Source organism: Amycolatopsis sp. NBC_01286, assembly GCF_035982555.1.
Lineage (GTDB): Bacteria > Actinomycetota > Actinomycetes > Mycobacteriales > Pseudonocardiaceae > Amycolatopsis.
Window position 1 is genome coordinate 2820907 of record NZ_CP108428.1, and the last position, 55428, is coordinate 2876334.

Below are 55428 nucleotides of genomic sequence, written 5' to 3' on the forward strand. Positions count from 1 at the left end.
CAGACCTCGAGCGCGTACGACAGCTCGGTGCCGGTGTAGGACTCCGGCGAGTACTGGAAGCGGAAGTCGGTGTCCGGCTGCTTCGCGGCCAGCTCGACGACCAGTTCCGCGGCCTGCGTCGCGATCTTCTTGATGCCTTCGCGCTCCTCGCGGAAGACCACGCGGCGCTGCAGGATCGACGTCGAGTTGTAGATGTGGACGATCGCGCGCGGCGCACCTTCGAGGGCCTGGAACGTCCGCTCGATCAGCTCGTGGCGGCACTGGGTCAGCACCTGGATGCTGACGTCGTCCGGGATGGCGCCCTCTTCGATGATCTCGCGGACGAAGTCGAAGTCGGTCTGCGACGCGGCCGGGAAGCCGACCTCGATCTCCTTGTAGCCCATGCGTACGAGCAGGTCGAAGAACTTGCGCTTGCGCGCGGGCGACATCGGGTCGATCAGGGCCTGGTTGCCGTCCCGCAGGTCGACGGCGCACCACAGCGGCGCGCGGTCGATGCGCTTGTCCGGCCAGGTGCGGTCGGGGACGTCGATGTTCTCGATCAGGTCGTACCAGGGGCGGTAGCGGTGCACCGGCATGGACGTGCCGCGCTGGGTGTTCCAGGCGGGCTGATCAGCGGGCGCGGTGCGAGAGGGTTTGCGGATGCGCGAACTCATGGAAAGGGTTCTCCTGAAAAACGGGTGCGGACGACCGGCACCACGAAGCCCCGCGACGGGGAGCCGGTCCGGTCAGGCCCCGTCGCGGCAGCGAAGCAGGAGAGCACGCGCCACGTACCCACCATAACCATCGAGCGAGGCCGGGGGGAAGTGAGGTCGCGATCCAACCGTTACTTCTCATCCGCCATCCGAGTTACCAGCGGGTAGCAATCGGCCCAGTGCCGTGCGAAACTGCGGGCATGGCTGAACACGCAGAGTCGTCGGCGTCTTCGGAGGACACGGAGACGCGCGTCGCCCGCCGGGCACCCGTCGACTGGCGTCGCGCCGGGGGCAAGGTGGCCAACGCGGTGGCGTCGATCGTGCGCTGGGTGGGCTTGGTCTTCGCCGCGATCCTGGTGATTCACGTGATCTTCACGGTCGGCTCGGCCAACCCGGACAACGGCATCGTCTCGTTCGTCCACTCCTGGGCGGACGGCTTGGCGCTGGGCTTCAGCGACCTGTTCACACCCACCGACGCCAAGCTGCGGGTCCTGGTGAACTTCGGCATCGCGGCGATCTTCTGGCTCGTGGTCTCGGGAATCCTGGCGAAGGTGATCCGCCGGGTGGGCGGCGGTTCCTGATCTCACGGTGATCACGATCGGCTGAACCGGGGCGCGACCTCGTAACGCAGTGTCGTCGCCAGGCGACATCAGCACGCCGGAAGGGGTGCTGATCATGTCCGTTTCACAGCCTGTCGCGACGGTGCCGAGTGCGGTTGTCCGCCTCGGGAGCCGTTGGTACTTCGTCGTCACCATCGCCACGATCGGGTTCTTCGCGTGGGTTCCGTTCGTGCACGCCGCCGTGCGGCTGGGCCGGAAGTCGCTCTACGTCAAGGCCGCGGTCTTCGGGGTGGCGGCCGCGCTCATGGGCGTGCTGACGTCCCTCGCCCCGAAGGACGCCGCGGGCAAGGTCGTGGGATCGACCGGGAACCTGCTGACGTCGATCGCGGTGGTCCTCGGACTCGTCGTGGTCGCCGTCGGCTGTGTGCAGCAGGCCAAGCTGCGCCGGGAAATCCTGCGCCAGGTCCCCGGTGAGCGCCTCGACGGCCCCGATCCGGCGCTCGCCGCCGCGCTGGCCGCGCGTGATCGCCGCACCGAAGCCCGGAAGCTCGCCACCGAGGATCCGCTCATCGCGCGTGACCTGCGGGTCGGCCGGCCCGATCTGCCGCGGATCTACGACGACGGCGGCCTCGTCGATCTCAACAACGCGCCAGCAGATGTGATTGCGTCGGTTTGCGGGCTCGATGCCGCTACCGCCGAAGCCATAGTCGACATCAGGGCGACCGTGGGCGGGTTCGCCGCCGTCGACGACGTCGGCGCCGTGGTGCCCTTCGGGACGCTGGACCGCATCCGCGACCGGGCCGTGGTCCTGCCGGTCTAGAGCGCCGGGTTGCCCCACTTTTCGGTGAACGCGAACTCCTCCAGCGGGATCCGGACCCGGTCCGCCCGCTCGCGCTCGATCCGCCAGTCCTCCTCCAGGACGTCCGGGTGCGCCGGCGAACCGACCGCGATCGCCACCTTCGGGACCGCGTCCGCGGGCAGTGAGAACGTCGACTGGACCGCCTCCGCCGAGAAGCCCGCCATCTGGTGGGCGATCAGCCCCAGCTCCACCGCCTGCAGCACCAGGTTCTCCGAAGCCAGCCCCAGCCCGTACTCCGTGTAGGGGACTTCGCCCTTCGCGTTCGTCGTCACCATGACGCCGATCAGCAGCAGGCTCGCCCGCCGGGCCCACGCCTGGTTGCCCGAGTTGAGCGTCGCCAGGATCGCGTCGAACGCCGGCGTGCCGCGGACGCCCACCAGGTACCGCGCCGGCTGGGTGTTGCCGAACGACGGTGCCCAGCGGGCCGCCTCCAGGAGGGCCCGCAGCTGGTCCGGGGTGACGACGGCAGACGCGTCGTAGGCCCGCGGGCTCCAGCGCTCGGCCATCAGGGAGGCGATCGGGATGCTCGTCACAGCTGGTTTGCGCACGATCGAAAAGCTACAGCGGCGCGAAGCGCCTCCGCTGAGGGTGGTGGCGGGGGCATGGATGGAGGTACCGAGGAGTGCGCTGCATCACTCGGAAGGAAGGGCTCCGCGCATTTCCTTGGTGTTACGGAAGATTTACTTCCGCGCCGCCCCGGACCGGTGGCCGGCGCCACTCGATGGTGTGGCAGGCCGCTGAACCCCCGGTAGGCTCCTTCTCAACTATGGGACGCGGGGGCTCTCCGGTGCCCACCAGGGAGCAGACCCGGCCCGTCGAGGAGGTTCGGGCGTGGCCCTCGTGGTCCAGAAGTACGGCGGATCGTCGCTGGAAAGTGCCGACCGGATCAAGCGCGTCGCGGAGCGGATCGTCGCCACCAAGAAGGCCGGCAACGACGTCGTCGTGGTCTGCTCGGCGATGGGTGACACCACCGACGAGCTGCTCGACCTGGCGCAGCAGGTCAACCCGGCCCCGCCGGAGCGGGAGATGGACATGCTGCTCACCGCGGGTGAGCGCATCTCGAACTCGCTGGTCGCCATGGCCATCGCGGCCCAGGGGGCCGAGGCGTGGTCGTTCACCGGTTCGCAGGCCGGCGTCGTCACGACGTCCGTGCACGGCAACGCGCGCATCATCGACGTCACCCCGAGCCGGGTCACCGAGGCCCTCGAGCAGGGTTACGTCGCGCTGGTGGCGGGGTTCCAGGGCGTCGCGCAGGACACCAAGGACATCACCACGCTGGGCCGCGGCGGTTCGGACACCACCGCCGTCGCGCTGGCCGCCGCGCTGAACGCCGACGTCTGCGAGATCTACTCCGATGTGGACGGTGTGTACTCGGCGGACCCGCGCATCGTGCCGGACGCGAAGAAGCTCGACGTCATCCCCTACGAGGAGATGCTGGAGCTGGCCGCCAGCGGGTCGAAGATCCTGCACCTGCGGTCGGTCGAGTACGCGCGCCGCTACGGCGTCCCGATCCGAGTCCGTTCTTCCTACAGTGACAAGCCGGGCACCACGGTGACCGGTTCTATCGAGGAGATCCCCGTGGAACAAGCGCTGATCACCGGTGTCGCGCACGACCGCTCCGAAGCCAAGATCACGGTCACCGGGGTACCGGACCACGCCGGTGCGGCGGCCCGGATCTTCCGCGTGATCGCCGACGCCGAGATCGACATCGACATGGTGCTGCAGAACGTGTCGAGCACCGTCTCCGGCCGCACCGACATCACCTTCACGCTGTCGAAGGCCAACGGCGCCAAGGCCGTCAAGGAGCTGGAGAAGGTCAAGGCCGAGATCGGCTTCGAGTCCGTGCTCTACGACGACCACGTCGGCAAGGTCTCGCTGGTCGGCGCCGGGATGCGGTCGCACCCGGGTGTCACGGCGACGTTCTGCGAGGCGCTGGCCTCCTCCGGCGTCAACATCGAGATCATCAACACCTCGGAGATCCGCATCTCGGTGCTGATCCGGGACGCCCAGCTCGACGACGCCGTGCGCGCGATCCACGCCGCGTTCGAGCTCGGTGGCGACGAAGAAGCCGTGGTCTACGCGGGGAGTGGTCGCTGATGGCGGACGGGCTGCGGGTCGGGGTGGTCGGCGCGACCGGCCAGGTCGGCGCGGTGATGCGCAAGCTGCTGGCGGAGCGGGAGTTCCCGATCGCCGAGCTCCGGTACTTCGCTTCGGCGCGCTCGGCGGGGTCGAAACTCCCGTGGCGCGACAGCGAAATCACGATCGAAGACGCGTCCACGGCGGACCCGTCCGGGTTGGACATCGCGCTGTTCTCCGCGGGCGGCTCGACGTCGAAGGCGCAGGCGCCGCGGTTCGCCGACGCCGGCGTCACGGTAATCGACAACTCCTCGGCGTTCCGGATGGACCCGGACGTGCCGCTGGTCGTCAGCGAGGTCAACCCGGAGGCCATCAAGGAAGCGCGGAAGGGGATCATCGCGAACCCCAACTGCACGACCATGGCCGCGATGCCGGTCCTCAAGCCGCTGCACGACGAGGCCGGCCTGGTCCGGCTGGTCGCGTCGACCTACCAGGCGGTGTCCGGCAGCGGGCTGGCCGGCGTCGACGAGCTGGCCGGCCAGGTTCGCGCCGGAGCGGAGCACGCGGCGCTGCTGACGCACGATGGCGCGGCGATCGCCTTCCCCGCGCCGAACAAGTACGTCCGCCCGATCGCGTTCAACGTCCTGCCGATGGCGGGGTCCATTGTGGACGACGGCGAGCTCGAGACGGACGAGGAGAAGAAGTTCCGCAACGAGAGCCGCAAGATCCTGAGCATCCCAGGGCTGGGCGTGTCCTGCACCTGCGTGCGGGTCCCGGTGTTCTCGGGGCACTCGATCTCGGTCAACGCGGAGTTCGCGCAGCCGCTGACGGTCGAGCGCGCGACGCAGCTGCTGGCCCACGCGCCGGGCGTCGAGCTGTCCGACATCCCGACCCCGCTGCAGGCGGCGGGCAACGACCCGAGCTACGTCGGCCGCATCCGCGTCGACCAGGGCGTCGGGGGCGGCCGCGGGCTCGCGTTGTTCATCGCGAACGACAACCTGCGCAAGGGTGCGGCGCTGAACGCGGTGCAGATCGCGGAGCTGATCGCGCAGCAGTAGGTCCACAGTGGACGACAACTGACTGTGTTCACTGAAAACTCGCTTGGTGGTTTCGCGGTGCCCGGGAGATCCTGGGCACCGCGAAACCATTTCCAGGGGAGGAAATCATGTACACGGCTGTCGACGGTGCCCGCGTGCCGATTCGGATGTGGGCTGATCCCGCGTCCGTCGAAGAGCAGGCCATGCGGCAGCTGCACAACGTCGCGAACCTGCCGTGGGTGCACGGGGTCGCCGTGATGCCCGATGTGCACTACGGCAAGGGGGCGACCGTCGGCAGTGTCATCGCCATGCGCGACGCCGTTTCGCCCGCCGCGGTCGGTGTCGACATCGGGTGCGGGATGAGCGCGGTGCGGACGTCGCTGACCGCGGCCGACCTGCCCGATGACCTCGGGAAGCTGCGCCGCCGCATCGAGAACACCGTGCCGGTCGGGTTCGGGCTGCACAAGACGCCCGTGAACCCGGCGAAGGTGCACGGTGTCGGTGGCTGGGACGCGTTCTGGAAGGGCTTCGGCGAGCTGCACACCGGCGTCCAGGAGCTGCACGACCGCGCCGCGCGGCAGATCGGGAGCCTCGGCGGTGGGAACCACTTCATCGAGGTCTGCCTCGAGCAGGATGGCGCCGAAGAAGGCCGCGTCTGGCTGATGCTGCACTCGGGTTCGCGCAACATCGGCAAGGAGCTCGCGGAGCGGCACATGGCCGTCGCGCGGAAGCTGCCGCACAACGCCGACCTGCCCGACCGGGACCTCGCGGTGTTCGTCGCGGGCACCCCGGAGATGCAGGCGTACCGGCGCGACCTGTTCTGGGCGCAGGACTACGCGGCGCGCAACCGCGCCACGATGGTCGCGCTGGTGAAGCTGGCGCTGGCGGACGTCGTGCCGGGCACGACCTTCGACGACGCCATCTCGTGCCACCACAACTACGTCGCCGAAGAGACCTACGACGGCGTCGAGCTGCTCGTCACCCGCAAGGGCGCGATCCGCGCCGGCTCGGGTGACCTGGGGATCATCCCGGGCAGCATGGGGACCGGTTCGTACATCGTCCGCGGGCTCGGCAACGAGTCGTCGTTCCAGTCGGCGTCGCACGGCGCCGGCCGCCGGATGTCGCGGACCAAGGCGAAGAAGCTCTACACCGCGGACGACCTGGCGGCGCAGACGGCGGGCGTCGAATGCCGCAAGGACTCGGGCGTCGTCGACGAGATCCCGGCGGCGTACAAGGACATCGACTCGGTCATCAGGGCCCAGACCGACCTGGTCGAGGTCGTCGCCCACCTCAAGCAGGTGGTCTGCGTCAAGGGCTGAGCGGTACCTTGGGTGATATGACCAGTTGGGGGAGGACGGCCGCGTTGCTGGCCGGGGCCGCACTGCTGCTGAGCGGGTGCGATCAGGTCAGCGACGCGGTCGACCAGGGCAGCAAGACCGCGGACAAGGTCGGCGCCTGCGCCGAGGCGCTCGGGCTGGCGGACCTGAATCCGCTCGTCGACCCGCAGCGGCTCAAGGAGCGGGCCGCGGACAAGGCGCAGCGGCTGCGCGCGCTGGCCGGGAACGTCGGCGACCAGGACGTCAAGAACGCGCTCCTCGGCATGGCCGACTCCTACGTCGAGGTGCAGAAGGAACACATCGAGGACGCCGGCGTCGTGGCCCGGTGGGCCAAGCGCAACGTCGGCAAGCTCGACGCGCTGCGCACCGCCTGCAGCTGACCGGTCGTGAGTGGTAATGCGGGTTAGAACCCGCATTACCACTCACGACGGCCTCAGCAGGACTCCGCGAGCGCGGCCACCGGCGCCGGGGTGGGCCTGCGGGGCCGGCGTAGGCCGACCAGGCCCGCCGACGCGATCACCAGCCCGCCGATGCCGGCCGCGGCGAAGCCCCAGGCCGGGCTCGAGTGGTCGATCGCGAAGCCGACCACCGGGCTGCCCGCCGCGAGGCCGAGCCGGGTGAACCCGTCCATCAGCCCCATCGCCTCGCCGCGCACCCGCGGCGGCGCGAGCCGGCTGACCGTCTCGGTGGTCGCGGCCAGCGTCGGCGCGCAGAGCAGGTTCGTCGGGATCAGCACGAGCGTCAGCAGCCACCACGGCTGTTCGGCGAGCCCCACCGGCACCACCAGCAGCGCGAGCAGCAGCATCAGCACGCCCTGGGGCAGCGACCGCTTCACCGACCCGTGCACGATGCCGCCGGTGATCGACGCGGCGCACATCACCGCGATCACCAGCCCGGTCACGCCGATGTCGCCGTGCGCGCGCAGGGTCGCGAGTGTCGCCAGCTCGGTGCCGACGAGCACGAACAACGCGCCCGCGGCGACCATCAGCGTGCCCACCAGCCTGCCGGTCAGCCAGCTGCGCAGCGGCGGCCGGGCTGTGGCCACCCCCAGGTCGGCGGCGTCGCGGATCGGCGGGTTCACCAGCCAGATCAGGAACGCCGTGCCGCCGAAGAGCATGCCGAGCGCGCTGAGCGTCCACGTCGGTGAGAACGCGGTGATCGCCGCGATCCCGGCCGCGGGGCCGATCATGAACGTCGCCTCGATCGAGATGGTGTCGAGCGAGTACGCCGCCCGGCGCTCCTCGACCGGGACGAGCGTGGCCAGCACCTGGCGGGCCAGCGAGCCCGCGGGCACCGAGAGCATCCCGGCCGGGACGGCGACCGCGGCGAGCGCTTCGAACGGCAGGTGCGGCGCGAGGATCCAGAACGCCGTGGTGCCGGTGCCGCAGACGGCGACGATCGGGCGCAGCCCGTACTTGTCGAAGGCGCGGCCGAGCAGCGGCGCCCCGAGGGCCATCCCGAGCGTGACGCCGGCGCCGACCAGCCCGGCGGCGCCGTAGCCGCGGCCGAGCCCGGTGACGACGTACAGCGTCAGCAGGACGCCGTTCATGGTCATCGGCAGCCGGGCCAGGAACATCATGGCCATCGTCGAGGGGACGCGGGGGACGGAGAGCACCCGGCGGTAGGGCTGCAGAGGCACGCCTCGATGAGAACCCAAGGTGGTACGCGCGTGCAACTTATTTCTCGGACCTGGCGCCCGGACAACATGACAGCTACTCTCATTTGGTAGTCACTACCAAATGGGGGTCACTATGAATCAGCTGTACCCACGCAGGTGGTGGGCGCTCGGGGCGCTCGCGGTGAGCCTGCTGACCGTCGGCCTGGACCTGACCGTGCTGAACGTCGCCGTGCCGACGCTGGCCGTCGACCTCGGTGCCACGACCACGCAGCTGCAGTGGTTCGGCAACGCCTACACGCTGGCGCTGGCCGCGCTGCTGCTGCCGGCGGGCCTGCTCGGCGACCGGTTCGGGCCGAAGAAGCTGCTGCTCGGTGCGCTCGCGGTGTTCGGGCTGGCGTCGCTGTGGTGTGCCTACGCGGGTTCGCCCGGCGAGCTGATCGCCGCCCGGATCCTGCTCGGCGTGGGCGCCGCGTTCCTGATCCCGTTGTCGCTCTCGCTGCTGAACATCCTCTTCCCGCCGGAGGAGCGGGCGCGGGCGCTGACGACGTGGGTGCTGGCGACGTTCGTCGGCATCCCGCTCGGCCCGCTGCTCGGCGGCTGGCTGCTCGACCACTTCGCCTGGGGCTCGGTGTTCCTGATCAACGTCCCGCTGACGGTCGTCGGCCTGGTCGCGGTGCTGCTGCTGGTGCCGCTCACCCGCGGCTCCGGCCACGGCGGGATCGACTACCCGGGCATCGCGCTGTCGGCGGCCGGGCTCGTCGCGCTCACCTACGGCTTCGTCCACGCGGGCGAGCACGGCTGGGCCGACCCGGTGACGTACGGGCTGCTCGGGCTCGGCGCCGTCCTGCTCGCGGTGTTCGTCCGGGAGCAGACGCGGGTGGCCGCGCCGCTCGCCGACCTCGCGCTGTTCCGGGAGCCGCGGTTCGTCTGGGGCGCGGTGCTCGCGACCGTCGCGTCGTTCGCGTTGATGGGCCTGCTGTTCGTGCTGCCGCAGCTGTTCCAGGCGGTGCAGGGCGCCGACGCGCTGCAGACCGGGGTGCGGCTGCTGCCGCTGATCGGCGGGATGCTGGTCTCGGCGAAGATCGCCGAGCGGCTGGTCGCCGCGTCCGGCGTCCGCGTGGTCGTCACCGGCGGGTTCGTGCTGCTCGCGGCGGGTCTGGGCTGGGGTGCGACGGCGCCGGCCGCGGCCGGGTACGGCCTGACCCTCGGCTGGGAGATCGTCATCGGCCTCGGCACCGGGTGCACCCTGCCGCCGCTGATGTTGATGGCGATGGGCGCGCTGACCGAGGGCCGCTCGGGCGCGGGTTCGGCGTTGATCCAGGTGCTGCGCCAGGTCGGCGGCACCATCGGCGTCGCGGTACTCGGCACGGTCCTCAACGGCGTCTACCGCGACGGCGTCGCCGTCGCGGGGCTGCCCGCGCCGGTGGCCGACGCGGCCCGCGGGAGCGCGTCCGCCGCGGTCGCCGTCGCGGCGAAGCTGCACCTGCCCGCGCTGGCCGATTCCGCGCGGGCCGCGTTCGCCGACGGCATGGCCGCGACGCTGTGGGTCTGCGCCGGGCTCGGCGTGGCCGGTGCGCTGCTGGCGGTGCTCTTCCTGCCCGGCCGCGCGGCCGCCGGGACCGAGCCGCGAGAATCGGAGCATGACGTCGTCGCCGGCTGAGCCCACGGGGTTGCGAGAGCGCAAGAAAGCCAAGACGCGGGCCGCGATCCAGCGGCACGCGTTGCGGCTGTTCCGGGAGCAGGGCTACACGGCCACGACGGTCGACCAGATCGCGGCCGCGGCGGAGATCTCGCCGAGCACCTTCTTCCGGTACTTCCCGACGAAGGAGGCGACGGTCCTCTACGACGCCCTCGACCCGATGATGGTCGAGGCCGCGCTGGCCCAGCCGCCCGAGCTGAGCTTGATCGGCGCGCTGCGGGCGACGTTGCGCGACGTCTACGAGGCGCTGCCGGAGGACGCCTGGCAGGACGAGCGCGAGCGGCAGCTGCTGGTGTTCAACGAGCCGGAGCTGCGCGCCCCGATGTTGGAGCAGTACGGCGCCGGCATCGACCTGCTCGCCGACCTCGCGGCCCGCCGCGCCGGCCGGTCCGCGACCGACTTCGAGGTGCGCAACTGGGCGGGCGCCGTGGTCGGCGTCGTGCTCGCGGCGTTCTACACCGCCGGCGGCGACCCGGACCTGCTCCTGAACTCGCTCGACGAGGCCTTCGCGCATCTGGAGGCGGGCCTCCCGCTCTGAAGCATTTTCCGGTTCGTGCTCCCACCACGGGGAACGGCGTTTTCGGCGCACCTTTGTGAGTGGCGGTGCGAGCGTGGGAGACGCCCTTCTGGAGCAGTCGCGACACGCGGTCCTACGGAGTGATGAAGCCAATAGATCACCGGTTACGCTCGAACGAGTGGCCGAACTGTTCCATAGTGGACGGTCGTGACCCCTGGTGACAAACGGGATCGGTTCGGATGATCTTCAGGGGTATTGGCAAGGTTTCGGCGTTAATCAATTGCGGGCGAGTTCGCCGTTTCCGCATCCGGCACGTAAGGGTTGGAAAACGTCACCAACCGGTGAGAGGGTGGCTTATCTCCGATACGGCGGGTATCGCTTTAACCCGTCAGGTCTCCCGAGGCCAGGAGGTAAAAGGTATGAAAGGCAAGTTCGGGCGGTCCATCGCCCTGGTAGCCGCCGGCAGTCTGCTGGCAGTCGCGACGGCCGGTGTCGCCGCGGCGAGCCCGGACGGGGGCAAGGGTTCCTCCAGCACCCAGGCCCTCGCCGCGCAGGTGCTGCAGATGCGTGACGACCTGACCAAGGTGGCTTACGCGGGCAACGTCGGCGCGACCCGGTCCGACCTGGGGCAGATGAGCCCGGTGATGTCGGACATCGCCGCCGGGAAGCGCTACACGATCCAGACCGACACCCAGCAGCTCGCCGGGCTGGCCAAGGGCCGCGCGGACGAGTCCGTCCGGCTGCTGACCGACCCGACGGCCAAGGCGCGCCAGCTGCCGCCGTTGCCGCTGCCGATCCCTTCGCTGCCGGACCTGCCGGGACCGCTGAAGATCGTCAGTGACCTGGTGAAGGCGCTGCTGGGCGCGGTAACGGGCATCCTCGGCGGCCTGCTCGGCGGGCTCCCGGTGCCGCCGTTGCCGCTGCCGGTACCGCCACTGCCCGCGGGCTGAGCTATCGGAGAAACAGGGGGACCCGGAGCCCGGCGGCGGACATTCCTCCGCGCCGGGCTCCGGGTCGTTTCCCGGGGCGCCGGTCAGTCCTCAGTGGACGGATCCGGTCCCGCGTCAGTCGCGAATGGACAGACCCTGGCGCAACGCTCCCGCCGTCTCGGCGAGGGCTTCGCGGAACCTCGTGCCCACGCCCGTGAAGTTGATGAACCCGTGGATCAGGTCCTCGTGGCGGCGCAACGCCACCTCGACCCCGGCGTCGGCGAGTTTCTTCGCGTACGCCTCACCTTCGTCGCGCAGCGGGTCGAAGCCCGCCGTCACGACCAGGGCCGGCGGGAGGCCGCTCAGGTCGTCCGCGCGCAGCGGGGAGAGGCGCGGGTCGGTCAGGTCGCTGCCCTTCGGCACGTAGTGGCCTTCGAACCACTTCATGTGCACGTCGGTGAGGAACAGGTTCTCGGCGAACAGGTCCTGCGAGCGGTAGCGCTGCGCGAAGTCGGTGGCCGGGTAGATCAGCAGCTGGAACGCCGGTGCCGGGCCGCCGCGCTTGACGGCCTGCTGGGCCGTCACCGCGGCGAGGTTGCCGCCCGCGCTGTCGCCGCCGACCGCGATGCGGGCCGGGTCGGCGCCGAGGTCGCCCGCCTTGGCGTGCGCGAAGTCGAACGCGGCCAGCGCGTCGTCGGCGGCCGCCGGGAACGGGAACTCCGGGGCCAGCCGGTACTCGATCGACAGCACCCGCACCCCGGCGTGCTTGGCCAGGAAGCGGACGGCGTTGTCGTGGCTGGCGCGGGTGCCGATCACCCAGCCGCCGCCGTGGAAGAACACCAGCAGCGGCGACTTCTCCGGCAGCCCGACCGGCGTGTAGAGCGTCGCCGGGAGATCGCCGTCCGGGGTCGGCACCGAGAGTTCGCGCACCGAGACGGGCTCGATCGACTTGCCGCTCACCAGGTGCCGGCCGACGTCGAGCAGGGCACGGGAGCTGTCGACCGAGCCCTGGACCAGCTCCGCGCCGGAGAGCTTCTGCAGCCGCAGCAGCAGCTGGGCGTCGAGGGCGAGGTCCTGGCCGTCGAGGCGCACCGGGCGCCCGGCCACCGCCCGCCGGACCGGCTCGGGTAGCCAGAACACGAGCTGGGACGCGGCGGCCTGGACGCGGACCGGGAGCGGGATCGCCATCGTTGCCTCCTGTGCATCGGTGCCGCCCAGATGTTACTTGTCAGTAGGTAGCTGGTCCAGTGGGACACCGGCTGTGACCTGGACCTCCGTCCCAAAGTCTGGTCCTCCACTTAAGTGGAGGGGTTAGCCTGGAAAGCGTGACTTCAGCCAAGACGGTCAATGTGCTCGGGATCGGCGGCTCTCTGCGCGAGGGCTCGCAGTCCGAACGCGCGCTGCAGATCGCGCTCGCCGCCGCGGCGGAAGTCGGCGTCCGGACGCGGCTGCTCTCCGGCCCGGACCTGGTGCTGCCCTTCTACGACGCGGGTGAGCCGGCGCGCGACGAACGCGCGATGCAGCTCGTCGACGCCGTCCGCCACGCCGACGGGCTGATCGTCGTCTCGCCGGGCTACCACGGCGCGCTGTCCGGCCTGGTCAAGAACGCCTTGGACTACGTCGAGGACCTCCGCGACGACGCCCGCCCCTACCTCGACGGCCGCGCCGTCGGCCTCGCCGCCGTCGCGTACGGCTGGCAGGCCGCGGTCACCACGCTCGAGCAGCTGCGCACGATCACGCACGCGCTGCGCGGCTGGGCCACCCCGCTGGGCGGTTCGATCAACTCGGCCGAGACCAAGTTCGACGACGGCGGCGGCGCGTCCGACGAGAAGAGCACCCGCACGCTGCGGCTGATCGGCCGTCAGGTCGCCGAGTTCGCGGTGTCGCGCCACTCCTGAGCGTTTCGCCCGGCCGGTGCCGGGTAACCGAAGCACGTGATGCCTGCCATGTAGGGGCACTGTTCCGCGGGTGCGGGATGTTGTACCCAGTGAGACGCTCGACGCGGAGCGTTCCCGAAAGAAGGCAGGCGAAGCATGGGTCAGGCGATCTACACCGCGGTGGCGACGGCGCGCGGAGACGGCCGCAACGGCGAGGTCACCTCGTCCGACGGCGTCATCGACGAGTCGTTGGCCATCCCGAAGGAGATGGGTGGCCCGGGCGGGGACAAGACGAACCCCGAACAGCTCTTCGCCGCCGGCTACTCGGCGTGCTTCCACAGCGCGCTGCAGCTGGTCGCGCGTCAGGCCAAGGTGCCGCTGCACGACACGACCGTCACGGCCGAGGTCAGCGTGCTCAAGCAGGACGTCGGGTTCGGTCTCGGCGTCGCGCTGAAGGTGTCGCTGCCGGGTGTCGAGCAGGCCCAGGCCGACCAGCTGGTCGAGCAGGCCCACCAGGTCTGCCCCTACTCCAACGCCACCCGCGGGAACATCGAGGTCGCGCTCTCCGCGACCGTCTGATCCCGCTCCGGATTCCAGGAAAGGATCAAGCATGGCCAAGTCGCCGATCAAGAGCCCGCTGGCCGAGGCCGACAAGGAGATCACCGGCAACGCCCTCCAGGCGACGCTGGTGGACCTGGTCGACCTCTCCCTCATCGCCAAGCAGGCGCACTGGAACGTCGTCGGCGCGAACTTCCGCAGCGCGCACCTGCAGCTTGACGAGCTCGTGACCACCGCGCGCGAGTACGTCGACCAGGTCGCCGAGCGGGCGAACGCCATCGGCGTCTCGCCGAACGGCAAGGCGAAAACCGTCGTCGAGAGCTCCGGCCTGCCCGACTACCCGGACAACTGGCAGTCGGTCGAGTCGACCGTCGGCGCGATCGTCGACATCCTGTCGGCCCTCATCGAGCGGCTGCGCAAGCGCATCGACGAGACCGACAAGAGCGACCTCGTGACGCAGGACCTGCTGATCGAGATCACCCGCGCCCTCGAAGAGGCGCACTGGATGTGGCAGGCCCAGCAGGCCTGACCCCGTCTCGCGAACGGCCGGTTCCTCCGGGAGCCGGCCGTTCGCGCGCTCAGTGGTGGAACGCCGTCGCCTTGGCCGGGTCCTTGGGGCGGCCTCCTTCCTTCTCCAGCTCCGGGACCACCCGGGCCAGGTCGGCCAGCAGCAGGTCCGCCAGGTCGTGCGTGAAGCCGTTGCGGACCACGATCCGGAGCACCGCCAGGTCCGTGCGATCGGCCGGGAACGTGTACGCCGGTACCAGCCAGCCGCGCTCGCGCAGCCTGCGGGACACGTCGAAGACGTCGAAGTTCACGCCTGGGCGGGTGGTGACCGCGAACACCGGCAGCTGATCGCCGTGGGTCAGCAGCTCGAACGGGCCCAGGTCGGCGACGCCGGCCGACAAGTGCGTCGCCACATCACGTGAGGCCTGTTGCACCGCGCGGAATCCCTCGCGGCCGAGCCGCACGAACGTGTAGTACTGGGCCGCGACCTCCGCGCCCGGGCGGGAGAAGTTCAGCGCGAACGTCGGCATGTCGCCGCCGAGGTAGTTGACGTTGAACACCAGCTCCGACGGCAGCGCCTCCTTGTTCCGCCAGATCACCCAGCCCACTCCCGGGTACACCAGCCCGTACTTGTGGCCGGACGTGTTGATCGACGCGACCCGCGGCAGCCGGAAGTCCCACTCCAGCTCCGGGTCGAGGAACGGCGCGATCATCGCGCCCGACGCGCCGTCGACGTGCACCGGGATGTCCCAGCCCGCGCGCTCCTGCAGCGCGTCGAGCGCCGCCGAGATCTCCGCCACCGGCTCGTAGCTGCCGTCGAACGTCGAGCCGAGGATCGCCACCACACCGATCGTGTTCTCGTCGCAGCGCGCCACCGCCTCCTCGGCGGAGAGGTGGTACCGGTCGCCCTCCATCGGCACCAGCCGCGGCTCGACCTCCCAGTACTCGCAGAACTTCTCCCAGCACACCTGGACGTTCACGCCCATCACCAGGTTCGGCTTCCCGGTGCGGCCCAGCTTGGACCAGCGCCGCTTCAACGCCATCCCGGCGAGCATGCAGGCCTCGGACGACCCGGTCGTCGAGCAGCCCATGATGTCGGTGAGGTCGGGCGCGTGCCACAGGTCGGCGAGGATGTTCACGCAGCGCCGCTCCAGCTCGGCGGTCTGCGGGTATTCGTCCTTGTCGATCATGTTCTTGTCGACGCACTCGGCCATCAGCTCACGCGCTTGCGGCTCCATCCACGTCGTGACGAACGTGGCGAGGTTCAGCCGCGCGTTGCCGTCGAGCATCAGCTCGTCGCGCACGAGCTGCAGCGCCGTGTCCGGTGGCACGGGCGCGTCGAGCAGCTTGTCGTGCGGCATGACGAAGCCCGCCGCGAGCGCCGGGTTCGCTCCGGCGTACATCGGATTCGTGCCGCCGACGCGGTCCGGGCGGTCGGTTTTTCCCTGGTGCAGAACCATGAAACCGACGGTAGCGCCATCCGCCGGCAGCCGCGTGCGCGAACGGTCGGTCCCGGTCCGAAAGAGACCGCAACCGACCTTTCGCGGCAAAAGTCAGTCCCGCCACGGCCCCGGAACCCCCGTGATCAGAGCCGGAACTCACGTGTCTGGACCCGGAACTCACGTGATTGGGCCCGGAACTCGCGTGATCGGAGCCGGAACTCGCGAGTTCCGTCCCCAATCACGCGGGATACGGGTCGGATCACGCGGGAGACGGGTCCAGACACGTGGGTTCCGGCCTCGATCACGTGGGATACGAGTCCAGTCACGTGGGAGACGGGCTTGATCACGTGGGTTGCGGGGTCAGTGCCAGGACTTGGCTCGGGCGTACTGGTTCGGCCAGCGAACCTCGCCGCCGAGGACGTTCGCCGCGCGTAGCGGCCAGTGCGGGTCGCGCAGCAGGGCTCGGGCCAGGAACACCGCGTCCGCCGAGCCCGAGGCCACGATCTCCTCCGCCTGCTCCGGGTCCGTGATCATGCCCACCGCGCCCGTCGGCAGGCCCGTCTCGGTGCGGATCCGGGCGGCGAACGGGACCTGGTAGCCCGGGCCGACCGGGATGTCCGGGTTCGGGGTGTTGCCGCCCGAGGACGCGTCGACCAGGTCGACGCCGCGCTCGGCCAGCAGCTTCGTGAGACGCACCGAGTCCTCGATCGTCCAGCCGCCCTCGGTCCAGTCCGACGACGACAAGCGCGCGAACAGCGGCACCGACGAACCAACCTCGGCGCGCACCGCGTCGGTGATCTCCAGTGCCAGCCGGGTGCGGCCCTCGAAGTCGCCGCCGTAGCGGTCCGTGCGCGAGTTGGACAGCGGGGACAGGAACTGGTGCACCAGGTAGCCGTGCGCGAAGTGCAGCTCCAGCAGGTCGAACCCGGCGTCGAGCGCGTGGCGGGCGCCGGCCGCGAACGTCGCCGGCAGGGCGCTCACCTCGTCCGTCGAAAGCGGCCGCGCCGGGTCGTAGGTGCCGAACGCCTGGGCGTCGGCGCCGACGCTCTGCCAGCCGCCGTCCGAAGTGGCGACGCTGCCCGAGCCGTCCCACGGGCGCTTCGTCGATCCCTTGCGGCCGGCGTGGGCCAGCTGCATGCCGATCGACGTGCCCTGAGCGTGCACGAAGCCGACGACCCGGCGCCACGCGTCGGCGTGCGCCTCGCTCCAGATGCCGGTGTCCTGCGGGCTGATCCGGCCCTCGGGGGTGACGGCCGTCGCCTCGGTCAGCACCAGGCCGGCGCCGCCGGTGGCGAACTGGCCCAGGTGGACGAGGTGCCAGTCGCCTGGCAGGCCGTCGGTGGCGGAGTACTGGCACATCGGGGACACCCACGCGCGGTTCGGCAGCGTCAGGCCGCGGACGGTGATCGGGCTGAAGAGTCGGCTCACATCCCGATCAACGACACGTGCTCGCGGTCTCTTCCCGTCGCCGACCCGGGTACCGGCGAGTAGCGTCACACACATGGGTGTCGCTGCTGACGAACGCCAGGCGTTGAGCTCGCTCTTCGAGGACCTCGGGCCCGACGCGCCGACTTTGTGCGAAGGCTGGACGACGCGGGATCTCGCCGCGCACCTCGTCGTGCGCGAGCACCGGATCGACGCCGCGCCGGGCATCGCGGTGCCCGCGCTCGCCGGGTACACGAAGAAGGTCCAAGACCGCTACGCCGCGAAGCCGTGGGCGAGCCTCGTCGACCAGGTGCGCCAGGGGCCGTCGAAGTTCTGGCCCACCTCGATCGGCCCGCTCGACGAGCTGACCAACGGCGCTGAGTTCCTCGTCCACCACGAGGACGTCCGCCGCGCGCAGCCGGACTGGAAGCCGCGGCCGGCCGACCCCACCCGGGACGCCACCGCGTGGCGCTCGGCGAAGGGTGCCGCGAAGCTCAACCTCCGCAAGTCGCCGGTCGGCGTCACCCTCCGGACCGCCGACGGCCGCGAGGCCGCGGTCAAGACCGGGCCCGACCCCGTGACGGTGGTCGGGGACCCGGTCGACCTGCTGCTGTTCGTGTTCGGCCGGGACGCCGTGAACCTGGACTTCCAGGGCGACCCGGCCGCGGTCACGAAGCTCCAGTCGGTGAAGCGGGGACTCTGAGCGCCCGGTTCACCCACCGCCCCACCGGCAACGCGACGACGATCGCGGCCAGCACCAGGTGCACGGCCATGAACGCCACCGCGGCGGGCACGCTCGGCGGCCCGCCGAGGAACACGATCATGTGCGACGCCCACTTCAGCTCGGTCGGCTTCGTGCCCGCCGCCCAGACGTCGTTGAGCGCCCAGAACGTCAGGTCGTTGACGCCCGAGATGACCACCAGGATCGACGCGACGCCGGCCTTGAGCACGTTCGCCGTCCGGCCGCCGCCGAGGCGGTAGGCCAGCAGCGCGAACAGCACGATGAACGTCGTCACGAACAGCTCGAACTGGTAGACGGGCTGGAACGCGTCGTCGTCCGTGGCCGCGTCGCGGGCGAACGCCTGGACCCGCATCACCAGTTCGGTGTCCAAATAGGACATGTAGACGAACACGGCGAACACGATCAGCGCCGGGCCCAGCTTCGTGCGCGGGAACAGCGCGACCGTGAGCACCGCGAACAGGAACGGGCACAGCTTGAACGCCCAGTCCCCGACGTTGTCCAGCGTCTGGTCCGGCGGCAGGATCACCATGATCAGCAGCGTCGTGACCACGGCCGGGACGGCGGCCACCAGCCACAGCCACCGCCGCCGCCGGTACAACGCGCCGACCCACCCCTGATCGGGGGTGACCGGTGCGGGTGCGGAGATCGTCATTCGGTGTCTTCCTCCAGCCGCGGCTTCTCGACCCAGAACGGGCCGAGGGCCAGTGCGTCGACGTCGGTCTTCAGGTAGCAGGCGATGGCGTCGGCCGGGCTCGCCACGATCGGCTCGTTGTTGTCGTTGAACGACGTGTTGACGACCATCGGCACGCCGGTCAGCTTCTCGAACTCGCTGATCAGCCGGTAGTACAGCGGATTGTCCGCCTCGCTGACCGTCTGCACCCGCGCGGTCCCGTCGACGTGCGTGATCGCCGGCACCTCGGCGCGCTTGTCGGGCAGGACGTCGAACACCAGCAGCATCACCGGTGACGGGTAGTCGCTGACGAAGTACTCGCCCGCGCGCTCGGCCAGGCACGACGGCGCGAACGGCCGGAACGCCTCGCGGTGCTTGACCTTCTCGTTCATCCGGGTCTTCGACTCCGGGTCGCGCGGGTCGGCGACGAGCGAGCGGTTGCCCAGCGCCCGCGGCCCGCACTCCATCCGGCCCTGCACCCAGCCGACGATCCGGCCGTCGGCGATCTTCGCGGCGGTGTGCGCGGCGATGTCGTCGACGTGGGTGTACTCGACGCCGGCGTCCTGCAGCGCCACCTCCATCTCGGCCTCGGTGTAGTCCGGGCCGGTGTAGGTGTAGCCCTCGCGCGGGCGCGGCTTGCCGTACTTGCCGACCGAGACCTCCAGCGCCGCGCCGAGCGCGCAGCCGTCGTCGGCCGCCGCGGGCTGGGCGAAGAAGTCCTCGAACGGCGTCTCCAGCAGGATCCGGCCGTTCATGACGCTGTTCAGCGCGACGCCGCCGGCGACGCACAGCCGCTTCGAGCCGGTCTCGCGCTGGAGCCACCGGGCCAGGTGCAGGCCCGCTTCCTCCAGCGTCACCTGCAGCGCGTACGCGATGTCGCAGTAGTGCTGGGGAACGGGGTTCGCGGCCGTGACGCGGGTTTTCGGCCGCGCCGGGCCGAAGGTGCGGGAGAACTTCTCGGCCATCACGTGCTTGCCGGTGCGGTGGTGGGCGAACCAGCTCAGGTCCAGCTCGAAGCCGCCGTCGTCGTCGAGGTGGATGAGCTGCTTGAACGCGTCGACGTAGGTGTCCTCGCCCAGTGGCGCGAGGCCCATGATCTTGCCCTCGTCGCGGGTCGGGTAGAAGCCGAGGTAACCGGTGACGCCGGCGTACATCGCGCCGAGCGAGTGCGGGAACTTGATGCGTCGCAGGTCGACGATCTTGTTGCCGCGGCCGTGCGCGAGGTAGGTCGCGGTGCCGTCGCTGCCGATGCCGTCGAAGGTGAGCACGGCGGACTCGTCCCACGGCGAGATGAAGTAGCCGCTGGCCGCGTGCGCGCGGTGGTGGTCGACGAGGTGCGTCTTGAACTTCGTCGGGCCGGTCCACCCGGTGGCGTCCTTGACGTCCTGCTCCAGCGTGTAGGACCGCTTGATGTGGGCCAGGACCGCGCCGCCGACGTGGTAGTCGTCGTGGCCCGAACCGCCGCCGGTCTTGAAGGTGTCGACCATGCCCGACGAGCGGCCGCCCTCGTCGCCGTTGGGGTTTCGGAAGACGTCCAGCGTGCCCGGGAAGTAGCGCGCGAACACCTTGGCCGCGTGGATGCCCTCCTTCCAGCGCTGCCAGTAGTAGGCGACGTGGTCGACGTCGGCCAGCGTGATCCCGGCGCGCTCCAGGCAGAACTTGATGGCCTCGGCGGGGAAACCGCCGTCGTGCTTCTTGCGGGTGAAGCGTTCCTCCTCGGCGAAGGCGATGATCTCGCCGTCGCGCACGAGTGCCGCCGCCGAGTCGTGGACCCTGCTGATGCCCAGTACGTACATGATTCTCCCAGTTCAGAACGAGTGACGGCGGTGGAGCAGGCGCCGCAGGACGGCCGCCTTGACCGCGAGCGCGAGGACGAGGGCGGCGAACCCGCCGACCGGCCCGAGCGGGGGCACGAGCAGCGCGGCGCCGACGGCGGTGGCGGCGAGCGCTACTACGGCGGTGCCCGAGGTCAGGGTCAGCACCTTGCTGTTGGTGTTTTCGATGAGGAAGCTCGCGTAGAGCCCGGTCGCGTACAGCGCCGTCTCGACGAGCACGAGCACCCCGAGCACGACGTAGCTGTCCTCGGTCATGAGCAACGCGCGTGTCGACGGCACGGCGAGACCCGCCCCGAGCAGCACGGCGAAGCCGATCCCGGCCCGTTCGACCAGCTTCAGCAGCTCCGACGCGCGGGCCCGGCCGGCCACGGCGCCGGTGCCGCGCATGCGACGTGACGCCGTCGGCTGGTGCAGCTTCAGCTGGTAGAACAGCAGCGAGCAGAACGCGCTCGACACCAGCAGCGCCAGGTAGAACGGGCCGCTGTCGGTCGTCCGCCCGGACAGGGCCAGCACGCCGAACACCACCGACGTCGAGATCACGTCGAGCAGTTCGGTCAGGCCGAGCAGGACCGTGCTGCGCCCGTACGCCGGCAGGAGCCGGTGCCCGGGCACGCCGCCGCCGCGCAGCCACGGCCTCGGCAGCAGGGCCACCGACGCGCCGAGGATCACGACGAGCCCGGCGAGCAGCAGCGCGAGGTGCGTCTCGGGGGACCACCGCACCGCCCAGGTCACGCACGTGACGATCCCGACGACGACCGAGCCCGCGGCGAACGCGAGCGCGTCCAAAGTGGACTTGTCGCGCAGCCGGTGCAGACCGGACACGGTCATCAGCAGCCCGCCGGCGATCGACCACGCGGCCGCCGTCAGGTACAGCGCCGCGTCCGATTTCGGCGCGACGACGAGCGCGACGACCATGGCGGCCAGCACCACCAGCACCGGCATGGCGGCGATCCGGACCGCGAGCGCGGCGACCGCGTCCCGGGTCAGGCGCAGCCGGGGCAACGCCTTGAGCGCGGACTTCTCCGCCGCGGCCGGCACGAAGTTCAGCCACGTCATCAGGCCGAGCGCGTTCGTGAAGCGCCCGTAGTCGTGCGCGCCCCACGCGGTGAGCAGGACCAGCCCCATCAGCTGGACCGACAACCGGAACACCCCGCGGCCGGCGAGCAGGCGCAGCACCACCGCCGGTCGTGGCGGGGCCACGACCGGCGGGGCGGCGGGGGGCAACCCCGTCACGGCAGGGGTACCGCCATGTCCTGCTCGTGGAGCAGGAACTTCAGCGTGCCGCGCACCTCGTTCTCCGCGGCGAGCACCTCGGGCACGGACCGGGCGGTGAGCACGACGTAACCCAGCTTGTAGCCGGCCTGCTCGTACGGCTTGACGTAGGACCCTTCGTCGGCGAACAGGTGCAGCCCGACCACACCGGGCATCGTGCGGACGTCCTCGACACCGTCCACCCGGGACAGATGACCACCGCGGTCGGACGCGAGGATGTGCACCAGCGTCGGCTTCGCCGCGTGCAGGTCCAGCTCCACCGCGTCACCGGTGGCCGCCGCGATCCCGGCGGCGATCAGGTCGGCGCCGTAACAGTGCTGGATCGCTTCCGCGAGGCCGTTTCCGCCCATCCGCGCGCCCATCTCGATGAGGTAGAGCTGCCCGTCGCGGCCCAGGACGGCGTCCAGCGTGAGCGGCCCGGTCCGGTAGCCGAGCTCGGCGCAGATCAGGTCGAGCGCCTCGATCAGCCGCAGCTCGGCGTCCGCGGGCAGTTCGCCGGGCAGCAGGTGCGACGACGTCACGAAGAACGGCGGCGGCGTGAGCGTGCGTTCGGTGACGGCGTGGAAGACGATCCGGCCGTCCACGACCAGCGCTTCGATCGTGTAGTGCGTGCCGTCGAGGTGCTCCTCGACGACCAGGCGGCCGGACGGCGAGAACGCGAGCGACTCGGTGAACGCCTTGGCCAGCCGGCCGGGGCCGGAGCACGAGACGACCCCGCGGCTGCCGGACGAGTCGACCGGCTTGACCAGCGTCGGGAACCGCAGCTGCTGGGCGGCGTTGACCAGCTCCGGGCCCGGGCGGCCGGCGACACTGCGGTAACCCGGGAGTCCTAAGTGGTCACACAGCGCGCGGAAGACGGACTTGTCCGTCGACGCCTGGACCGCGTACTCGGGCAGGGGATCCGGCAGGCTCCAGTGCCGGGTGAGCCACGCGAGCGTCGGCAGGCCGACGTCGCTCGCCGGGCAGAGCACCCCGGCGATGTCGGGCCGGCCGTCGAGCGCCGCCGCGATCTGCTCCGGCGCCCGCACGCTGACCTGCAGGAACTCGTCCGCGAACGCGACACCCGGCGCGCCCGGCCGGACGTCGACGCAGATCGTGCGGAAGCCCAGCTCGCGGGCCCGTTCGTAGGTGCTCACCGCACCGTCCGCGCCGCCCAGGATCACCAGGGTTCTCGCGGAGCCTCTCTCGGAACTTGTCACGCTGAAATGCCTTTCCCCAGTTGCACATCGATCCGCCGGGGCCCCTCGGGGTCCTCGGTCGTGAAGAGCCGGTCCTCGACGTCGACCACGACGTTCGCCTCCCGGATGTAGAACTGCCGCGGCTTCGGCTGCCCCGCGCCGACCACGACGAGGTAGCGCACGGTCAGCGAGAGCACCAGCAACAGCACGGTGAGCAGCATGAAGAGCGTCACGGCCGTGGCACTCGCGCCGAGCAGGCCGGCCGCCGCCGCCGCGGCGGCCAGCACCCCGAAGCCGGCGGCGAACAACGCGGTCGCCGAGGCCACGGTGGTCAGCCGGCGGGTGAACCCGACGAACAGCTCGATGGCGTGCGACGACAGGAAGCTCATGCCCACTTTGGACTCGCCGCGCTCGCGGGCCCGGTGTGCCACCTGGACACAGGTGTAGCGGCTCGTCAGCCGCGGGACCGTGGCCAGGAAGTACGGCGTGCCGAGCCGCAGGTCCACGATCTTCCGGGCCAGCTCGGCCCGGACCAGCCGGAACGCCGTGGCGCCCGGCGGGATCTCGATGCGCAGCAGGCGGGCGCCGATGAAGTGGAACGCGGCGGTGCCCCAGCGCCGCAGCCGCGGGTCCTGCCGGTTCGTGCGGACGCCGAAGACCGCGTCGTACCCCTGTTCGGCCGCCGCGATGAGCTTGTGCGACTCGGCGGCGGGGAACTGCTGGTCGGCGTCGATGTGCAGCACCCAGGGTTGCGACGCGTACCGGTAGCCGGCCGAGAAGGCGGCTTCGAAACCGAAATTGCGGCTGAAGGACACATACCGCACCCGGGGGTCGGCCGCGGCGAGTGTGCGGATCTCGCCCAGCGTTCCGTCGGTGCTCCCGTCATCGATGTAAAACAGTTCGAGTGAATAGTCGGACAGTTCGTTGGTTATTTCCCGATAAGACGGTCCGACGTTGTCGACTTCGTTGAAGCACGGAATGACTACGGTGAGTCCGCATGTCGCCGGACCAGGGAATGCCCTGGTCATCTGCAACGCCGGGCGGGTGATGCCGGATTCGTGTCCGTCCGATCACCGACAGTGCGAATGGTGCTCATGAATACCCCAGTTGGATCTGCTCAGACCGCTTGTCGATGCGCGGCGTTGCGGAGTTATAAGCAGACCGATCGACGTTTGGGGACGGGTTCACTACGAATTCCTCCGTTCAGACCCAGACCAAAGTATTAACCCATCCGGCATTCGGGGTGTCCTGCGGACGAAGTCCTTCCACTACGCCCCGCGATGGCGCAGACTCCCCGGCCATGTGGAGTCTGGGGGCTGGTGTTGTGTGGCGTGCTGCCTACGCGCGGGCGGTGCGCTCGGCGTTCGCCACGGTGCCGTTCTACCGCGAGCGCTGGGCGCTCGACGGCCGTGAAGATCCGGTGCTGGTACCGGGTCGCACCGGGACGAACGGCGGCGCGGCACCGCTCGCGGAAGCCGTGCACAAGCTCGTGGACCTGGTCCCGCTCGCCGGGGGCGCGCAGCGGACCGACCCTTCGCGCGGCCTCGGCCGGGTGCTGCGGACGGCGCGCCGGCCCACGCCCGGGAGCTTGATCGTCCTTTTGGGACACGACGATCTCCGCCCGCCTGCCGACCTGCCGAAAGACGTTCGTGGCTGCGTCGCCGATCCCGACGCGCCGAGCGCGTCCGTGCTCCGCGAGCTGACGGCGGTGCTGGCGCGCGGTCACCGCGTGCTCGCCGTCGGCGACGACAAGGCGATCACGACGTTCACCGCCGCACTGCCCGAAGACAGCGCGCACCGTGTCGAAGCCGTGCCGCACCGTGAACTCGACTCGCTGGACGCCGGCCCGTACGGCGTGCTGCACGACCCGGCGCTCGGCTACCTCGGCGCGCTGGCCGGCTGCGGGCGGTGGCACCTCGACTGGCCGCACGTCCACGCCCGGCCGACGGCCGGCGGGCTCGCCTTCACCTTGCTGCGCCAGGAGTCCCCGCGGTTCGTCGACGTCATCCCGGCCGGCGGGGTGCCCGGCCGGATCGAGTCCTGCCCGCGTCACGGCAGCCCGGTCGTCGTCGCATGAGGTTCGTGTTCCACGATCCCCGCACGGACCCGGCGCCCGCGGGCTGGGCGGACTTCTCCCGGACCGCGCGGCTGCACCCGGTGTGGGACTACGGCTTGATGGGGCTCGAGGCCTGGGGCGCGCGCAACCCGCAGCTGGTGGCCGCCGCCGTCGAGGGGGACGAGGTCGTCGCCGGGATGTCGGTTCTGGTCTGCCGCCTGCCGTGGTCCTCGCGGTTCGCGCCCGCGCCGGGACGTCGTTCGCCGCGTCCGTGCTGGGCCGAGGTCTACCAGCCGTGGCTGAGCGGCTTCCCGGGCATCGTGTTCGCGCCGGCGCTCCCGGCCGCCGACCGGCAGCCGCTGGTGCGCGAGTTCGAACGGCAGCTGCGGCGGCACCTGGGCCCCGGGCTGCTGGGCGTGGTCTACCGCGCGATCGGCGAGGAGTTCGCCGCCGGCGTCGGCGGCCGGGCCCGGCTGGTCAAGCCGACCGACCCGACGACCGTGCTGGAAAACCGCTTCACCACCGAAGACGACTGGCTCGCGACCCTCCCGTCCGGCCGCCGGTCGAGCCTGCGCCGCCGCGGCCGGCGGATCGCCGAGGACCCGGCGCTGGTGGTGCGCGGCGGCCCCGGCCGGGACGACGTCGACGGCGTCGAGGTCGCTTCGTTGATCAAGGTGCACCGCGAGCGGTACGGGAAGCTCCCGCTGGACACGCGCACGATGCCGTCGGCCGGGTTCCTGCACCGCTACGTCCGGCGCCCGGACGTCCACACGCTGACCTACCGCGACGCCGACGGCCGGCTGCTGGCCGTGAACACCATGCTCGACCACCCGGACAGCCCCAGCCTGCAGCACTGGGCGGCGTTGCCGCTGGACGAACGCGGCCGGGGTGCGGGCCTGTATTTCGACGCTTATGTCCGCGCTGTCCGATTCATGGCGCGGCGCGGGGCGAAAGAACTTTCGGCGGGCCGGGGCATGGTCGAACTGAAGCAGGAATTGGGGTTCCGGCCGCGCGCGCTCTTCGCCGCGGCGGTGCCGAGGCCGGTGCTGGGCCGATGACCGCGACGGTGACCGGAGTGTCGCAAGTGGACGTCGTCGACCCCCGCGTCGACCCGCAACCCGACGGCTGGGCGGCGTTCCGCGCCCGGTGCCTGCCGCCCGTGTGGGACTACGAACTACTGCGCCGCGAGGCGTGGTTGGCGAAGAACCCACCGGTGCTCGCCGTCGTCCGCGAGGGTGAGCGGGTCGTCGGGGCGCTGTCGGTGATGGTGTGCCGGGGCTGGCGGTCCCGGGAGTTCGGGCCGCTTTCCGGCGGCCGGCTGCGGCCGCGCTGGGCCGAGGTCTACCTCCCGCTGCTGAGCGGCTACCCCGCGTGCGTCTTCGACGACGGCGTCGACGAGCGGGCCGCCGTCCGGCAGTTCGAACGCGCGTTGCGCGAGTACGTCGGGCCCGGGCTGCTCGGGGTGATCTACCGGGCGATGAACCCGGAACTGGTGCCCGCGCTTGAAGGCCGTGGCCGCGCGGCCCGCGAGATCGACCCGGCCGCTGTGCTGCGCAACACCTATTCCACAGTGGACGAATGGGAGCGCGGGCTGGCTCCCGAAGTCCGGCGGTACCTCCACCAGGACGTCGAAACCGAAGCGGCGTTCGGCCGCACCGACGTCGACCCGCACGAGCTGGCCGTGCTGCTCAACGCCCACCGTGCCCGGCAGGACGAACGCGCGTGGGCGGGCGGGCAGCGGTCGCGGATCGGCGGGCTGCACATGGACACCCGCAGCCCGGTCGCGCCCGGTTACCTCGACACGCTGGTCCGCCGTTCGGACGTCCTGACCCGGACCTACCGCGACGACGCCGGTCGCCTGCTCGCCTTCGCCACGATGATCGACCATCCCGCGGGTTGCGCGGTGCACCACTGGGCGGCGCGGCCGAGCGCGGCCGGCGGCCGGAAGGGGCTCTATGTCGACTGTTACGCCCGTTGCGTGGCGCACATGATCGCCGAAGGGCGGCCCGAACTGACCGCGGGCCGGGCGATGCTCGCCGAAAAGACCGCGCTCGGCTTCGGCACGCGCTCGTTGTGGTCGGTCGCCGTGCCGCGTCCGGTGCTGGGCCGATGACCTTCACCGTGCGGGTGCTCGACCCGCGCACCGATCCCGAGCCCGCCGGCTGGGCCGCGTTCCTGCACGCCCAGCAGGCGCCGTTGACCTGGGACTACAGCCTGCTGTGCACGGAGTCGCGGCACTCGCGCAGCCCGTACCTGCTGACCGTGGTCACCGACGGCGGCGCGATCGTCGCCGCCGTCCTCGCCATGCTGTGCCGCCCGGGTTCGGCCACCGGCCCGGGCCCGGTCGGCGGGGTCGCCCGCTGGGGCCCGCGCTGGCTGGAGGTCCAGCACGCCTGGCTCAGCAGTTATCCGGCGTGGCTGTTCGCCGAAGACGTCGACCCGGCCGGGCAGCGCGAGATCCTGCGCCGGTTCGAGCGGGCGGTGTGCCGGTTCGCCGGGCCGGGCTGCCTCGGCGTGGTCTACCGCGCGGTCGCGCCGGACGCCACCGGGCTGGTGTCCGGGCGGGGCCGGCTCGTCCGGGAGATCCAGCCGACGCTGGTGCTGGAGAACACCTTCACCGACCTCGACGGCTGGCTCGCGACGCTGAGCCGCAACCGCCGGTCGAGCCTGCGCGGCCAGATCCGCAAGATCGCCGCCGACCCCGGGCTGACCGTCCGCGCCGGCACCGCCCGCGACGACCTCGACGGCGCCGAACTGGCCGCGATGCTGCACGCGCACCGCGCGGCCAAGGGCCCGGTGAAGTTCGACCAGCGCGGCCCGGTCACCGGCGAGTACCTCGACGAGCTGATCCGGCGCCCGGACGTCGTCACGACGACCTACCACGACGCCGACGGCCGGCTGCTCGCCTTCACCGACCTGCTCGACCACCCGGTGATGCCGCTGCACCAGCACTGGGCCGCGCTGCCGCCCGCCGAGGGCCGGCCCAAGCACCTCTACTTCGACGTCGTCGCGCGCGGGGTGGGGCACATGATCGAGCACCGCCGGAAGTTCCTGTCCCTGGGCCGCGGGGTCACCGACCTCAAGACGTCGCTGGGGTTCTCCCCGGCCCCGATGGCCGGGGCCGTCGTGCCGAGGCCGGTGATCCGATGATGACCGACGTGCTCGACCCGCGCCACGACGCGGAACCGGCGTACTGGACGGCGTTGCGGGAGCGCGCCGGGCTCCGGGCCGACTGGAGCTGGGAGGTGCTCCGGACCCAGGCGTGGGCCGCGCGGACCCCGCAGCCGGTCACCGTGCTCCGCGACGGCGACGAACCCCGCGGCGTCGTCTGCGCCGCGTGGGTCACCGGCCGGACCCGCCGCAACCGCTTCGGCTCCGCGACCGCGCGCCGCGGCCGGCTCGGCGGCCTCGACGTCCGCGGGCCCGGCGCGAGTTCGCAGCCCGGCTGGTGGTTCGCGGACCCGGGCGACGACGGCGGCGTGACGCGGCTGCTCGAGACGTACGTCCCGGCGATCCGCGCCGAGCTCGGCCGCGGGTTCCGCGGGATGCTGGTCCGGCAGGTCGGCGAGGCCGGGCTCGACGCCGTCGGCGGCCGGTTCCGGCTGGTGCGGCGGACCGAGGACATCGCCGTGCTCGACGTCAGCGCGTTCGGCTCCCGCGACGACTGGATGCACTCGCTGGCCCGCAAGCGCAAGCAGAACCTGCGCAAGATCTTCCGCACCTTCGACGCCGACCCGAGCGTCCAGGTGCGGTGCGTGCCGGGCAAGGAAGCCGACCCGGTCGCCATCGCGGAAGTGTTGCGGCACAACGAACGCAAGCACCACGACGTGCCGATCGTGCCGCTGCCGCACTTCACCGGCTACCTGACGGAACTGCTGCGCCAGCCCGACGTCACGGTGATCGAGTACCGCGACACCGGCACCGGGCGGCTGCTCGCCGTGGCCACCCTGCTCGACCACCCGGAGCTCCCGATCGCGCGGCACTGGGGCGCGCTCGGGCCCGAGGCCGGCGGGCGGCCCAACCTCTACTTCCACTTCTACGGCGAGGCGGTGAGCTGGGCGATCGCGCACGGGCGGTCGTCGGTGGTGTTCGGCAAGAAGATGACCGAGATGAAGGCGACGCTCGGGGCGCGGCTCATCCCGCAGTACGCGGCGGCCGTCCCGGTTTGCTAGCTTCGCGGCGTCCCACCCGCCGCGCTTCAGGAGAGCCCCGCCATGCCGATGATCAGCGTCTCGATGTTCCCCGGCCGCACGCCCGCCCAGAAGAGCGCCCTGGTCCGGGAGCTGACCGACGCCTTCGTCCGCACCTGCGGCGGCAAGCCCGAAGGCGTCCAGGTGACGCTCATCGAGGTCGGCGCGGACCACTGGTCGACGGGCGGCGTCCTGCACTCGGAACGCTGAAAGCCGTGAAGGCCTCCTTCCCGGCTCTTATGGCCGGTAAGGAGGCCTTCACGGCTTTTGGGCCGGGCTTCGGGCGGATCAGCGCAGGCCGAGGGCCCGCTGGGCGAAGTTGACCTCGATGGACGTCTGCTTGATCGTCTCGGCGATCACCAGCGAGCCGTGGCCGGCGTCGTACCGGTAGAACTCGTGGTGCAGCTCGCGGCCGCCGAGCCGGTCGAGGTAGTTCTCGATCTGCCGGATCGGGCAGCGCGGGTCGTTGTCGCCGGCCAGCACCAGCACCGGCGCGGTGACGGCGTCGACGTAGGTGATCGGCGAGCACTCCGCGTACACCGCGGGCACGTCGTCGGGCGAACCGCCGAAGAGGGCGCGGTCGAACGAGCGCAGCTGCTCCATCTCGTCCTCGTACGCGGCGACGTAGTCCGCCACCGGCACCCCGGCGACGCCGGCCGCCCAGCGCGCGGGCTGCGTGCCGAGCGCGAGCAGGGAGAGGTAGCCGCCCCACGAAGCGCCGTTCACGACGCACTTCTTCGGGTCGCTGAGTCCACTTTGGACGGCCCAGTCGTGCACCGAGGCGACGTCTTCCAGCTCGGTCAGCCCGGGCCGGCCCTCGATGGCGTCGCGCCAGGCCGAGCCGTAGCCGGTCGAACCGCGGTAGTTGACCTCGACCACGGCGAACCCGGCGTCGAGCCAGGTCGCGCGGTACGCCGAGAAGCGGTCCTCGTCGGCCGCGTGCGGGCCGCCGTGCAGCGAGAACACCGTCGGCAGCGGGCCATCCGGCGCCCCGGACGGCCGCGAGACCAGCGCGTGGATCCGGCCGCCGACGCCTTCGACGAACGCGTCGGTCAGCGGCTCCGACCCCGGCGCCCGGTCACCCGGGGGTGACAGCAGCACCGCGTCGGCGCCGTCGGTGGTGCGGGCCCGGACGGCGGCCGGCTCGGCCGCGCTCGACCAGGAGTACTCGACGGTCCCGTCGGGACGCACGCCGGCGCCACCGATCCGGCCCGCCGGAGTGTCCACTGAGGACAGCTCGGCCGCGTCGAGGTCGTAGCGGTACAACGAGCTGCGGCCTTCGTGGAAGTGCACGACCAGCAGGGCGCGCGCGTCCGGGTACCACCCGGCGACGACCTCGCCGGGCAGGTCGAGCTCGATCTCCGTCTCGGTGTCCGCCCGGACGTCCCAGACCAGCAACTCCTCGCGGCCCCGCCGTTCGTGCAGCACCAGCAGGCGCTGGTCGCCCGGCAGCGGGGAGAACTCGAGGGCGGACAGGGCCTTGCCCTCGCCGTCCCACTTGTCGGCGACCGTGGCGAACCCGTCGGTCGCGAGGATCCGCAGCGCCGGGTGGCGCGAGTCGCCGTGCTCGGAGTGCGAGATGGCGATCAGGCTCTCGTCGCGCGAGAGCGACGTGATGCCGGCGTCGTCCGCGTGGCTGTAGAAGCGGTGCGTCTCGCCGTCGATCCGGGCGAACAGCTCGCTGCCGTCGTCGGTCGAGACGCCGACCGCGATGAGGCCGGTGCCGATCTCGAGGCCGGCCGGGTAGCCGTCGTGGACGTCCGGCACCGCCTTCTCGGGCTTGCTGCCCTCGGTCGCGGCGAACGGCTCGCGCACCCACGAGCCGAACTCGTCGCCGTCGGTGTCGTCGAACCACCAGATCCACTCGCCGTCCGGCGAGGGCGTGGCGTGCATGGTGCCGTTGGGCCGATCGGTGACGCGGCGGTGCTCGCCGGTCGCGCGGTTCCAGGCGTAGACCTCCCAGACACCGCTGGAGTTGGAGACGTAGACGCATCGATCGGGGGCGTCGCGGGCCCAGTCGGGCACGGAAATGCGCGGCGCGTGGAAGCGGGCGCGCCAGCGGGCTTCGGTCTCGGCCTCGTCGAACAGCCGGTCCGGGACCACCGCGGGCGGATATTGGTTGGCTGACTGCGTGCTCACCCCTCGATCCTGCCACCTTCTGGCCGTACTGTGTGCGGGGTGCTGGAGGGTTACGCGCCGGGCTACGGGCGAGACGCGGTTTCGATGATGTCCGCGCGCACGGCTGCCGAACGCGCGACGTTCGCCCAGCCGCTGTTCGGGCCGGGGATGTGGGTGGTCGACCTCGGCTGCGGCCCGGGTTCGATCACGCTGGGGCTGGGCGCCGGGTCGCGCGTCACCGGCGTCGACCGCGACGCCGGTCAGGTCGCGATGGCCCGCGACTCCGCGCGCCGGGCCGGCCGGTCCACAGTGGACTTCGTGGTCGCGTCGGCGTACGCGCTGCCGTTCGACGACGGCTGCGTCGACGTCGCGTTCTCGCACGCGCTGTTCGAGCACCTCGCCGCGCCGGTGGCCGCGCTGGCGGAGCTGCGCCGCGTCCTGAAGCCGGGTGGCAGGCTCGCGCTGTCCACTTCGGACTGGAGCAAGGCCCGGCTGCGCCCGAAGACGGCGAACGTCGACGCGGCCCTGCGTGGCCACTACCTGCTGCGCCGCCGTGCGGGCGGCGACCCGTTCGCCGGCCGCAAGATCGCCGACCACTGCGCGGCGGCGGGGTTCGCCGAGATCGTTTCGCGCCCCCGCTACCGCGAGGACATGACGTACCGCGACCTGGCGAGGTACGTCGAGTCCCGGTTGGACGCGGCGATCTCGGACCCGGACTACGGCCGCGACCGCGACCAGCTGGCGAGCGCGGCCCGCTCGGCGTGGACGTGGGTCAGAAGCGGCGACGGCGACTTCAGCCAGTGCTGGGTGGAACTGACCGCAACGCGTTAGCCGCGCACACGCGGGGGTCCGGGGGCGGAGCCGCCCGGCGGGGTTTGGGGTTCGACCCCAAAAAATGCCGATAGGGCCGGAGTGGCTGGCGTTTCCGCCAGCAGACCGGCCCTATCGGCACTATCGTCGGGGTGGCGGGATTCGAACCCACGACCTCCTCGACCCGAACGAGGCACGCTACCAAGCTGCGCCACACCCCGAGGTACTGCTTAACGGGTCGTGGAGAAGTCTAGCGGACGTTGTCGCGGGCTTTACGGCGGGCCGCCTTACGCGGTTCGTCGGCCCCCGACCCGCGCGGGACCAGCGTCAACAGGCTCGCTTCCGGCGGGCAAGCGAACCGGGCCGGGGCCCACGGCGATGTCCCCAAGCCGGCCGAGACGTGCAGCCACATGTGCGCGCCCCAGCGCGAAGCGCCGCGGGCGCGACTGCGATCCAGGTCACAGTTGGTGACGAGCGCGCCGTAACCCGGGAGGCGCAGCTGGCCGCCGTGGGTGTGGCCGGCCAGCACGAGGTCGTAACCGTCCGTGGCGAACGTGTCGAGGACCCGCGGCTCCGGCGAGTGCGTCACGCCGAGGCGGACGGCCGCGCCGCTGTCGGCCGGGCCGGAGATATCGGCGTAGCGGTCGCGGCGCAGGTGCGGGTCGTCGACGCCCGCGGCGAACACCCGCTGGCCGCCGACGTCGATCGTGCGGCGCACGTGCGTCAGGTCGGTCCAGCCGTGCTCGACGAACGCCGCGCGCAGGTCGCGCCACGGCAGCTGGACGCCGTGGATGCGCTTCTTCTTGCCCTTCGGCATCAGGTAGCGGGCCGGGTTCTTGGGTTTCGGCGCGTAGTAGTCGTTGCTCCCGAAGACGAACACGCCGGGCCGGTCGAGCAGCGGGCCGAGCGCGCGCAGCACCGAAGGCACGGCCTGGTGGTGCGACAGGTTGTCACCCGTGTTGACGACCAGGTCCGGGTTCAGCTCGTTGAGGGCCGCGACCCAGCGCTGCTTGCTCCGGTGGCTCGGCAGCATGTGCAGGTCCGAAACGTGCAGGATGGTGAACGGCCGCGACCCGGGCGCCAGCACCGGGAGTTCGGCGGTGCGCAGGGTCCAGAGGCGCCGTTCGATGCCGACGGCGTAACCGAGGGTGGCGGCGCCGAGCGCCACTGTCCCCGCGGCGAGGCGGATCGCCTTCGCCCCCGACGTGGGTTTGTTACTGAGCGTGCTCACGGGCTCCAGGATACGTGCTCAACGGTTGGATGACTTCGCCCCCGTTCCGGGGAACCTCGCGCTTAGCATTTGCGTCGGCCCTGTCACGGCTTCTTTTCGGGGGCTCCGGGTGGCGGAGCCCCCGGCCCGGGGCGGAGCCCCGATTGTCACAGTGTGTCGAGCCGGGGGGCTTGGGGAGAACGATGGAGCAGTTCGGGCCGTACCGGATCGAAGGCCTGCTGGGCCGCGGTGGCATGGGTGAGGTCCACCGCGCCTACGACACGGCGCACGACCGCGTCGTCGCGTTGAAGCTGTTGTCCGACCCGTACGTATCGGACGAGGCCTTCCGCGCGCGCTTCCGCCGCGAGTCGCAGATCGTGGCACGGCTGCGCGAGCCGCACGTGATCCCGATCCACGCGTACGGCGAGATCGACGGGCAGCTGTACCTCGACATGCGGCTGGTCGAGGGCAAGGACCTGAAGGAGCTGCTCGAAGAGGGGCCGCTGACGCCCGATCGTGCCGCGGGGATCGTGGAGCAGGTGGCGGGCGCGCTCGACGCCGCGCACGTGGACGGCCTGGTGCACCGCGACGTCAAGCCGTCGAACGTGCTCGTCACGAGCGGCGACTTCGTGTACCTCGTGGACTTCGGCATCGCGCGCTCGATGAGCGGCGAGGCGACGTCGCTCACCGGCACCGGCAACGTGATCGGCACGCTCGACTACATGGCGCCGGAACGCTTCGGCGACGCCCCGATCACCGGCCTCGTCGACGTCTACGCGCTCGCGTGCGTGTTCTTCGAGTGCCTCACCGGGCACCGTCCGTTCCAGGCGGAAGGTGCGGCCGCGCAGATGGGCGCGCACCTGACCGCGCCGCCGCCCGTGCTTTCGCAGGCGCGCCCGGGCGTGCCGAGCGCGCTCGACGCCGTGGTGGCGCGCGGGATGGCGAAGAACCCGGCGGACCGCTACCCGACGGCGGCGGCGTTCGCGGCCGCCGTCCGGACCGCCTTAGCGGCGCCGGCCGCGGCGCCCATCCCGACGTGGCAGAAGACGCTGCCCGGTCCGGTGACCCCGCCACGCCCGATGCCGACTCTGCAGGCGCAGCACGGCCTGTCCGCGCCGATGACCCCGCCACGGCCGATGCCGGCCTACGCGGCTCCGCCGACCGGCCCGTACCCGGGCCCGCCGACGGGGCCGTACACCGGCCCGCCGACGGGCCCGCGGCCGCTGACCGGCCCGGCCCCGCTGACCGCGCCGTCGCAGCCTCAGCCGTCGAAGTCCCAGCGGGGCCGGTGGATCGCGTTGTGCAGCGCGCTCGCCGGGATCGTCGTGGTGGCGTTGCTGGTCACGTACTTCGTGAGCAAGGACAAGACGACGCAGACGGGCAGCCCGGCGCCGACCGTGCCGGTCACGGTGCCGCCGGATTCGTCCTCCTCGCCGCCTGCCACTTCGTCGTCTTCGCAGCCACCACCGTCCACTTCGGAATCTTCGCCACCGAAGCAGGAGCACGACATGGCGCTGTACAACGCCCTTCCGGCCGTCTACAAGCAATACACGTGCGTGGACGCGGCCGCGCCCACCGGCACGGCAGCGGCGGTCGAGTGCACGGATTCGAACGTCGGCGACGTCAGGATCGGCAACGTGGTCTTCCCCCAGCCGACCGGAGCGAAGTTCTACCGCTTCGCCGACGCGGCCGCGATGGACGCGTACTTCCAGAACGTCGTCAAGACCCAGGGCCTCACCCGAAACGACGCACAAGGCGCGTGCCGCCCGAAGACGTACCCGAAGATCTGGGGCACGTACTACCGAGCGGAAGTCCCGAAGCCCATCGAGGGTGAGTACCTGACGTGCTTCCTGGGCGACCCGGCACAGCTCGTGTGGACGGAGAAGAAGAACCTGATCGCGGGCGTCCTGCTGTCCACGAAGGTCGCGGACACCAACCAGCTGGACATGCTCTACCAGTGGTGGAACACGGAGGTCCTGTCGGAAATGCCCCAGAGCTGATCCGATGACCACACCCCGACGGCGGATGAACCCGCTGCTGGTCGCCGTCCTCTGGCTGGTTTTCGCAGTCGTCGTGGGCGGGGTGGCCGGATTCGCGCACCTCTTCGGCGCCATCTTTCCGGATCGAAGCGTGCAGGACCATCTCCCGGCGGTGCCCGGGGACGGTTCCGAGTCCGCGAAGATCGCGGGGCGGCTCGGAGGGCTGACCGAAGTCGAACGAGCCACCGACGACCCCATTCGCCGTGCCGTGGTGGCCGCCGGCGCGGAGGTGTTGCGGATCGGAATTTGCTGAGGCTCGGTCCGTGTCAAACGCCGCTGCGGGACAAGAAATGGGCGGGGCAGGAGCAAGGTCAAGCCGCTCCGGCCCCGCCCAGGTGTTTCTAGCGGCCCGGGCCGCCCATGTACTGCGGGTCCGGCTGGGGTAGGCCGACGACCGGCTGGCTGGCGTCCATGATGTTCTTCATCGCGCCGAACCACGTCCGGGCCGGGGCCTTGCCGCCGAACATGTTTCCGCTGCCGCACACCCGGACGTTGCCCGGGCCGGCGTCGCAGAGACCGCCCGAGCCGCCGCCGCCGAACTTGAACGTCATCGCCGCTCCCGCTAGCTGCGGGGTGCCGCCGACGAACGTCGCCGAGACGTTGCCCTGGGTCGTGCCCGTCTTGCCGATGATCGGGCGGTTCCACCCGGCCGCGGCGGCCGCGGCCGCCGACGTGCCGCCCGGCTGGTCGTCCTTGCTCATGCCGACCGCCAGGGTGTTCGCCAGGCCTTCGGGCACCGCCTGCTCGCAGCCGGCTTCCTTGACCGGCACCGGCTGGCCGTTGCGGTCGGTCACGCCGGCGATCGGCGTCGGCGGGCACCAGACGCCGCCGGAGAGGATCGTCGCCGCGACGTTGCCCAGCTCCAGGCCGCTCAGCGGGCTGAAGCCCAGGGTGAACGCGCCGAAACCGGGGCTTTTGTCGTTCGGGCCGTAGAACGTCGCCTGGGTTTCGCGCTCCTCGGCCCGGGGCGCGTTCGGGTCAGGCGTCTTGCCCGAGGCGTTCGTCGCCATGGTGTCGCGCATGCCGAGCCGCTTGGCCATGTCGATGCCCGGCGCGGTGCTGCCGAGCCGGTCTTCCAGCTCGACGAACGCGGTGTTCGGCGACGTCGCGAGTGCGGTCTGGACCGTCGCGCCCTGGGCGATCCGGCTGTAGTCACCGGCGTTGCCCACGCAGTACCAGTTCGAGCGCAGCGGCGGCCCCGTCGGCGGGCAGGTCTTCGCGCCACCGGTGAACACGTGCGAGGTGTAGGAGTCCGGCACCTCGACCGGCGAGTAGATCCCCGCCACGCCCTTCTCCATCGCCGCGGCCGTGGTGAAGATCTTGTACGTCGACCCGGCGCCACCGGTGTTGTAGACACCCGCCGGCAGCGCGTACGTCGTCTGGCCCTGGTCCGGGTCCTGCCCGTAGTCGCGGTTGGCGGCCAGCGCGACCACCTCGTGCCGGTTCTTGCCCGGCTTGATCAGCGACAACGTGTTCGCCACGTACTGCTGTGTCTTCTTGACCTGCGTCTCCGCCGAGACCTTCGCCTCGTGGTTGGCGCGCTGGTCCAGCGTCGTCTTGATCGTGTAGCCGCCGGTGTAGAGCTGGTCCTTGCTCATCCCCGACTTGATCAGGTAGTCCTCGACGTACTGGCAGAAGAACCCGGCCTCCGGGCCCGCGCCGATGCAGTTGGCCGGCGGCTTCGCCGGGAAGTCCGGCACGACACCCAGCGGCTCGCCCTTGAAGCGGTCGGCGTCGGCCTTGGCCAGCTTCTTGTTCTCGACCATCCGGTCGAGCACGATGTTGCGGCGCGCGGTCGCCTTGTCCGCGTGCTTCCACGGGTCGTTGTTGATCGGGTTGTTCACCAATCCGGCGAGCAACGCGGCCTGCGGCACGGTCAGCTTTTCCGGCGTGGTGTTGAAGTACGCGTGCGCGGCGGCGCCGATCCCGTAGATCTGCCGGGAGAATTCGACGATGTTCAGGTAACCCGCGAGAATCTGCTGCTTGGTCAGCTTCGTCTCGAGCTGGATCGCGATCCGCGCTTCCTTCAGCTTGCGGGCGACCGACTGTTCCTGCGCTTTCTTCTGACCCACCGTGTCGCCGCGGTAGACGACGTTGATCAGGTAGTTCTTGACGTACTGCTGCGTGAGCGTCGACGCACCCTGCGTGTCCGCGCCGGTGCTGTTGCTGACGGCCGCGCGCAGCGTGCCCTGCCAGTCGACGCCGTGGTGGTCGTAGAACCGCTTGTCCTCGACCGAGACCAGCGCCCATTTCATGGCTTCGTTGATCTGGTTCTCGTTGATCGGCAGCCGGTACTGGTCGTACATCGTCGCGATCGGGGTACCGGCGCTGTCGGTGACGGTCGTGACCAGCGGTGGCGGGATGTCCGCGAGGTCCGACGACGTCTTCTCGACCGTCTCGCTGGCCTGGTTGGACATGACACCGGCGGCCCCCACGACCGGGAAGAGCATGCCGGCGACGAGCACCCCCGCGAGCAGGCAGAGGCCGATGAGCTTGAACAAACCATCCGCTTTTCGCACGAGGGCCAGCCTACGCGGGGCGGGTCAGGCGCCGGTGACGCCGTGTCCCCGAAGATGTGAATTCAGTGACAAACGCGACCCCCTTCGGTGACATCTGGTAACGGAAGGCATTCTAGGTCTTGGCGGAGGGAACCGAGGGCCCTTACAGTCCGTCAACGTCTCACGAAGAAAGCCGAGAGGCGGATCACCGCGAGTGGGAGCTCGCGCGGTCCGGCTGCAGGCACCGGCACCGGGGAGGTGTCCGGCAAACCGACGTGAGCTGAGGGAGACACGCTCGCGGGGGCGAGGAGCGCAGTGCCTTTGTCCCCGCTGGTGCGTCGATCACCAGGGTAGGGAGCTGGGGGTATGGAAACCAACCAGTCGAGCTGGCGAATCAACGCGTCCTGCCGGGACGCCGATCCGGACGGCCTGTTCGTCCGGGGTGCGGAGCAGAACCGGGCGAAAGCCGTTTGCATGGGCTGCCCGGTCCGCACGGAATGCCTCGCCGAAGCACTCGACGGCCGGATCAACTTCGGTGTCTGGGGTGGCATGACCGAACGGGAACGGCGGGCGTTGCTGCGCCGTCGTCCCGACGTGCTGAACTGGGCCGAACTGCTCGAGGCGGCCAAACGGGACGCCCTGGAGCGGGTCGAAGTCGGCTGACCGCTCGTGAGTGTTCAGGGCGGTTGGAACCGCCCTGAACACTCACGAGGAGGCGAGCTTGGTGCCGATGTCGCGCAGGCCGTCGAGGTCGTGCACGTCACCGGCCAGCGCGGGCACCCGGGCCAGTGCCACCTCGGGGTGGGCGCGGGTGAACCGCGCGAGCAGCCGTTCCTCGCGGGCGGCGAGGTCGACGCGGTCGGCGTGCAGCCGCAGCACGGCTTCGGCCAGCGGCGCGTTCACGTCGCCCTCCTGCAGGGACTCGGCCGCGGCCAGCGCTTCGGAACCGGACAGCTTCGCGAGCACCGGGTGCGTCCGGTTCGCGATCAGCCCGCCCAGCGGCATCGACTCGGCCGAGAGCCGTTCGACGAAGTAGGACGCCTCACGCAGCGCGTCCGGCTCCGGCGCGGCCACGACCAGGAACGACGTCCCGGACGAGCGCAGCAGCTCGGCCGTCTTGCGGGCGCGCTCGCGGAAGCCGCCGAACATGCTGTCGAAGGCCTGCATGAACGCCGACGCGTCGGTCAGCAGCTGGCCGCCGATGATCGTCGAGACGGCCTTGGCGAACATCGAGAACCCGGCGTTGACGACCTTGCGCAGGCCCCAGCCGCCGGCCTTCGCCGGGCCGGTGAGCAGCCGGATCATCCGGCCGTCCAAAGCGGACGACAGGCGCGTCGGTGCGTCGAGGAAGTCCAGCGCGGAGCGGCTCGGCGGGGTGTCGACGATGATCAGGTCCCAGTCGCCGGTGGCCGCGAGCTGCCCCAGCTTCTCCATCGCCATGTACTCCTGCGTGCCGGAGAACGACGTGGAAATGGTCTGGTAGAAGGGGTTCTGCAGCAGCTGCTCGGCGCGTTCCGGCCCGGCGTGCACGCGCACCATGTCGTCGAACGTGCGGCGCATGTCGAGCATCATCGCCCACAGCTCGCCCTTGGGCTCGAACCCTTCGACCTGCACCTGCCGCGGGTGGTTGCCCAGCTCACGCAGGCCGAGCGCCTGCGCCAGGCGGCGCGCGGGGTCGATGGTGAGCACGACGGTCTGGCGGCCGCGCTCGGCCGCGCGCAACGCCAGCGCCGCGGCGGTGGTCGTCTTGCCGACGCCGCCGGAACCGCAGCAGACGATCACGCGGCTCTTCTCGTCGTCGAGCAGCGCGTCGATGTCGATGGTGGTGGTCACAACCGCACCCCCTGGTCGGTCAGAGCCTCGGCCAGCTCGTAGAGCGCCCCGACGTCGACGCCGCCGGTGAGGTCCGGCAGCTCGAGCGTCGGCAGGTCGGCTTCGGCGAGCTGCTCGCGGGCCCGCTGCTCGGCGGCGACCCGCACCGCGTGCTCGACGGTCTCCTCGACCAGCGCGTCCAGCGTGGTGTCGGGCAGCTTCAGCCCGGCCGACGCGAGCCCGGTGCGGACGCGGGAGGCGTCGACGCGCCCGTCGGCCGCGGCCAGCACCGAGCGGGCCGGCAGCCGCGGCGGGCGGACCCGGTTGACCAGCACCGCGCCGGGGCGCAGGTCGGCGCCGTCCAGCTCGGCGACGGCCTCGACGGTCTCGCGGACCGGCATCTCCTCGAGCAGCGTGGCGATGTGGATCACGGTCTCGCCGGAGTGCAGCAGCCGGACGACGCCGTCGGCCTGGCCGCGGATCGGGCCGGTCTTGGCGAGGTCGGTCAGGGCCTTGGTGACGTCGAGGAACTTGACGACCCGGCCGGTCGGCGGCGAGTCGACGACGACGGCGTCGTAGGTGTGCCGCCCGTCGGACTCGGTGCGCCCGACGCACTCCTTGATCTTCCCGGTGAGCAGGACGTCGCGCAGGCCGGGCGCGAGGGTGGTCGCGAACTCGATCGCGCCCATCCGCCGCAGCGTCCGGCCGGCGAAGCCGAGGTTGTAGAACATCTCGAAGTACTCGAGCAGTGCGGCTTCGACGTCGATGTGCAGCGCGCGCAGCTCCCCGCCGCCGGGGACGGAGGCGATCCGCTGCTCGGCGTAGGGCAGCGGCTCGGTGTCGAAGAGCTGCGCGATGCCCTGCCGGCCCTCGACCTCGATCAGCAGCACCCGGCGGCCCTCGCGGGCGAGCGCGAGGCCGAGCGCGGCGGCGAGCGTCGTCTTGCCGGTCCCGCCCTTGCCGGTGACGAAGTGCAGCCGGGCGCGGGCAAGCTCGTCGGTCCAGCCGGCATGGGAAGTGGTCACTTCTTCACCCTAAACCGGTGCTCAGCTGGCCAGCAGCATGACGCTGACCGCAGCCGCCACGGCGGCGACCAGCAACCAGGTCGCCAGGCCGGGCAGCACGGTGAGCATCAGCACACCGAGCACGACCAGCAGGGTGAGGGTGACCACTCCGCCGAGGGCGACCTGCCCCGAACTCTGCGTCCGATCGCGCACCTTCGCCATCACGACCAGCACGAGCGGCAGCCCGGCCGCGGCCAGCAGCGCCGTCGCGATCACCCGCCACGTTTCCACGCGCCCACGCTAGCGGGCCCCGGCCGGATGTGAGGTGCCCCACAACGAGTGATCGTTCACTCGGACGGGGTCACCCGGACCTCGGCGCTTTTCCGGCGGCGGACCCCGGCGCCCTTGCCCGCTTGGCTACGCTCCCGAGCTATGAGCGCCACCAAGTGGGAGTACTCGACGGTCCCCCTGCTGATCCACGCGACGAAGCAGATCCTCGACCAGTGGGGCGAGGACGGCTGGGAGCTGGTCACCGTCCTGCCGAACCCGACGGGCGAGCAGCACGTCGCGTACCTCAAGCGTCCGAAGGGCTGAGCCGCAGTGAGCTGGAGCGAACGGCTGAAGGAACTCGGCGTCGAGCTGCCCGGCGTGGCCGCCCCGCTGGCCGCCTACGTGCCCGCCGTCAAGAGCGGCTCGTACGTCTACACGTCCGGCCAGCTGCCCTTCGTCGACGGCGTGCTCGCCGCGACCGGCAAGGTCGGCGCGGAGATCAGCCCCGAGGAGGCCAAGGGCCACGCCCGCACCTCGGCGCTCAACGCGCTCGCGGCGGTGCACGCTCTGGTCGGCATTGACAACGTCACGCGGATCGTCAAGGTTGTCGGCTTCGTGGCTTCCGCGGAGGGCTTCACCGGCCAGCCCGCGGTCGTCAACGGCGCGTCCGAGCTTCTCGGCGAGGTCTTCGGCGACGCGGGTGTCCACGCCCGCTCGGCAGTCGGCGTCGCGGAGCTGCCGATCGGCTCGCCGGTGGAGGTCGAACTGATCGTGGAGGTGCAGTGATGGACCCGGACATCGAGCAGTCCACCCACGAGCTGCTGCTCCGGCTGGCCGGGCGGCTGCCCGACCAGCTGCTGTGGCGCTTCCGGGACTGGCTCGGCGAGGGCGCGATGGGCACTCTCGCCCGGACCCTGCCGAGGTCTTTGCTTAAGCACAGGATTGACCTCGACCAGACGGAGTACCGCCTGCTCGTGGCCGGGCTCATCCCGCACGGCGCCGACTGGCACCAGGTGAGTTCGACCCTGGGGGTAGACGACGTCACCGAGAACAGGTACACATTCACGTCGAGTGCGCCCGAATGGGTTAACTCGGTCGACTCCGTGTCCGTGTTGATCCACGCAACGTTGCGGGGACGTCCGGACGTGGGGGAAGTGCGGCAGAGCTGGCGGCACGTCGGTGTCGTCGGGCAAGGAACGGCCAAACGCGTCCTGCTGATCACCGCGCTGTCGGGGCTGCCGAGGTTGACCGGCGAACTGCAGCGGGTGTTGCGGGTCCTGGGCGACGAAGAGCCCAGCGTCGAGGTCATCCCGCCGCGCTTCGACCTGCCGGGCTACCACCGGGCCGCGCTGGCTGATTCCGAGCTGGTCTGCGTGGGCGCGGTGGCGGGCAACCGGCTCGTAGCCGCTTAACGCTCGCACCGCCAGCGAGCCGGGAGGGAGCAAGGCAATGGTGGAGGTCCACGACGGCCCGCCCATGGACGGGTTCTCGGTGCCCCTGCGCCTGCACAACCTGTTGCTGGCCTTGGCGGGCCGGATCGACGACAGCGCGCTCACCGAAGCGCGGGAGCTGATCGCCCGCGCGCACATCGACGAGGCCGTCGAGCTGACCACCGGCACGCTCATCGCGGGCCGGATCCCGGTCAGCTCCGCCGAACAGCGCGAGCTGGCGCTGGTCCTCGAGATGAGCCGGTCGGACGCGACGCTGGCGAACGACCTGCTGGTCGACGAGGCCGAGCCGGTCAACACGCACCGGTTCACCGGCGAGAACTCCCCGGAGTTCGGCATCGCCGAGGCGCTCGACCGGACGCTGCAGGTGCTGCCGGACGTCCGGTCGGTGCACGCGGTGTGGCGCAACACCCCGGCCGGGAGCGTGCCGGGCGCGCTGCCGCAGCGCGTGGTGCTCGTCGAGCTGGGGCCGGAGGGCAACCCGCCCGCCGTCGCCTTCCGCGTCGACACGGCGCTGCGCCGGGCCGGCATCCACTCGGTCGTCGAGGTGAGCGGCCCGGGCGTCGCGCACTCCGAGTACCACCAGGCCGCTTCGGCGGCCGCGTCGCCGGCCTGGGTGACCGGGAGCGCGACGTCGAACACGTCCTCCTACCGGCCCGAGCCGGTCGCGAAGCCGCCGGCCCCCGCCATCTCGGCGGAGCCGGTCGCGGAGTCGGGCAGCCGGCACAGCATGCGGGCGAACGCCCCGACGACCATGGCGCCGGAGCCGGTCGCCCCGGTGGTGCCGATCGTGTCGCCGCCGCCCCCGGTCCCCGAGCCGCCCCGCAAGGTGCGGTCGGAACGGGCCGAGACGCGGGCGGAGCGCACGGCCGACCTGACGCCGGCGGAGGTCGCGCAGCTGCGGCAGGCGCTGGCCGAGGACCCGGAGAAGGGTCGCGAGATCGCCGCGGGCAAGCCGTCGATGCACGAGGTCGTCGAACTGCCCGCGCTGGACCTGGACGACCCGAGCCTGAGCGAGCGCGACCGGGCGCTGCTGCGTGAGCTGCACGCCGAGCTGGCCGAGCGCGAGCGGGCCGAGGCGGCGAAGATGCGGCTCAACGGCGCGTCCCGCTCCGGTGGCGACCAGCGCGGCTGGACCGCCCCGTAGGTTTTGCGGCACGAGGCGGCACTTTCACGTGAAAGTGCCGCCTTCGCTGTGTCCGGGACACCACAACTGCGCGACGGAACGTCGGGTGTCGGAGGTATGTTTCCCGGGTGGAGCAGCCCAAGGAGTTCGTCTTCGACATCCCCGTCGGCGCCGGGATCGCCACCCGCGCCAACGCCGATGGACCACCGGCCGTCCCCAAGGACGCGGCCACGGTGATCCTCGTCCGCGACGGGGCCGAGGGCGTCGAGATCTTCCTGCAGCACCGGGTCAAGGGCATGCCCTTCGCCGGCGGCATGACGGTCTTCCCCGGCGGTGGCGTCGACAAGCGCGACGCCGACGCGTCCGTGGCGTGGGCCGGCCCGGCGCCGTCGTGGTGGGCGGCCCGGTTCGGCTGTGACGACGCGCTCGCCCGCGCGTTGACCTGCGCGGCGGTGCGCGAGACGTTCGAGGAGTCCGGCGTGCTGCTCGCGGGCAGCGCCGAGGAGGTCCTCACCGACGTGACGCCGTACGCGCCGGCCCGCCACGCCCTGGAGACCCGCGAGGTGTCGCTGGCCGGGTTCCTCGCCGACGCCGGGCTGACGCTGCGCGCGGACCTGCTGCGCCCGTGGGCGCACTGGATCACCCCCGAGCAGGAGCCGCGCCGGTACGACACCCGCTTCTACGTCGCGAAGCTGCCCGAGGGCCAGCAGGCGGACGGCGCGACGTCCGAGGCGTCGAGCTCCGGCTGGCAGCGCCCGGAGGACGCGATCGCCGACGCCCGCGAAGGCCGCCGGATGCTGATGCCACCCACCTGGCTGACGCTCAGCGAGCTGGCCGAGTTCGCGACCGCCGACGACGTGCTGAACGCGCAGCGCGAGATCGTCCGGATCGCGCCGACGCTGGTCCGCGAGAACGACCAGGTCCGCGTCGTGCTGGAGCGGCGATGAGCGCCCCGGCCTACGGCGTCCTGCGGCGGGTGTCGGAGACGGCGTCGGTGCTGCTGGAGAACAACCCGTCGTCGATGACGCTCGAAGGCACGAACAGCTGGGTGCTGCGGGCGACGCCGGACACCCCGGCCGTCGTCGTCGACCCGGGCTACCGCGACCTCGAGCACCTGGAGCTGCTGGCCGGCGTCGGCGACGTCGAGCTGATCGTGCTGACGCACTTCCACCCGGACCACGCCGAGGGCGCGCCGTGGTTCGCCGAGCGCGTCGGGGCGCCGGTGCGGGCGTTCGACCCGGCGCTGTGCCTGGATGCTCAGTCCTTTGTGGACGGCGACGTGCTTTCGGCCGGTGGCTTGGAGATCCGCGTCCTGCACACCCCCGGGCACACCCCCGACTCGGTGTCGCTGGTGCTCGAGGGGCAGGTGCTGACCGGCGACACCGTGCTCGGCCGCGGCACCACCGTGCTGCACGACCTCGGTGACTACCTGCGGTCGCTGCGCAAGCTGATCGAGCTGCCGGCGGGCACGCGCGGGCTGCCGGGTCACGGTCCGGAGCTGTCCGATCTGCCCGCGACCGCGCGCGAGTACCTTGCCCATCGGGAACAGCGGCTCGACCAGGTGCGTTCCGCTTTGCAGGTGCTCGGGGCGGACGCCACACCGCGCCAGGTGGTCGAAGTCGTCTACGCCGACGTCGACCGGGCACTGTGGGCGCCCGCCGAATGGAGCGTGCAGGCGCAGCTGGACTACTTGCGGTCGGAAGGACAGGGATGAGCAACGTCGAGGTGGAGTTCTACTGGCGGCCCGGGTGCGGGTTCTGTGCCGCGCTCGACCGGCCGATCTCCAAGAGCGGCTTCAACGTCCGGAAGATCAACATCTGGGAGGACCCGGACGGCGCGGCGCGCGTGCGCGAGGTGGCGAACGGGAACGAAACCGTCCCGACGGTGATCGTCGGCTCGGTCGCGATGGTCAACCCGTCGTTCGCCGAGGTCGAGGCCGCCGTCAAGGCCGCTCAGGCAGCCTGAGCGCGGCCCACTCGAGGCTGGGCCGCTTTCCGTGCAGGAAGGCGGCCCAGACCTCGCGCAACCCGGCTTCCTCTTCGAGCCCCTTCGGCGCGCCTTCGAGCATCGGCGCGGCCCAGACGTCGTGGGTGCCGAACAGGAACGGCAGGTCGACGCAGTGGCACGCGCCGAACCGGTTGCCGGGCGCCTGCCAGTCGAAGCGGAAGGTGACGGCGTCGAGCTTCCCGGCGAGCCGCGGGATGTCACCGGCGAAGAACATGCTGGTCGCTTTGTCGACGACGTCTTGGGGCGCGTCGGGGACGAACGCGCGCAGCTCGTCGCGCGTCCAGCTGATGAGTGCTTCGCCGTGCGGTGCCGCTTCGATGAGATCTTCCGCGACGAGGTCGCCGTCGGCGACGAGCTGGAACGGCGGTTCGAGCGAACCGGGCTTCGTGGTCTCCGCGGCGACCTTGAGCTGCGCTGCGAGCAGGTTGTCCAGTGTGGCCGTGCGGATGTCTACTTCTTGTTGCAGCAGCAAGGCATTCTGGTTCGCATCGTCCCAAGTGGATGGTCGCATGCCGAGTGGCGCGCTCTGCAGAGCGATCCGCTTGACGAGGTTCCTCGCCCGCGGTGACGACCACAGTGCGAGCGTCGACTGGGCGCCGGCCGACTGACCGCCGAGGGTGACCTCGGCCGGGTTTCCGCCGAACGCGGCGATGTTGTCGCGGACCCATTCGAGGGCGGCGAGCTGGTCGGCGATCCCGAGGTTGGGCGGAACGCCGTCCACGGCCAGGAAACCGAGGGCGCCGAGCCGGTAGTTGAGCGTCACGACGACGGCGTCCGCCTCGCGAGCCAGGCGCGTGCCGGTGTACCAGATCTGGGCGCCCGAGCCGCTGGAGAACCCGCCGCCGTGGATCCACACGAGCACCGGGCGGCGACCGCTGGTCGACGGCGTGAAGACGTTGAGCGACAAGCAGTCTTCGCTCTGGGGGAGCGGCATCGGCCCGAGGGCGTGTTCGAGCCGCGACGGCGGCTGCGGGGCCGCGGGCCCGGGTTCGAGGGCGTCGCGGACGCCGGTCCACGGCTTCGGTGGCGTCGGAAGTTCGAAGCGTTTCGCTTCCGCGTAAGGGATCCCGCGGAACGTGCCGTTCAGTCCGCGGACCTGGCCGCTGGTGGTGTCGACGATCATCAGGCCTCCTCTTCGAAGTACACCGCGGCGCCGTACGCGTCCTCGGCGCGGACGAAGAACCCGCGGTCGCGGGTGGTGGTCGGGACGTGCCGCTCGACCAGTTTCCGCGCCTTCTCCAGATCGTCCACCGCGACGCCGTGCGCCGCGAAGTAAGGCAGCCGCGGCGCGGTCTCACCGGGCAGGACGGCGTCGAGGTCGCTCGCGCCGACGATGTCGACGACGTGCTCGCCGCCGGTGATCACGTCGTAGCGCTTGCGGTAGGTCTCGACTTCGTCGTCGGCCACGACCAGCAGGATCCCGGCGACGCGGCGGGCGCCGTTCGGGTGGTCGAGGTAGCGCGGCTGGTGGACGTACTCCGGGGTGAGGTGCTCGGCGGTGTGCAGGATGCCTTCGGGCGTCTTGTCGCGGCTGATGTGGACGCTGCGGAAGCGCGCGGTGCGCGTGCCTTCCGGCAGGTCGACGTCGCGCTGCAGCGAGAGCACCCCGGACGTCGAGAGCCCGGCTTCGCGCAGCCGGCGTTCGGCGGCTTCGGAGTCGTCGCAGCCGAAGGAGACACCGTGCAGGCCGTCGCCGCGTTCGTCCAGGATGGGCAGCACGCGCCACGGGTCGCCGGCGGCCGCGTCGACGACGCCGATCAGTTCGAGGAAGGAGCCGCCGAAGTAGGCGCAGCGGTTCGCCGTGCAGCTCGGCAGCAGTTCGCCGCCTTCGCTGCGGGACGCGAAGTGCCGCGACGGCGGGCTGAGCGTGAAGCCGAGTTCTTCGTAGCGCTGCCAGGTTTTCTCGTAGTTCCGGGTGAGGAAGACGGTGTGGTCGATGTTCATGACCCCAGCGTGGGTTCTCTCGGGCAGTTCTTCCATCCGTGGCGGGATTGTGCGCGAAATCCGACGTTCTCTAGGCTGATTTGATGAATTCCGACCTGCTGGACGACCTGGACCGCCGGCTCGCGCACGCGCTCCAGCTGGACGGGCGCGCGTCGTTCAGCACGATCGCCGAGGTGCTCGGCGTCTCGGACCAGACGATCGCGCGCCGCTACCGCAAGCTGCGCTCGTCCGGAGTGCTGCGCGTGGTCGGCGTCCCGGAGGCGGCGGCGCTGGGTCAGGTCCACTGGCTGGTGCGCTTGAGGTGCGTCCCGGACGCGGCGGCCCCGATCGCGACCGCCCTGGCCCGGCGCGCGGACACGCAGTGGGTGAGCTTGATGTCCGGCGGGACGGAGATCGTGTGCTTCATCCGCGCCCCGCAACGAGAGGAAGCCGACGGCTTGCTGCTGGGCCAGCTCCCGCGAACACCGCGAGTGGTCTCGATGACGGCGTACCGCCTGCTACGCCGTTTCGCGGGCGGCCCGGCAGGCTGGCCGGGCCGATCGAGCGCGTTGCCGGAGTCATCGGTGGTGTCGCTACGCCGTCCTCCCGCTGAGGTCGCCTACCGCCCGGAGCCGGAGGACCCGGCCCTGCTGGCAGCCTTGGCCCACGACGGCCGCGCCGACATGTCGACACTCTCCGCAGCCGCTGGCCGCTCGGAGTCGACAACCCGCCGCCGCCTGGAGCACCTGCGAGACGCGGGAGCGCTGTACTTCGACGTCGAGATAGACGCAGCCCGCCTCGGCTACCCCCTGACGGCGACCCTCTGGCTCACGGTGGCGCCCTCGGCCTTGTCATCGACGGGCCGCGCACTGGCACAGCATCCCCAGGTCGCCTTCGCGGCGGCCACGACGGGCCCGTCGAACCTGGTGGCGAACGTAGGCTGCCGCGACGACGCGGCCCTGTACGAGTACCTGGCCGACGACCTGGGCGGACTGTCCGGAGTCCAACAGGTGGAGACGGCCCCGATGATCCGCACCCTGAAACGCTTCGCCACCCTGGATCCGTGAGTTTCAGCTGGTTGCGGCCGAGGTGTAGCAACGAGGGACAGTCGAGCGACTTGGTATCCATGGAGACGTCGCACGGCAGTCCAGAGCGGGGAAACGTAGGTATTTACGAAGCGTTCCCGGGTTATCGGCTGCCCGCGGACGCCGAGATCGACGGCGCCTTGAAGACGGCGTTGGTGGCGATTGACGCCAATGTTCTCCTCAACCTCTACCGCTACAATGAAGAAACCACCAAAGATCTGCTCCGCGTCTTCGAGATGATCGGTGACCGGCTCTGGGTCCCGCACCAGGCAATCCGTGAGTTCTGGCGCAATCGGATGAGTGTTCTCACCAGTCGCGAAACGGCCGCTTCGCAAGCATTGGCTGCTTTCGCGAAGCACCGGCGGGCTACGGAAGACGCGATCAGGCAATGGGCGAAGGCAACTGCGATCGACGTGGCTTACCGCGATGAAAAGATCGCGAAGGCTCAGTCCATGTACGAAGAGCTGGAGGAATCGGTCAGCTCGTCCACGCCGGCCGCGCCTGCCGTACTCGGCGGATCGTGCGATGAACCGGTATTGGTCGAGCTCGAACAGTTGCTGGCCGGGAAAGTGGGCGCAGAGCCGGACCAAGACTGGTGGCAGGACGCGATCAAGGAAGGCGGTCGCCGGGCCGTCGCCAAGGAGCCGCCTGGTTACCTCGACGCGGAGAAAGCCAATTCCGATCTTCCCGAAGGCGCAGCCGGCGACTACCTGGTATGGAGCCAGGTCATGTCCGAGAGCGCTCGCCGCGGTCTCGACGTCGTCCTGGTGACGGGCGATGAGAAGGAGGACTGGTGGTGGCGTCATCGGTCGGAGTTCCTCGGCCCGCGGACCGAACTGGTCACCGAGCTACGCAAACTGAGTGGCCGCCAGCTCTACCTGATGCGCCCCGTCGACTTGCTCAGGAGGGCGTCCGTGTTGGAGATCGTGGTCCGGAGCGAATCCGTCGACGACGCCGCGCGAGTCTCCCGGCAAACCCAGGAGAAGCCACTCTGGTCGGCGGAGGGGATCGCTCAGCTGCTGGAACGTCTCGATGTCGAAGGCTGGGAACAAGCCGACGTCATCCGTGCCGCAGCGCGGTCGGGCGGGACTGTCGATCGACGGGTTGTCTATGAGATCGGATCGTATGACGACGATCGGATGCTCCGCGGATTCACCAAACCCACTGCCCGGATTACACGCGACCTTCAGGCTGAGGGTGTTGTGCCGGAGGGTGTCCAGGCCGCGCTTGCGCCGATCTACCAGGGAAGTGTGAAGGCGGCAGCCTTCCGGATCCCAGCCGAACTGGTCGCAATCCTGACCGCTGACGACCCTGACGCCGACGACGAGACTTCCTGAACGTGCCTCGCCACGCTGGATCCGTGAGTCAGCGGGGCAGCATCGGCATCAGGTAGTACGTCAGCTCCACCTCCCCGGCGTCCACAGCCCGGAGGATGCACGCCCTCATGCCCGGCTGGATCGACAGCTCCACCCGCTCCCCGGCGAACGCGCTCAGCGCGTCCAGCAGGTACCGGGCCTGGAACGACGGCGACGTCCGGCCACCACTGACGTCCGCCTTCAGGGTCTCCTCCGCCTCGCCGGCGTCCAGGCGTGCGCTCGCCAGGCGGACCTGTGCGTCGCCGACCTCCAGGGTCAGCACCCGGCGGTCCTCCGCGTACACCCCGACCCGGCGGACCGCCGCCGCGAGGGCGTCCGACTCCAGCGTCACCCTGGTGTCGACCGCGCCTGACGGGATTGCTTCCTCCGACAGGAAACCCGCGTCCAGGACCGCTGTCCCCACCAAACCGCCCGCCCAGCTCAAGCCGAACCGGCCCGGTCCCGTGTGGAGTCCGACCACTCCCCGCGCCTGCCGTGCCGCCTCCGTCAGCAGGGCCGCGGGTACCAGGACGTCGAGGGACCCCGGCGTCCGCAGCGGCAGCCGGGCCACCGCCATCCGGTAGCGGTCCGACGCCGTCAGCGTCAGCCGGCCGTCGGCGGCCTGGACGCGGACGCCGGTGAACAACGGCAGCGGGTCGTCCTTGGCCGCCGTGCCGGCGACGATCCGCAACGCCGACGCGAACGCCGGTCCGTCCACTTCGGACACTTGGGGTGCGGCAAAAGCCGGGGACGCGGCCGCGGAAGCGAGCAACGGCAACGCGAACCGGGCTTGCTCCAGGCGCAACGCCAGCCGGCTGCCTTCGACGACCAGGCGCACCGGCGCCGCGCCCAGCATCTTCAGCGTCTCGGCCAGCGGGGCCGCGGGCACGGCCACCTCGCCGTCGGTGTGGGTGGTCGCCGGGCAGTCGAACCGGACGGCGAGATCCGGGTCGCTGCCCGCGACCGTCAGCCCGGACGCGTCCGCCCGCAGCCGCAGCGCGGCGCGCGCGGGCAGCAGGCGGGACGCGGCGGAGACGGCCGCCGAGAGGCGGTGAGCAGGCGCGGTGACGTCCATCCCCGCAAGCTAGCTGCGACCACCGACAAAAACGACGCCGCCGCGGAGGGCGTCGAACAGCCGCTCCAGCCGGACGCGGTGGTCGTCCACCACGACGTCCGGCGATTCTCCCGCGACGAGCCGGGAAGCGGTCTCCGTCAGCACCGCGGCGTACCCGGCGATGAAGAAGGCGGCGAGCAACGTCCCGTCGGCGCCGAGTTCCTCGACCAGGACGCCTTGGAGTTCGGCGGCGATCTCCCGGGCGCGCGCGATCAGCGCGGGCGAACCCGCGACGGTCCGGAAGAACGGGATCGAGTGGTCGTTGACGCCGGAAAGCGGGTGGCGGTCGTCGAAGAGCCGGAAAGCCGCGTTGCGCAGGGACGTCAGCACGTCGACGTCCGGGGCGCGGTCGCGCACCGCCGCGCGCAGGACCTCGACGGCGTCGTCCGCGCGGTCCAGGAAGAGGTCCTCCTTGCGCGGGAAGTGGTTGAAGACCGTCACGCTCGAGACGCCGGCCTCTTTCGCGACCTCGGCGACCGTGACCTTGTCGTACCCGCGCTCGAGGAACAGCCGAGCCGCGACCTCCGCGATCTTCGCGCGCGTCTGCGGCCCGCCGCGTTCACTCGTCCTGGGCATCCGGACCTCACTCTCTTGTGTAACTAAACTTAGTCGATTAACCTAGTGGCATGCGCACCGAACTGACAGCCCGCTCGCCACGATCGTTGCGGGAAGCCTGGGTGGCCCTGGCGGGGCTGTCCGCGGTCTTCCTCTTCGAGATGCTGGACAACTCGATCCTGAACGTCGCGCTGCCGACGATCGGCCGCGAACTGCACGCGTCGACGACGTCCCTGCAGTGGGTGACCGGCGCGTACTCGGTCGTCTTCGGCGGGCTGATGCTGGCGTTCGGCGCGCTCGCCGACCGGTTCGGCCGGCGGCGGATCATGCTCATCGGGCTGGTTCTGCTCGGCTTCGCGAGCCTGGCGACGGCGTTCGTCGGCACCGCGGAACAGCTGATCGCCGTCCGGGTGCTGATGGGGATCGCGGCCGCGATGACGACGCCGGGCTCGATGGCGCTGGCCTTCCGGCTGTTCGAGGCGGACGACCTGCGCGTCCGGGCGACCACGCTCATCTCGACCGTGGGCCTGGTCGGCCTCGCGATCGGCCCGACCGCGGGTGGTCTGGTGCTCGCGATCGCGCCGTGGCAGGTCCTGCTCCTGGTGAACGTGCCGATCGCCGCGCTCGCGATCATCGGCGTGCGGTCCGGCATCGCCGCGGACGACCCCGCTGACCTCCACCGCGACCCATTGGACGTCCTCGGAGCGGTGCTGGGCACGGCGACGATCGTACTCGCGCTCGTCGCGCCCACCCTGTTCGTGAACGAAGGCACCGGATCGTGGGCGCCGTGGACGGTCACCGCCGCGGCCGTCGCTGGGGCGATCTCGTTCGTCCGCCGCGAGCGCTCGACCCGGTACCCGCTGCTCGACCTGAAGCTCGTCGCCCGCCCGCTGGTTTCCAGCGGCCTGGCGTTCAAGTCCGCGGCGGGGCTGGCGACCGCCGGCCTCGGGTACCTGGTGACGCTGCAGCTCCAGCTCGACTGGGGGTGGCCGCCCGCGCTCGCGGCCCTCGGGCTGCTGCCGCAGGTGGTCGTGCTCGTCGCGGGCGGCGCGTTCGTCAGCCCGTTCGTGCGGAAGGTCGGCCTCGAGCGGGCCGCGTGGCTCAGCGCCGCCGCGGTCGTGCTCGGGCTCGCGTTCTACGCGCTGCTCGGCCGGCTCGGCTACGTCTGGGTCGCGCTGGCGCTGGCGCTCGTGGCCGCCGGGCTGCGCGTGGTCGGCGTCGTCGCGGGCGTCAACGTCCTCCGCGGCCTGCCCGAGAACCGCACGACGATCGGCGCGGCCCTCATCGACACCGCGTCGGAAGTCACCACGGGCGCCGGCATCGCCGCGGCGGGCACCATCTTGGCGGCGCTGTTCACCGGCAGCATCGCCACGTCGAACTGGACCGCCCAGCAGACCTCACAGTTCGAGACGGCGGTGATGATCGCGGCCCTGGTGCTCACGGCGGCCGCCGCAGCGCTGGTCGGCTGGGGTTTCGTCAGGTCACGGCGCGGCTTAGCGGCCGACGCCACGACCTGACGAACTGCCTCAGTGGTCCACGCTCACCAGCTCGGTCGGCTCGACTGCCGCCGGTCGGACGGAGCGGACCGTGCCGCGCAGTAGTCAGGCGACCCGGCGAACACCAGCCCGCGCCCACCGGTCGTGCTCGCCCGATGGCCGCCGCCTCCGCGAGCATCAGACCGGCGCCACGGTCTAGCGAGCCACGCTCACCAGTTCGGTCGGCTCGACCGCCGCCGAGCGCACCGGGTGGACCGTGCCGCGCAGCAGCCACACAACCCCGGCCAGCACCACGCCGGCGACGCTCGCCACCAGGAATGCCGTGCTCGGGCCCGCGTGCTCGACTACATAACCGCTCACCGACTGGCCCATGGCCAGCCCCAGCGTCACCGCCGTCAGGACCCAGCCGAACGCCTCCGCGGCCGTGCCCTCGGGGGCGACCACCTCGATCGCCGCCGAGTGGGCCGTCGACTGCGGGGTGATCAGCGCCCCGGCGACCAGCATCGCCAGCGCCAGGCCCCACAGCGTCGACGGCCACGCGAGCAGCGCCACCAGTGCGCCGAACCCGCCCAGCAGCACTGGCAGCCGCACGCCCAGCCGGCGCGGCCACGGTGACAGGCTGTACACGACGCCGAACGCCACCGAGCTCAGAGACCACGCCGACAGCAGCAGGCCGCCGACCGACGCGTGCCCGGCTTCGGTGGCCGACGCCGGGACGGCGACCTCGACGAAGCCGATCACGATGCCGAAGCCGAGCGCGGCCACGGCGAGCGTCCGCATGCCGGGGCTGGACAGCGCGCCCAGCAGCGAGCCGCGCGAAGCGGCGGCCGGGCCCCACGCGCGGACGGCCGGGCTCAGCGCGAACAGCACCGCGCCGGTGAACTGCAGGGCGACGCCCAGCACCAGGCCGGTGCCCGCCCACGGCGCCATGACCAGCAGCCCGGCCACGCCCGGGCCCAGGATGAAGAAGACCTCCATGCTGATCGCCTCGTACGAGAACGCGGCGTTGCGCGCGCCGCCCGGCGGCAGGAGACGCGTCCACAGCGCGCGTGACGCCGATCCGACCATCGGCTCCGACAGCCCGGTGGCCGCGCCCAGCGCGACCAGCACGGCGGTCGGCGCGTGCGACTCGATCGCCGTGACGAGCGCGCTCATCAACAGCATCAGGAGGACCGCGACGGTGAGCAGCGGCCGCGTCGGCCCGAACCGGTCGATCAGCCGGCCCTGGATCACCGCGCCCACCGAGACACCGGCGAGTGAACCGGCCGAAACGAGCCCGGCGGCGGCGAAGGAACCGGTTTCGCGCTGGACGTAGAGCAGGGCCGAGATGCCGATCATGGCGATCGGCAGGCGGGCGAGCACGGACGCGACGGCGGGCCGCCGGGCCGCGCGGGTCGTCAGCGCGGTGCGGTAGTCGGCGAGGGACGTCCGGCTTTCGTGGTTCGAGGCAGACTGGGACACGCGTACCAGTATGCCGCAGAGTGGTACGTCGGTACCAGTTATTTGACGGTCAGGTGGGTCACCGGCAGACTGGTGGTGGATCTTGGTGCCAGAGCGCGAAATCTCGATCAGGTAACACTCACGACATTCTGTGTGGTCTCCTGCAACGAAACGGCGCCGACCGCGTCCTTGAGAGTGAATGGCCTTGAATTAGTGGGTATGGGCCGTGATGGTTGAACAACAGCAACAGATAACCCAGCTCCCTCCGGCATATGGGTCGGGGCCTGGCCCGGAGGGCGGGGAGCGCGGATCGTCGGGGGATGGTCCGCGCGACAAACGAAGAGCCGGTGCGCCACGTCGGGGGTGGCGCCCGGCTCTTTGTTTTGGGCAAGCACTGTGTTTTGGTGTCGAACACTACGAAGAAGGCCTCCTGACCCGCAGGTCAGGAGGCCTTCTTCGTGCGTGGAACAGGATCAACGGGCGCGGCGGGCCAGGCGCTCCGGGTCCAGGATCAGGACGCTCTTGCCTTCCAGTCGCAGCCAGCCGCGGTGCGCGAAGTCGGCCAGGGCCTTGTTCACGGTCTCGCGGGACGCGCCGACGTACTGGGCGATCTCTTCCTGCGTCAGGTCGTGCGTGACCCGCAGCAGGCCCGCCTCCTGGCTGCCGAACCGCTGCGCGAGCTGCAGCAGCGCGCGCGCCACGCGGCCCGGGACGTCGGTGAAGATCAGTTCCGCGACCATGTTGTTCGTCCGGCGCAGGCGGCGCGCGACGACGCGCAGCAGCTGTTCCGCTATCTCCGGACGGGTCGAGATCCACTGCCGCAGCGCCGGGCGGTCCATCGTGACCGCGCGGACCTCGGTGACCGTGGTCGCGCTCGACGTCCGGGGGCCGGGGTCGAAGATCGACAGCTCGCCGAACATGTCGGACGGGCCGAAGATGCCCAGCAGGTTCTCGCGGCCGTCCGGGGACTTGCGGCCGATCTTCACCTTGCCGGACTGGATGATGTACAGCTTGTCGCCGGGTTCACCCTCGTTGAAGATGA

Annotated in this window: 55 protein-coding genes, 1 tRNA gene and 1 pseudogene (2 of these 57 cut by a window edge); 33 read left to right on the forward strand and 24 right to left on the reverse strand. The window is 71.1% G+C overall.

The features are described from left to right. Positions 1 to 653, reverse strand: the beginning of a protein-coding gene (gene leuA, locus OG570_RS13765) for a 2-isopropylmalate synthase (RefSeq protein ID WP_326956748.1). It extends 1111 nt beyond the left edge of the window; the window shows 653 of its 1764 coding nt (coding positions 1–653); its start codon is at positions 651 to 653; its stop codon lies beyond the left edge, outside the window. Positions 654 to 892: 239 nt separating this feature from the next. On the opposite strand from leuA, the gene OG570_RS13770 reads away from it, so the two are divergent. After that, complete coding sequence (locus OG570_RS13770) at positions 893 to 1273, forward strand: hypothetical protein (RefSeq protein WP_326945028.1); 381 nt, start codon at positions 893 to 895, stop codon at positions 1271 to 1273. Positions 1274 to 1367: 94 nt separating this feature from the next. Continuing rightward, positions 1368 to 2072: a ComEA family DNA-binding protein gene (locus OG570_RS13775; RefSeq protein WP_326956749.1), complete on the forward strand. Its 705-nt coding sequence runs from the start codon at positions 1368 to 1370 to the stop codon at positions 2070 to 2072. Here OG570_RS13775 and OG570_RS13780 read toward each other — a convergent pair. Beyond that, complete coding sequence (locus OG570_RS13780) at positions 2069 to 2659, reverse strand: nitroreductase family protein (protein WP_326956750.1); 591 nt, start codon at positions 2657 to 2659, stop codon at positions 2069 to 2071. The genes OG570_RS13775 and OG570_RS13780 overlap by 4 nt on opposite strands. A gap of 283 nt (positions 2660 to 2942) precedes the next feature. Here OG570_RS13780 and OG570_RS13785 point away from each other — a divergent pair, with 283 nt between their 5' ends. The 4 genes from OG570_RS13785 to OG570_RS13800 all read left to right on the forward strand — a co-directional run bounded on the left by OG570_RS13785 (position 2943) and on the right by OG570_RS13800 (position 6941). Beyond that, the gene (locus OG570_RS13785; RefSeq protein ID WP_326945025.1) at positions 2943 to 4208 is read left to right on the forward strand and encodes an aspartate kinase; all 1266 of its coding nucleotides are present in this window, start codon (positions 2943 to 2945) and stop codon (positions 4206 to 4208) included. Then, positions 4208 to 5245 (forward strand): aspartate-semialdehyde dehydrogenase, encoded by a 1038-nt coding sequence (locus OG570_RS13790; RefSeq protein WP_326945024.1) that lies wholly within the window; start codon positions 4208 to 4210, stop codon positions 5243 to 5245. The genes OG570_RS13785 and OG570_RS13790 overlap by 1 nt, the downstream gene beginning before the upstream one ends. Before the next feature lie 107 nt (positions 5246 to 5352). Beyond that, positions 5353 to 6543 (forward strand): RtcB family protein, encoded by a 1191-nt coding sequence (locus OG570_RS13795; protein ID WP_326945023.1) that lies wholly within the window; start codon positions 5353 to 5355, stop codon positions 6541 to 6543. Between the two features lie 17 nt (positions 6544 to 6560). Next, complete coding sequence (locus OG570_RS13800; protein ID WP_326945022.1) at positions 6561 to 6941, forward strand: hypothetical protein; 381 nt, start codon at positions 6561 to 6563, stop codon at positions 6939 to 6941. A 53-nt stretch (positions 6942 to 6994) separates the two neighbouring features. Here the strand turns inward: OG570_RS13800 and OG570_RS13805 are convergent, their stop codons facing one another. Continuing rightward, a complete protein-coding gene (locus OG570_RS13805) occupies positions 6995 to 8137 on the reverse strand; it encodes an MFS transporter (protein ID WP_326960016.1) in 1143 nt (380 codons plus the stop codon). Between the two features lie 175 nt (positions 8138 to 8312). On the opposite strand from OG570_RS13805, the gene OG570_RS13810 reads away from it, so the two are divergent. The 3 genes from OG570_RS13810 (at position 8313) to OG570_RS13820 (ending at position 11345) form a co-directional block, all read left to right on the forward strand. Beyond that, on the forward strand, positions 8313 to 9839 hold the full coding sequence (locus tag OG570_RS13810; protein WP_326956751.1) for an MFS transporter: 1527 nt from the start codon (positions 8313 to 8315) through the stop codon (positions 9837 to 9839). Beyond that, entirely contained in the window at positions 9820 to 10416 is a 597-nt protein-coding gene (locus OG570_RS13815; protein WP_247058911.1) for an acyl-CoA-like ligand-binding transcription factor, read from the forward strand. The genes OG570_RS13810 and OG570_RS13815 overlap by 20 nt, the downstream gene beginning before the upstream one ends. 398 nt (positions 10417 to 10814) lie before the next feature. Beyond that, positions 10815 to 11345, forward strand: coding sequence for a hypothetical protein (locus OG570_RS13820; protein WP_326956752.1), 531 nt, complete (start codon positions 10815 to 10817; stop codon positions 11343 to 11345). Between the two features lie 114 nt (positions 11346 to 11459). On the opposite strand, the gene OG570_RS13825 is transcribed toward OG570_RS13820, so the two are convergent. Further along, positions 11460 to 12512: an alpha/beta hydrolase gene (locus OG570_RS13825; protein ID WP_326945019.1), complete on the reverse strand. Its 1053-nt coding sequence runs from the start codon at positions 12510 to 12512 to the stop codon at positions 11460 to 11462. Positions 12513 to 12649: 137 nt separating this feature from the next. Here OG570_RS13825 and OG570_RS13830 point away from each other — a divergent pair, with 137 nt between their 5' ends. The 3 genes from OG570_RS13830 to OG570_RS13840 all read left to right on the forward strand — a co-directional run bounded on the left by OG570_RS13830 (position 12650) and on the right by OG570_RS13840 (position 14288). Beyond that, positions 12650 to 13222, forward strand: coding sequence for an NADPH-dependent FMN reductase (locus OG570_RS13830; RefSeq protein ID WP_247058908.1), 573 nt, complete (start codon positions 12650 to 12652; stop codon positions 13220 to 13222). A 135-nt stretch (positions 13223 to 13357) separates the two neighbouring features. After that, the gene (locus tag OG570_RS13835) at positions 13358 to 13780 is read left to right on the forward strand and encodes an organic hydroperoxide resistance protein (protein ID WP_326956753.1); all 423 of its coding nucleotides are present in this window, start codon (positions 13358 to 13360) and stop codon (positions 13778 to 13780) included. Between the two features lie 31 nt (positions 13781 to 13811). Beyond that, positions 13812 to 14288, forward strand: a complete 477-nt coding sequence (locus OG570_RS13840) for a Dps family protein (protein WP_326956754.1) — start codon at positions 13812 to 13814, stop codon at positions 14286 to 14288. A gap of 49 nt (positions 14289 to 14337) precedes the next feature. Here OG570_RS13840 and OG570_RS13845 read toward each other — a convergent pair whose 3' ends face one another. Both OG570_RS13845 and OG570_RS13850 read right to left on the reverse strand, forming a co-directional pair. Then, the gene (locus OG570_RS13845) at positions 14338 to 15726 is read right to left on the reverse strand and encodes a glutamate decarboxylase (RefSeq protein ID WP_326956755.1); all 1389 of its coding nucleotides are present in this window, start codon (positions 15724 to 15726) and stop codon (positions 14338 to 14340) included. 342 nt (positions 15727 to 16068) lie between these two features. Then, entirely contained in the window at positions 16069 to 17136 is a 1068-nt protein-coding gene (locus tag OG570_RS13850) for an NADH:flavin oxidoreductase/NADH oxidase (protein ID WP_326956756.1), read from the reverse strand. A 73-nt stretch (positions 17137 to 17209) separates the two neighbouring features. On the opposite strand from OG570_RS13850, the gene OG570_RS13855 reads away from it, so the two are divergent. Further along, positions 17210 to 17836: a TIGR03085 family metal-binding protein gene (locus OG570_RS13855; RefSeq protein ID WP_326956757.1), complete on the forward strand. Its 627-nt coding sequence runs from the start codon at positions 17210 to 17212 to the stop codon at positions 17834 to 17836. Here OG570_RS13855 and OG570_RS13860 read toward each other — a convergent pair. Genes OG570_RS13860 through OG570_RS13880 form a run of 5 tightly spaced genes read right to left on the reverse strand, consistent with a single transcriptional unit; the run spans position 17802 to position 23858 of the window. Continuing rightward, positions 17802 to 18527, reverse strand: a complete 726-nt coding sequence (locus OG570_RS13860; protein ID WP_326956758.1) for a hypothetical protein — start codon at positions 18525 to 18527, stop codon at positions 17802 to 17804. The genes OG570_RS13855 and OG570_RS13860 overlap by 35 nt on opposite strands. Continuing rightward, entirely contained in the window at positions 18524 to 20341 is a 1818-nt protein-coding gene (locus tag OG570_RS13865; RefSeq protein WP_326956759.1) for a carbamoyltransferase family protein, read from the reverse strand. The genes OG570_RS13860 and OG570_RS13865 overlap by 4 nt, the downstream gene beginning before the upstream one ends. A 12-nt stretch (positions 20342 to 20353) precedes the next feature. Further along, positions 20354 to 21613: a hypothetical protein gene (locus OG570_RS13870; protein WP_326956760.1), complete on the reverse strand. Its 1260-nt coding sequence runs from the start codon at positions 21611 to 21613 to the stop codon at positions 20354 to 20356. Then, a complete protein-coding gene (locus tag OG570_RS13875; RefSeq protein WP_442788269.1) occupies positions 21610 to 22788 on the reverse strand; it encodes an ATP-grasp domain-containing protein in 1179 nt (392 codons plus the stop codon). The genes OG570_RS13870 and OG570_RS13875 overlap by 4 nt, the downstream gene beginning before the upstream one ends. 59 nt (positions 22789 to 22847) lie before the next feature. After that, positions 22848 to 23858, reverse strand: a complete 1011-nt coding sequence (locus OG570_RS13880) for a glycosyltransferase family 2 protein (RefSeq protein ID WP_326956762.1) — start codon at positions 23856 to 23858, stop codon at positions 22848 to 22850. A gap of 323 nt (positions 23859 to 24181) precedes the next feature. Here OG570_RS13880 and OG570_RS13885 point away from each other — a divergent pair, with 323 nt between their 5' ends. The 6 genes and pseudogenes from OG570_RS13885 to OG570_RS13910 form a co-directional block, all read left to right on the forward strand. Continuing rightward, positions 24182 to 24907 (forward strand): hypothetical protein, encoded by a 726-nt coding sequence (locus OG570_RS13885; protein WP_326951699.1) that lies wholly within the window; start codon positions 24182 to 24184, stop codon positions 24905 to 24907. Further along, entirely contained in the window at positions 24904 to 25944 is a 1041-nt protein-coding gene (locus OG570_RS13890; protein WP_326956763.1) for a GNAT family N-acetyltransferase, read from the forward strand. The genes OG570_RS13885 and OG570_RS13890 overlap by 4 nt, the downstream gene beginning before the upstream one ends. Then, positions 25941 to 26999, forward strand: a complete 1059-nt coding sequence (locus OG570_RS13895) for a hypothetical protein (RefSeq protein WP_326956764.1) — start codon at positions 25941 to 25943, stop codon at positions 26997 to 26999. Before OG570_RS13890 ends, OG570_RS13895 begins: the two co-directional genes overlap by 4 nt. Continuing rightward, positions 26996 to 28036, forward strand: a complete 1041-nt coding sequence (locus OG570_RS13900; RefSeq protein ID WP_326956766.1) for a GNAT family N-acetyltransferase — start codon at positions 26996 to 26998, stop codon at positions 28034 to 28036. The genes OG570_RS13895 and OG570_RS13900 overlap by 4 nt, the downstream gene beginning before the upstream one ends. Beyond that, positions 28033 to 29058 (forward strand): GNAT family N-acetyltransferase, encoded by a 1026-nt coding sequence (locus OG570_RS13905; RefSeq protein WP_326956768.1) that lies wholly within the window; start codon positions 28033 to 28035, stop codon positions 29056 to 29058. Before OG570_RS13900 ends, OG570_RS13905 begins: the two co-directional genes overlap by 4 nt. Positions 29059 to 29094: 36 nt before the next feature. Then, a pseudogene (locus OG570_RS13910) lies at positions 29095 to 29286 on the forward strand (tautomerase family protein); the annotation flags it as partial. A gap of 78 nt (positions 29287 to 29364) precedes the next feature. Here OG570_RS13910 and OG570_RS13915 read toward each other — a convergent pair. Then, positions 29365 to 31215: a prolyl oligopeptidase family serine peptidase gene (locus tag OG570_RS13915; RefSeq protein ID WP_326956770.1), complete on the reverse strand. Its 1851-nt coding sequence runs from the start codon at positions 31213 to 31215 to the stop codon at positions 29365 to 29367. Between the two features lie 39 nt (positions 31216 to 31254). On the opposite strand from OG570_RS13915, the gene OG570_RS13920 reads away from it, so the two are divergent. After that, on the forward strand, positions 31255 to 32025 hold the full coding sequence (locus OG570_RS13920; protein WP_326956771.1) for a methyltransferase domain-containing protein: 771 nt from the start codon (positions 31255 to 31257) through the stop codon (positions 32023 to 32025). 126 nt (positions 32026 to 32151) lie between these two features. On the opposite strand, the gene OG570_RS13925 is transcribed toward OG570_RS13920, so the two are convergent. Then, a tRNA-Pro gene (locus OG570_RS13925) sits at positions 32152 to 32225 on the reverse strand. 29 nt (positions 32226 to 32254) lie between these two features. Beyond that, on the reverse strand, positions 32255 to 33235 hold the full coding sequence (locus tag OG570_RS13930) for a metallophosphoesterase (RefSeq protein ID WP_326956772.1): 981 nt from the start codon (positions 33233 to 33235) through the stop codon (positions 32255 to 32257). A 182-nt stretch (positions 33236 to 33417) separates the two neighbouring features. Between OG570_RS13930 and OG570_RS13935 the strand changes: the two genes are divergently transcribed. After that, a complete protein-coding gene (locus OG570_RS13935; RefSeq protein ID WP_326956773.1) occupies positions 33418 to 35214 on the forward strand; it encodes a serine/threonine-protein kinase in 1797 nt (598 codons plus the stop codon). A 4-nt stretch (positions 35215 to 35218) separates the two neighbouring features. Beyond that, positions 35219 to 35506, forward strand: a complete 288-nt coding sequence (locus OG570_RS13940) for a hypothetical protein (protein WP_326956774.1) — start codon at positions 35219 to 35221, stop codon at positions 35504 to 35506. Positions 35507 to 35594: 88 nt separating this feature from the next. On the opposite strand, the gene OG570_RS13945 is transcribed toward OG570_RS13940, so the two are convergent. Next, positions 35595 to 37772, reverse strand: a complete 2178-nt coding sequence (locus tag OG570_RS13945; protein WP_247058885.1) for a transglycosylase domain-containing protein — start codon at positions 37770 to 37772, stop codon at positions 35595 to 35597. Positions 37773 to 38117: 345 nt separating this feature from the next. Between OG570_RS13945 and OG570_RS13950 the strand changes: the two genes are divergently transcribed. Then, positions 38118 to 38414, forward strand: coding sequence for a WhiB family transcriptional regulator (locus OG570_RS13950; protein WP_247058884.1), 297 nt, complete (start codon positions 38118 to 38120; stop codon positions 38412 to 38414). 42 nt (positions 38415 to 38456) lie between these two features. Here OG570_RS13950 and OG570_RS13955 read toward each other — a convergent pair whose 3' ends face one another. The 3 genes from OG570_RS13955 to OG570_RS13965 are packed head-to-tail and all read right to left on the reverse strand — an operon-like array spanning position 38457 to position 40858. Further along, entirely contained in the window at positions 38457 to 39584 is a 1128-nt protein-coding gene (locus OG570_RS13955) for an ArsA family ATPase (RefSeq protein ID WP_247058883.1), read from the reverse strand. After that, entirely contained in the window at positions 39581 to 40588 is a 1008-nt protein-coding gene (locus OG570_RS13960; RefSeq protein ID WP_326945000.1) for an ArsA-related P-loop ATPase, read from the reverse strand. Before OG570_RS13960 ends, OG570_RS13955 begins: the two co-directional genes overlap by 4 nt. 21 nt (positions 40589 to 40609) lie before the next feature. Then, positions 40610 to 40858, reverse strand: a complete 249-nt coding sequence (locus OG570_RS13965; protein WP_326944999.1) for a hypothetical protein — start codon at positions 40856 to 40858, stop codon at positions 40610 to 40612. A 141-nt stretch (positions 40859 to 40999) separates the two neighbouring features. Here OG570_RS13965 and OG570_RS13970 point away from each other — a divergent pair, with 141 nt between their 5' ends. From OG570_RS13970 to OG570_RS14000, 7 genes are all read left to right on the forward strand, one after another. Then, positions 41000 to 41161, forward strand: a complete 162-nt coding sequence (locus tag OG570_RS13970; RefSeq protein ID WP_020642049.1) for a DUF4177 domain-containing protein — start codon at positions 41000 to 41002, stop codon at positions 41159 to 41161. A gap of 6 nt (positions 41162 to 41167) precedes the next feature. Beyond that, complete coding sequence (locus OG570_RS13975) at positions 41168 to 41623, forward strand: RidA family protein (RefSeq protein ID WP_326956775.1); 456 nt, start codon at positions 41168 to 41170, stop codon at positions 41621 to 41623. Then, positions 41623 to 42249 carry a hypothetical protein gene (locus OG570_RS13980; protein ID WP_247058879.1) on the forward strand — a complete coding sequence of 209 codons (627 nt, stop codon included), beginning with the start codon at positions 41623 to 41625 and terminating at the stop codon, positions 42247 to 42249. Before OG570_RS13975 ends, OG570_RS13980 begins: the two co-directional genes overlap by 1 nt. A gap of 37 nt (positions 42250 to 42286) precedes the next feature. Further along, entirely contained in the window at positions 42287 to 43432 is a 1146-nt protein-coding gene (locus OG570_RS13985; RefSeq protein ID WP_326956776.1) for a hypothetical protein, read from the forward strand. 107 nt (positions 43433 to 43539) lie between these two features. Beyond that, complete coding sequence (locus OG570_RS13990; RefSeq protein ID WP_326944996.1) at positions 43540 to 44358, forward strand: NUDIX hydrolase; 819 nt, start codon at positions 43540 to 43542, stop codon at positions 44356 to 44358. After that, the gene (locus OG570_RS13995; protein WP_326956777.1) at positions 44355 to 45125 is read left to right on the forward strand and encodes an MBL fold metallo-hydrolase; all 771 of its coding nucleotides are present in this window, start codon (positions 44355 to 44357) and stop codon (positions 45123 to 45125) included. The genes OG570_RS13990 and OG570_RS13995 overlap by 4 nt, the downstream gene beginning before the upstream one ends. Further along, on the forward strand, positions 45122 to 45376 hold the full coding sequence (locus tag OG570_RS14000) for a glutaredoxin domain-containing protein (protein WP_247058875.1): 255 nt from the start codon (positions 45122 to 45124) through the stop codon (positions 45374 to 45376). The genes OG570_RS13995 and OG570_RS14000 overlap by 4 nt, the downstream gene beginning before the upstream one ends. Here OG570_RS14000 and OG570_RS14005 read toward each other — a convergent pair. Further along, complete coding sequence (locus OG570_RS14005) at positions 45354 to 46541, reverse strand: carboxylesterase family protein (protein WP_326956778.1); 1188 nt, start codon at positions 46539 to 46541, stop codon at positions 45354 to 45356. The two genes, OG570_RS14000 and OG570_RS14005, sit on opposite strands and share 23 nt — an antisense overlap. After that, positions 46541 to 47362, reverse strand: coding sequence for a VOC family protein (locus tag OG570_RS14010; protein WP_326956780.1), 822 nt, complete (start codon positions 47360 to 47362; stop codon positions 46541 to 46543). Before OG570_RS14010 ends, OG570_RS14005 begins: the two co-directional genes overlap by 1 nt. An 83-nt stretch (positions 47363 to 47445) precedes the next feature. Here OG570_RS14010 and OG570_RS14015 point away from each other — a divergent pair, with 83 nt between their 5' ends. Then, complete coding sequence (locus tag OG570_RS14015) at positions 47446 to 48408, forward strand: Lrp/AsnC family transcriptional regulator (RefSeq protein WP_326956781.1); 963 nt, start codon at positions 47446 to 47448, stop codon at positions 48406 to 48408. Positions 48409 to 48467: 59 nt separating this feature from the next. Next, positions 48468 to 49763: a PIN-like domain-containing protein gene (locus OG570_RS14020; RefSeq protein WP_326956782.1), complete on the forward strand. Its 1296-nt coding sequence runs from the start codon at positions 48468 to 48470 to the stop codon at positions 49761 to 49763. A 28-nt stretch (positions 49764 to 49791) separates the two neighbouring features. Here OG570_RS14020 and OG570_RS14025 read toward each other — a convergent pair whose 3' ends face one another. Together OG570_RS14025 and OG570_RS14030 are read right to left on the reverse strand one after the other, a co-directional pair. Next, a complete protein-coding gene (locus OG570_RS14025) occupies positions 49792 to 50856 on the reverse strand; it encodes a DNA polymerase III subunit beta (RefSeq protein ID WP_326956783.1) in 1065 nt (354 codons plus the stop codon). Positions 50857 to 50865: 9 nt separating this feature from the next. Then, complete coding sequence (locus OG570_RS14030; RefSeq protein WP_326956784.1) at positions 50866 to 51471, reverse strand: TetR/AcrR family transcriptional regulator; 606 nt, start codon at positions 51469 to 51471, stop codon at positions 50866 to 50868. Between the two features lie 50 nt (positions 51472 to 51521). Between OG570_RS14030 and OG570_RS14035 the strand changes: the two genes are divergently transcribed. After that, positions 51522 to 52967, forward strand: a complete 1446-nt coding sequence (locus OG570_RS14035) for an MFS transporter (RefSeq protein ID WP_326956785.1) — start codon at positions 51522 to 51524, stop codon at positions 52965 to 52967. Between the two features lie 174 nt (positions 52968 to 53141). Here OG570_RS14035 and OG570_RS14040 read toward each other — a convergent pair whose 3' ends face one another. Together OG570_RS14040 and OG570_RS14045 are read right to left on the reverse strand one after the other, a co-directional pair. Beyond that, on the reverse strand, positions 53142 to 54407 hold the full coding sequence (locus OG570_RS14040) for an MFS transporter (RefSeq protein ID WP_326956786.1): 1266 nt from the start codon (positions 54405 to 54407) through the stop codon (positions 53142 to 53144). 452 nt (positions 54408 to 54859) lie between these two features. Then, positions 54860 to 55428: the 3' portion of a Crp/Fnr family transcriptional regulator gene (locus tag OG570_RS14045; protein ID WP_003081747.1), read on the reverse strand. The gene runs 106 nt beyond the window's last position; only the last 569 of its 675 coding nucleotides appear in the window; the start codon falls outside the window, past its right edge; it ends in the stop codon at positions 54860 to 54862.

Bases quoted from the DNA above. Each gene is read 5' to 3' on its own strand.
- OG570_RS13770 (WP_326945028.1), top strand. From the start codon at position 893: ATGGCTGAACACGCAGAGTCGTCGGCGTCTTCGGAGGACACGGAGACG.
- OG570_RS13775 (WP_326956749.1), top strand. From the start codon at position 1,368: ATGTCCGTTTCACAGCCTGTCGCGACGGTGCCGAGTGCGGTTGTCCGC.
- OG570_RS13790 (WP_326945024.1), top strand. From the start codon at position 4,208: ATGGCGGACGGGCTGCGGGTCGGGGTGGTCGGCGCGACCGGCCAGGTC.
- OG570_RS13795 (WP_326945023.1), top strand. From the start codon at position 5,353: ATGTACACGGCTGTCGACGGTGCCCGCGTGCCGATTCGGATGTGGGCT.
- OG570_RS13800 (WP_326945022.1), top strand. From the start codon at position 6,561: ATGACCAGTTGGGGGAGGACGGCCGCGTTGCTGGCCGGGGCCGCACTG.
- OG570_RS13805 (WP_326960016.1), bottom strand. From the start codon at position 8,137: ATGTTCCTGGCCCGGCTGCCGATGACCATGAACGGCGTCCTGCTGACG.
- OG570_RS13810 (WP_326956751.1), top strand. From the start codon at position 8,313: ATGAATCAGCTGTACCCACGCAGGTGGTGGGCGCTCGGGGCGCTCGCG.
- OG570_RS13815 (WP_247058911.1), top strand. From the start codon at position 9,820: ATGACGTCGTCGCCGGCTGAGCCCACGGGGTTGCGAGAGCGCAAGAAA.
- OG570_RS13820 (WP_326956752.1), top strand. From the start codon at position 10,815: ATGAAAGGCAAGTTCGGGCGGTCCATCGCCCTGGTAGCCGCCGGCAGT.
- OG570_RS13825 (WP_326945019.1), bottom strand. From the start codon at position 12,512: ATGGCGATCCCGCTCCCGGTCCGCGTCCAGGCCGCCGCGTCCCAGCTC.
- OG570_RS13835 (WP_326956753.1), top strand. From the start codon at position 13,358: ATGGGTCAGGCGATCTACACCGCGGTGGCGACGGCGCGCGGAGACGGC.
- OG570_RS13840 (WP_326956754.1), top strand. From the start codon at position 13,812: ATGGCCAAGTCGCCGATCAAGAGCCCGCTGGCCGAGGCCGACAAGGAG.
- OG570_RS13845 (WP_326956755.1), bottom strand. From the start codon at position 15,726: ATGGTTCTGCACCAGGGAAAAACCGACCGCCCGGACCGCGTCGGCGGC.
- OG570_RS13855 (WP_326956757.1), top strand. From the start codon at position 17,210: ATGGGTGTCGCTGCTGACGAACGCCAGGCGTTGAGCTCGCTCTTCGAG.
- OG570_RS13860 (WP_326956758.1), bottom strand. From the start codon at position 18,527: ATGACGATCTCCGCACCCGCACCGGTCACCCCCGATCAGGGGTGGGTC.
- OG570_RS13865 (WP_326956759.1), bottom strand. From the start codon at position 20,341: ATGTACGTACTGGGCATCAGCAGGGTCCACGACTCGGCGGCGGCACTC.
- OG570_RS13880 (WP_326956762.1), bottom strand. From the start codon at position 23,858: ATGACCAGGGCATTCCCTGGTCCGGCGACATGCGGACTCACCGTAGTC.
- OG570_RS13890 (WP_326956763.1), top strand. From the start codon at position 24,904: ATGAGGTTCGTGTTCCACGATCCCCGCACGGACCCGGCGCCCGCGGGC.
- OG570_RS13895 (WP_326956764.1), top strand. From the start codon at position 25,941: ATGACCGCGACGGTGACCGGAGTGTCGCAAGTGGACGTCGTCGACCCC.
- OG570_RS13900 (WP_326956766.1), top strand. From the start codon at position 26,996: ATGACCTTCACCGTGCGGGTGCTCGACCCGCGCACCGATCCCGAGCCC.
- OG570_RS13905 (WP_326956768.1), top strand. From the start codon at position 28,033: ATGATGACCGACGTGCTCGACCCGCGCCACGACGCGGAACCGGCGTAC.
- OG570_RS13935 (WP_326956773.1), top strand. From the start codon at position 33,418: ATGGAGCAGTTCGGGCCGTACCGGATCGAAGGCCTGCTGGGCCGCGGT.
- OG570_RS13940 (WP_326956774.1), top strand. From the start codon at position 35,219: ATGACCACACCCCGACGGCGGATGAACCCGCTGCTGGTCGCCGTCCTC.
- OG570_RS13950 (WP_247058884.1), top strand. From the start codon at position 38,118: ATGGAAACCAACCAGTCGAGCTGGCGAATCAACGCGTCCTGCCGGGAC.
- OG570_RS13970 (WP_020642049.1), top strand. From the start codon at position 41,000: ATGAGCGCCACCAAGTGGGAGTACTCGACGGTCCCCCTGCTGATCCAC.
- OG570_RS13980 (WP_247058879.1), top strand. From the start codon at position 41,623: ATGGACCCGGACATCGAGCAGTCCACCCACGAGCTGCTGCTCCGGCTG.
- OG570_RS13985 (WP_326956776.1), top strand. From the start codon at position 42,287: ATGGTGGAGGTCCACGACGGCCCGCCCATGGACGGGTTCTCGGTGCCC.
- OG570_RS13995 (WP_326956777.1), top strand. From the start codon at position 44,355: ATGAGCGCCCCGGCCTACGGCGTCCTGCGGCGGGTGTCGGAGACGGCG.
- OG570_RS14000 (WP_247058875.1), top strand. From the start codon at position 45,122: ATGAGCAACGTCGAGGTGGAGTTCTACTGGCGGCCCGGGTGCGGGTTC.
- OG570_RS14005 (WP_326956778.1), bottom strand. From the start codon at position 46,541: ATGATCGTCGACACCACCAGCGGCCAGGTCCGCGGACTGAACGGCACG.
- OG570_RS14010 (WP_326956780.1), bottom strand. From the start codon at position 47,362: ATGAACATCGACCACACCGTCTTCCTCACCCGGAACTACGAGAAAACC.
- OG570_RS14015 (WP_326956781.1), top strand. From the start codon at position 47,446: ATGAATTCCGACCTGCTGGACGACCTGGACCGCCGGCTCGCGCACGCG.
- OG570_RS14020 (WP_326956782.1), top strand. From the start codon at position 48,468: ATGGAGACGTCGCACGGCAGTCCAGAGCGGGGAAACGTAGGTATTTAC.
- OG570_RS14025 (WP_326956783.1), bottom strand. From the start codon at position 50,856: ATGGACGTCACCGCGCCTGCTCACCGCCTCTCGGCGGCCGTCTCCGCC.
- OG570_RS14030 (WP_326956784.1), bottom strand. From the start codon at position 51,471: ATGCCCAGGACGAGTGAACGCGGCGGGCCGCAGACGCGCGCGAAGATC.
- OG570_RS14035 (WP_326956785.1), top strand. From the start codon at position 51,522: ATGCGCACCGAACTGACAGCCCGCTCGCCACGATCGTTGCGGGAAGCC.